The 54911-nt window shown below is 60.9% G+C and carries 55 protein-coding genes, 2 tRNA genes, 1 pseudogene and 1 riboswitch (1 of these 59 running past the window's edge); of the genes and pseudogenes, 29 read left to right on the forward strand and 29 right to left on the reverse strand.

Features of this window, described 5'->3' with window-relative positions:
• Positions 1–71 precede the first annotated feature (71 nt).
• From ACLD1X_RS10470 to tam, 4 genes are all read left to right on the forward strand, one after another.
• On the forward strand, positions 72–1418 hold the full coding sequence (locus ACLD1X_RS10470; RefSeq protein WP_429367558.1) for a diguanylate cyclase domain-containing protein: 1347 nt from the start codon (positions 72–74) through the stop codon (positions 1416–1418).
• A gap of 117 nt (positions 1419–1535) precedes the next feature.
• Positions 1536–1694 carry a KGG domain-containing protein gene (locus ACLD1X_RS10475; protein ID WP_150727559.1) on the forward strand — a complete coding sequence of 53 codons (159 nt, stop codon included), beginning with the start codon at positions 1536–1538 and terminating at the stop codon, positions 1692–1694.
• A 73-nt stretch (positions 1695–1767) separates the two neighbouring features.
• On the forward strand, positions 1768–2271 hold the full coding sequence (locus tag ACLD1X_RS10480; RefSeq protein ID WP_429367343.1) for a DUF4142 domain-containing protein: 504 nt from the start codon (positions 1768–1770) through the stop codon (positions 2269–2271).
• 131 nt (positions 2272–2402) lie between these two features.
• Complete coding sequence (gene tam, locus ACLD1X_RS10485) at positions 2403–3173, forward strand: trans-aconitate 2-methyltransferase (RefSeq protein ID WP_429367345.1); 771 nt, start codon at positions 2403–2405, stop codon at positions 3171–3173.
• A gap of 374 nt (positions 3174–3547) precedes the next feature.
• On the opposite strand, the pseudogene ACLD1X_RS10490 reads toward tam, so the two are convergent.
• Together ACLD1X_RS10490 and ACLD1X_RS10495 are read right to left on the reverse strand one after the other, a co-directional pair.
• A pseudogene (locus ACLD1X_RS10490) lies at positions 3548–3802 on the reverse strand (type II toxin-antitoxin system HicB family antitoxin); the annotation flags it as partial.
• A 77-nt stretch (positions 3803–3879) separates the two neighbouring features.
• Complete coding sequence (locus tag ACLD1X_RS10495; protein ID WP_429367347.1) at positions 3880–4149, reverse strand: short-chain dehydrogenase; 270 nt, start codon at positions 4147–4149, stop codon at positions 3880–3882.
• A gap of 381 nt (positions 4150–4530) precedes the next feature.
• Between ACLD1X_RS10495 and ACLD1X_RS10500 the strand changes: the two genes are divergently transcribed.
• The gene (locus ACLD1X_RS10500) at positions 4531–4941 is read left to right on the forward strand and encodes a zeta toxin family protein (RefSeq protein ID WP_429367349.1); all 411 of its coding nucleotides are present in this window, start codon (positions 4531–4533) and stop codon (positions 4939–4941) included.
• Between the two features lie 415 nt (positions 4942–5356).
• Here ACLD1X_RS10500 and ACLD1X_RS10505 read toward each other — a convergent pair.
• The 12 genes from ACLD1X_RS10505 to ACLD1X_RS10560 all read right to left on the reverse strand — a co-directional run bounded on the left by ACLD1X_RS10505 (position 5357) and on the right by ACLD1X_RS10560 (position 19270).
• Positions 5357–5430: transfer RNA gene (locus ACLD1X_RS10505), tRNA-Gly, on the reverse strand.
• 181 nt (positions 5431–5611) lie between these two features.
• Entirely contained in the window at positions 5612–6496 is an 885-nt protein-coding gene (locus tag ACLD1X_RS10510) for an alpha/beta fold hydrolase (RefSeq protein ID WP_429367351.1), read from the reverse strand.
• A gap of 313 nt (positions 6497–6809) precedes the next feature.
• Positions 6810–7502: a pseudouridine synthase gene (locus ACLD1X_RS10515; protein WP_429367353.1), complete on the reverse strand. Its 693-nt coding sequence runs from the start codon at positions 7500–7502 to the stop codon at positions 6810–6812.
• Between the two features lie 34 nt (positions 7503–7536).
• On the reverse strand, positions 7537–7755 hold the full coding sequence (locus ACLD1X_RS10520; protein ID WP_429367355.1) for a cysteine-rich CWC family protein: 219 nt from the start codon (positions 7753–7755) through the stop codon (positions 7537–7539).
• A complete protein-coding gene (locus ACLD1X_RS10525) occupies positions 7742–9235 on the reverse strand; it encodes a sensor domain-containing diguanylate cyclase (protein WP_429367357.1) in 1494 nt (497 codons plus the stop codon). Before ACLD1X_RS10525 ends, ACLD1X_RS10520 begins: the two co-directional genes overlap by 14 nt.
• A 219-nt stretch (positions 9236–9454) precedes the next feature.
• Entirely contained in the window at positions 9455–11233 is a 1779-nt protein-coding gene (gene atzF, locus ACLD1X_RS10530) for an allophanate hydrolase (RefSeq protein ID WP_429367359.1), read from the reverse strand.
• 25 nt (positions 11234–11258) lie between these two features.
• Positions 11259–14903, reverse strand: a complete 3645-nt coding sequence (uca, locus tag ACLD1X_RS10535) for an urea carboxylase (RefSeq protein WP_429367361.1) — start codon at positions 14901–14903, stop codon at positions 11259–11261.
• 291 nt (positions 14904–15194) lie between these two features.
• Positions 15195–15836 carry an urea amidolyase associated protein UAAP2 gene (locus ACLD1X_RS10540; protein WP_429367363.1) on the reverse strand — a complete coding sequence of 214 codons (642 nt, stop codon included), beginning with the start codon at positions 15834–15836 and terminating at the stop codon, positions 15195–15197.
• An 11-nt stretch (positions 15837–15847) separates the two neighbouring features.
• Positions 15848–16573: an urea amidolyase associated protein UAAP1 gene (locus tag ACLD1X_RS10545; protein WP_429367365.1), complete on the reverse strand. Its 726-nt coding sequence runs from the start codon at positions 16571–16573 to the stop codon at positions 15848–15850.
• A gap of 13 nt (positions 16574–16586) precedes the next feature.
• On the reverse strand, positions 16587–17375 hold the full coding sequence (locus tag ACLD1X_RS10550; RefSeq protein WP_429367367.1) for an ABC transporter ATP-binding protein: 789 nt from the start codon (positions 17373–17375) through the stop codon (positions 16587–16589).
• Complete coding sequence (locus tag ACLD1X_RS10555; RefSeq protein ID WP_429367369.1) at positions 17372–18187, reverse strand: ABC transporter permease; 816 nt, start codon at positions 18185–18187, stop codon at positions 17372–17374. The genes ACLD1X_RS10550 and ACLD1X_RS10555 overlap by 4 nt, the downstream gene beginning before the upstream one ends.
• Before the next feature lie 15 nt (positions 18188–18202).
• Complete coding sequence (locus ACLD1X_RS10560; RefSeq protein WP_429367371.1) at positions 18203–19270, reverse strand: putative urea ABC transporter substrate-binding protein; 1068 nt, start codon at positions 19268–19270, stop codon at positions 18203–18205.
• Positions 19271–19330: 60 nt separating this feature from the next.
• Positions 19331–19431: riboswitch (guanidine-I (ykkC/yxkD leader) on the reverse strand.
• 295 nt (positions 19432–19726) lie between these two features.
• On the opposite strand from ACLD1X_RS10560, the gene ACLD1X_RS10565 reads away from it, so the two are divergent.
• Both ACLD1X_RS10565 and ACLD1X_RS10570 read left to right on the forward strand, forming a co-directional pair.
• Positions 19727–19984 carry a hypothetical protein gene (locus tag ACLD1X_RS10565; RefSeq protein WP_429367373.1) on the forward strand — a complete coding sequence of 86 codons (258 nt, stop codon included), beginning with the start codon at positions 19727–19729 and terminating at the stop codon, positions 19982–19984.
• 167 nt (positions 19985–20151) lie between these two features.
• Complete coding sequence (locus ACLD1X_RS10570; protein WP_429367375.1) at positions 20152–20580, forward strand: hypothetical protein; 429 nt, start codon at positions 20152–20154, stop codon at positions 20578–20580.
• Between the two features lie 60 nt (positions 20581–20640).
• Here the strand turns inward: ACLD1X_RS10570 and ACLD1X_RS10575 are convergent, their stop codons facing one another.
• Entirely contained in the window at positions 20641–21753 is a 1113-nt protein-coding gene (locus ACLD1X_RS10575) for an enoyl-CoA hydratase/isomerase family protein (RefSeq protein WP_429367377.1), read from the reverse strand.
• A 132-nt stretch (positions 21754–21885) separates the two neighbouring features.
• Between ACLD1X_RS10575 and ung the strand changes: the two genes are divergently transcribed.
• Positions 21886–22578, forward strand: a complete 693-nt coding sequence (gene ung / locus ACLD1X_RS10580) for a uracil-DNA glycosylase (RefSeq protein WP_413427582.1) — start codon at positions 21886–21888, stop codon at positions 22576–22578.
• Between the two features lie 96 nt (positions 22579–22674).
• Here ung and ACLD1X_RS10585 read toward each other — a convergent pair whose 3' ends face one another.
• Genes ACLD1X_RS10585 through ACLD1X_RS10605 form a run of 5 tightly spaced genes read right to left on the reverse strand, consistent with a single transcriptional unit; the run spans position 22675 to position 28047 of the window.
• Complete coding sequence (locus ACLD1X_RS10585) at positions 22675–23715, reverse strand: AbrB family transcriptional regulator (RefSeq protein WP_429367380.1); 1041 nt, start codon at positions 23713–23715, stop codon at positions 22675–22677.
• Positions 23708–25222: a tripartite tricarboxylate transporter permease gene (locus tag ACLD1X_RS10590; RefSeq protein ID WP_413427580.1), complete on the reverse strand. Its 1515-nt coding sequence runs from the start codon at positions 25220–25222 to the stop codon at positions 23708–23710. The genes ACLD1X_RS10585 and ACLD1X_RS10590 overlap by 8 nt, the downstream gene beginning before the upstream one ends.
• A gap of 1 nt (position 25223) precedes the next feature.
• Complete coding sequence (locus ACLD1X_RS10595; protein ID WP_429367382.1) at positions 25224–25682, reverse strand: tripartite tricarboxylate transporter TctB family protein; 459 nt, start codon at positions 25680–25682, stop codon at positions 25224–25226.
• Between the two features lie 58 nt (positions 25683–25740).
• Positions 25741–26718, reverse strand: coding sequence for a Bug family tripartite tricarboxylate transporter substrate binding protein (locus ACLD1X_RS10600; protein WP_429367384.1), 978 nt, complete (start codon positions 26716–26718; stop codon positions 25741–25743).
• A gap of 39 nt (positions 26719–26757) precedes the next feature.
• On the reverse strand, positions 26758–28047 hold the full coding sequence (locus ACLD1X_RS10605; RefSeq protein ID WP_429367386.1) for an OprD family porin: 1290 nt from the start codon (positions 28045–28047) through the stop codon (positions 26758–26760).
• Positions 28048–28284: 237 nt separating this feature from the next.
• Here ACLD1X_RS10605 and ACLD1X_RS10610 point away from each other — a divergent pair, with 237 nt between their 5' ends.
• Positions 28285–28956 (forward strand): response regulator, encoded by a 672-nt coding sequence (locus ACLD1X_RS10610; RefSeq protein WP_429367388.1) that lies wholly within the window; start codon positions 28285–28287, stop codon positions 28954–28956.
• Positions 28949–30337 carry a sensor histidine kinase N-terminal domain-containing protein gene (locus ACLD1X_RS10615; RefSeq protein WP_429367390.1) on the forward strand — a complete coding sequence of 463 codons (1389 nt, stop codon included), beginning with the start codon at positions 28949–28951 and terminating at the stop codon, positions 30335–30337. The genes ACLD1X_RS10610 and ACLD1X_RS10615 overlap by 8 nt, the downstream gene beginning before the upstream one ends.
• 114 nt (positions 30338–30451) lie before the next feature.
• On the opposite strand, the gene ACLD1X_RS10620 is transcribed toward ACLD1X_RS10615, so the two are convergent.
• Together ACLD1X_RS10620 and ACLD1X_RS10625 are read right to left on the reverse strand one after the other, a co-directional pair.
• Entirely contained in the window at positions 30452–31273 is an 822-nt protein-coding gene (locus ACLD1X_RS10620; RefSeq protein WP_429367392.1) for an HDOD domain-containing protein, read from the reverse strand.
• Positions 31274–31307: 34 nt separating this feature from the next.
• The gene (locus ACLD1X_RS10625; protein ID WP_429367394.1) at positions 31308–32249 is read right to left on the reverse strand and encodes a YgfZ/GcvT domain-containing protein; all 942 of its coding nucleotides are present in this window, start codon (positions 32247–32249) and stop codon (positions 31308–31310) included.
• 148 nt (positions 32250–32397) lie between these two features.
• On the opposite strand from ACLD1X_RS10625, the gene ACLD1X_RS10630 reads away from it, so the two are divergent.
• Together ACLD1X_RS10630 and ACLD1X_RS10635 are read left to right on the forward strand one after the other, a co-directional pair.
• Complete coding sequence (locus ACLD1X_RS10630) at positions 32398–32652, forward strand: succinate dehydrogenase assembly factor 2 (protein ID WP_007979797.1); 255 nt, start codon at positions 32398–32400, stop codon at positions 32650–32652.
• Positions 32636–33088: a protein YgfX gene (locus ACLD1X_RS10635; RefSeq protein ID WP_429367396.1), complete on the forward strand. Its 453-nt coding sequence runs from the start codon at positions 32636–32638 to the stop codon at positions 33086–33088. The genes ACLD1X_RS10630 and ACLD1X_RS10635 overlap by 17 nt, the downstream gene beginning before the upstream one ends.
• Here the strand turns inward: ACLD1X_RS10635 and nadB are convergent.
• The gene (nadB, locus tag ACLD1X_RS10640) at positions 33057–34673 is read right to left on the reverse strand and encodes an L-aspartate oxidase (RefSeq protein WP_429367398.1); all 1617 of its coding nucleotides are present in this window, start codon (positions 34671–34673) and stop codon (positions 33057–33059) included. The genes ACLD1X_RS10635 and nadB overlap by 32 nt on opposite strands.
• A 552-nt stretch (positions 34674–35225) precedes the next feature.
• On the opposite strand from nadB, the gene rpoE reads away from it, so the two are divergent.
• From rpoE to ACLD1X_RS10660, 4 genes are all read left to right on the forward strand, one after another.
• A complete protein-coding gene (gene rpoE, locus ACLD1X_RS10645; protein ID WP_003172477.1) occupies positions 35226–35807 on the forward strand; it encodes an RNA polymerase sigma factor RpoE in 582 nt (193 codons plus the stop codon).
• 31 nt (positions 35808–35838) lie between these two features.
• Positions 35839–36426, forward strand: a complete 588-nt coding sequence (locus tag ACLD1X_RS10650) for a sigma-E factor negative regulatory protein (RefSeq protein WP_429367401.1) — start codon at positions 35839–35841, stop codon at positions 36424–36426.
• An 8-nt stretch (positions 36427–36434) separates the two neighbouring features.
• The gene (locus tag ACLD1X_RS10655; protein WP_429367403.1) at positions 36435–37394 is read left to right on the forward strand and encodes a MucB/RseB C-terminal domain-containing protein; all 960 of its coding nucleotides are present in this window, start codon (positions 36435–36437) and stop codon (positions 37392–37394) included.
• A gap of 178 nt (positions 37395–37572) precedes the next feature.
• The gene (locus ACLD1X_RS10660; protein WP_429367405.1) at positions 37573–38997 is read left to right on the forward strand and encodes a DegQ family serine endoprotease; all 1425 of its coding nucleotides are present in this window, start codon (positions 37573–37575) and stop codon (positions 38995–38997) included.
• Between the two features lie 77 nt (positions 38998–39074).
• Here ACLD1X_RS10660 and ACLD1X_RS10665 read toward each other — a convergent pair whose 3' ends face one another.
• The gene (locus ACLD1X_RS10665) at positions 39075–40508 is read right to left on the reverse strand and encodes a M48 family metalloprotease (protein ID WP_429367407.1); all 1434 of its coding nucleotides are present in this window, start codon (positions 40506–40508) and stop codon (positions 39075–39077) included.
• Between the two features lie 98 nt (positions 40509–40606).
• On the opposite strand from ACLD1X_RS10665, the gene ACLD1X_RS10670 reads away from it, so the two are divergent.
• Positions 40607–40846, forward strand: a complete 240-nt coding sequence (locus tag ACLD1X_RS10670) for a sulfurtransferase TusA family protein (protein WP_095195482.1) — start codon at positions 40607–40609, stop codon at positions 40844–40846.
• Between the two features lie 31 nt (positions 40847–40877).
• Positions 40878–41948 (forward strand): AI-2E family transporter, encoded by a 1071-nt coding sequence (locus tag ACLD1X_RS10675; protein WP_429367410.1) that lies wholly within the window; start codon positions 40878–40880, stop codon positions 41946–41948.
• Positions 41949–42092: 144 nt separating this feature from the next.
• On the opposite strand, the gene ACLD1X_RS10680 is transcribed toward ACLD1X_RS10675, so the two are convergent.
• Together ACLD1X_RS10680 and ACLD1X_RS10685 are read right to left on the reverse strand one after the other, a co-directional pair.
• Positions 42093–42566 carry a peroxiredoxin gene (locus tag ACLD1X_RS10680; protein ID WP_429367412.1) on the reverse strand — a complete coding sequence of 158 codons (474 nt, stop codon included), beginning with the start codon at positions 42564–42566 and terminating at the stop codon, positions 42093–42095.
• 10 nt (positions 42567–42576) lie between these two features.
• Entirely contained in the window at positions 42577–43137 is a 561-nt protein-coding gene (locus tag ACLD1X_RS10685; RefSeq protein WP_057400710.1) for a glycine cleavage system protein R, read from the reverse strand.
• Between the two features lie 330 nt (positions 43138–43467).
• On the opposite strand from ACLD1X_RS10685, the gene dapA reads away from it, so the two are divergent.
• The 5 genes from dapA to ACLD1X_RS10710 all read left to right on the forward strand — a co-directional run bounded on the left by dapA (position 43468) and on the right by ACLD1X_RS10710 (position 47157).
• Positions 43468–44346 (forward strand): 4-hydroxy-tetrahydrodipicolinate synthase, encoded by an 879-nt coding sequence (gene dapA, locus ACLD1X_RS10690; protein ID WP_429367415.1) that lies wholly within the window; start codon positions 43468–43470, stop codon positions 44344–44346.
• Between the two features lie 17 nt (positions 44347–44363).
• Positions 44364–45479 (forward strand): outer membrane protein assembly factor BamC, encoded by a 1116-nt coding sequence (gene bamC, locus ACLD1X_RS10695; protein ID WP_429367417.1) that lies wholly within the window; start codon positions 44364–44366, stop codon positions 45477–45479.
• 4 nt (positions 45480–45483) lie between these two features.
• On the forward strand, positions 45484–46242 hold the full coding sequence (locus tag ACLD1X_RS10700; RefSeq protein ID WP_007984759.1) for an MBL fold metallo-hydrolase: 759 nt from the start codon (positions 45484–45486) through the stop codon (positions 46240–46242).
• A gap of 28 nt (positions 46243–46270) precedes the next feature.
• Complete coding sequence (gene purC, locus ACLD1X_RS10705) at positions 46271–46984, forward strand: phosphoribosylaminoimidazolesuccinocarboxamide synthase (protein ID WP_007944067.1); 714 nt, start codon at positions 46271–46273, stop codon at positions 46982–46984.
• 83 nt (positions 46985–47067) lie between these two features.
• Positions 47068–47157: transfer RNA gene (locus ACLD1X_RS10710), tRNA-Ser, on the forward strand.
• A gap of 71 nt (positions 47158–47228) precedes the next feature.
• Here the strand turns inward: ACLD1X_RS10710 and ACLD1X_RS10715 are convergent.
• Complete coding sequence (locus ACLD1X_RS10715; RefSeq protein WP_429367420.1) at positions 47229–47420, reverse strand: YegP family protein; 192 nt, start codon at positions 47418–47420, stop codon at positions 47229–47231.
• 274 nt (positions 47421–47694) lie between these two features.
• Here ACLD1X_RS10715 and ACLD1X_RS10720 point away from each other — a divergent pair, with 274 nt between their 5' ends.
• From ACLD1X_RS10720 to ACLD1X_RS10745, 6 genes are all read left to right on the forward strand, one after another.
• A complete protein-coding gene (locus ACLD1X_RS10720; protein WP_429367422.1) occupies positions 47695–48660 on the forward strand; it encodes a glycosyltransferase family 2 protein in 966 nt (321 codons plus the stop codon).
• A gap of 3 nt (positions 48661–48663) precedes the next feature.
• Positions 48664–49374: a class I SAM-dependent methyltransferase gene (locus ACLD1X_RS10725; protein ID WP_429367424.1), complete on the forward strand. Its 711-nt coding sequence runs from the start codon at positions 48664–48666 to the stop codon at positions 49372–49374.
• Positions 49371–49757, forward strand: a complete 387-nt coding sequence (locus ACLD1X_RS10730) for a GtrA family protein (protein ID WP_429367426.1) — start codon at positions 49371–49373, stop codon at positions 49755–49757. The genes ACLD1X_RS10725 and ACLD1X_RS10730 overlap by 4 nt, the downstream gene beginning before the upstream one ends.
• Positions 49754–51850, forward strand: coding sequence for a DUF6311 domain-containing protein (locus ACLD1X_RS10735; protein WP_429367428.1), 2097 nt, complete (start codon positions 49754–49756; stop codon positions 51848–51850). Before ACLD1X_RS10730 ends, ACLD1X_RS10735 begins: the two co-directional genes overlap by 4 nt.
• 86 nt (positions 51851–51936) lie before the next feature.
• Positions 51937–52863: a LysR family transcriptional regulator gene (locus ACLD1X_RS10740; RefSeq protein WP_429367430.1), complete on the forward strand. Its 927-nt coding sequence runs from the start codon at positions 51937–51939 to the stop codon at positions 52861–52863.
• Between the two features lie 58 nt (positions 52864–52921).
• Positions 52922–53287, forward strand: coding sequence for a 5-carboxymethyl-2-hydroxymuconate Delta-isomerase (locus tag ACLD1X_RS10745; RefSeq protein ID WP_429367432.1), 366 nt, complete (start codon positions 52922–52924; stop codon positions 53285–53287).
• A gap of 3 nt (positions 53288–53290) precedes the next feature.
• Here the strand turns inward: ACLD1X_RS10745 and ACLD1X_RS10750 are convergent, their stop codons facing one another.
• The gene (locus ACLD1X_RS10750) at positions 53291–54229 is read right to left on the reverse strand and encodes a LysR family transcriptional regulator (protein WP_429367434.1); all 939 of its coding nucleotides are present in this window, start codon (positions 54227–54229) and stop codon (positions 53291–53293) included.
• Between the two features lie 114 nt (positions 54230–54343).
• A protein-coding gene (locus ACLD1X_RS10755; protein WP_429367436.1) for a DMT family transporter crosses the window boundary here: on the reverse strand, positions 54344–54911 show its 3' portion. Its footprint extends 350 nt past the window's final position; only the last 568 of its 918 coding nucleotides appear in the window; the start codon falls outside the window, past its right edge — the gene reads right to left on this strand; its stop codon occupies positions 54344–54346.

Consider the following 54911-nt stretch of genomic DNA (forward strand, 5'->3'; position numbering starts at 1 on the left):
ACAAGGATGCAAGGCCGACGGGGCAGGGATGATTGATGAGCGCTGCATTATCGGGACACCCACGCCGAACCATGGAAAACCGGAATTCCGCGCCATTGGCGAGCTATATCGATCTGTTGCTGGACGCCGTCTGTGCGGTGGATAAACAGGGCCGCTTCGTCTTTGTCAGTGCCGCGTGCGAGCGCATATTCGGCTACAGCGCCGATGAGATGATCGGCCAGCCAATGATCGACATGGTGCACCCCGGTGATCGCCAGCGTACCCTCGACGCCGCCCGGGAAATCATGGGCGGCGAACCCAAGCTCAACTTCGAAAACCGCTACCTGCGCAAGGATGGCAGCGTGGTGCACATCCTCTGGTCGGCACGCTGGTCCGAGGTCGATCAGCTGCGCATCGCGGTGGCGCGCGACATCACCGAACGCAAGCAGGCCGAATCCCGGCAGGCCGCGCTGTACGCGATTTCCGAAGCGGCCCATGCGGCAGAGGACCTGCTGGCGTTGTTCAAGCGTATCCACCTGATCATCGGCGAATGGCTGCCGGCACTGAATTTTTCCGTGGCGCTGTACGACGAGCACTGCGCAGAACTGAACTTCCCTTATCACGTCGATGACCACGAGCCACAGCCTGAACAACCCGGAACCATGACCGGGCGCCTGTGCGCCGAAGTGATCCGCACAGGGCAACCGATCCTGCTGACCCCGGACCAGATCACACCGCCTGCCGGCTTCGAAGTGCTGGTGACAGAGCAGAACGCAACCTGCTGGCTGGGTGTGCCGCTGAACTCGCAAAACGGCACCATCGGCGCGTTGATCGTCAAAAGCATTCCCGGCGGCGAGCGCTACACCGAGCAAGACAAGGAATTGCTGCAATACGTCTGCGCCCAGGTCGCGACCGCCATCGAGCGCAAACAACTGCACGCCCGCCTGCAACACATGGCCCAGTACGACCAGCTGACCCAGCTGCCCAACCGTGAGCTGCTGCGCGACCGGCTCAAGGCATCACTGCAATTGGCCCGTGAGGACGACGGGTACATGGCGCTGCTGTACGTCGACCTCGACCGCTTCAAGCAAGTCAATGACACCCATGGCCACGCGGTTGGCGACATGCTGCTGCAAGCGGTGGCCAACCGGCTCAAGGGCTGCGTGCGGGAAACCGACACCGTGGCGCGCATTGGCGGCGATGAGTTCGTGGTGCTGCTGCACAGCATTCACGCCTCGGAAGACACCGATATCGTGGTCGAAAAAGTTCGTCAGGTCCTGGCCCAGCCGCTGCGTCTGGACGGGCATAACCTGAGCATCCAGCCAAGTATCGGCGTCGCCCGATACCCCGATCACGGTACCGAAGAGAAACAGTTGTTCCGGCATGCCGACGAGGCGATGTACTGCGCCAAACGCGAGCATCACCTGCGACTGGTCTGACCGCCGGGCACCGTTCGTCGTGGTACCCATGCAATTTTCTAAACCTTTTGTGACGCGCAAATTCAGATTCTTTGCGGGCGCAAGCTCGCCGCGATCATCACCAAGAGGAAGAGAATCATGCCTAATTCAAGAAACTCGAACTCGGGAAACTTTACCAACGATCGAACGAAGGCTTCCGAAGCGGGTCGCAAGGGTGGGAAAACCACCACCACGACCGTCGATAAAGACCCGGCGAAACCCGACATGGGCCGCAAGGGCGGTCAGAAATCCCGCTAAAGGATGCCGGTGGTTTTGATTGAGAGGCGGGGGCGAAAGCTCCCGTTTGAATTGGAAAAAGGAGGGCGCGACCATGAACCGCATGGCCACCCGATTATGCAATGCCAGTTTAGCCACGTTACTGGGCCTGTTAGCCAGCAGCGCTTTTGCCCAGTCGCCCGCCGAGTTCATCGACGAGGCCTCGGCACAAGGGATCGCCGATATTGAAGCGAGCCGCCTGGCGCATCAGAAATCCGAGTCCAGGGAAGTCAAGGACTACACCATCATCGTCATCAACGACCGCACCACGGCGAACCAGCACCTGGCGAAAATCGCCAAACAACTGGATTTGCCGGTGGCCCCGCGCGAGGAAATTGTCGAAAAGGCCAAAGCCCTGATGCCGCAAGTCATGGATGGGGCGACATACGATGAGGCCTACACAGCCAGTCAGGTGAAGACCACGCAGGAAGCCATCGATCAGTTGCAGCAGGAAGCGCAGACCACCGACGTGCCGCAAATCAAGGCGTTCGCCGAAGAAACCCTGCCAAAATTGCAAATTCATCTGCAGATGGCCAAGGCGTTGCAGGCGAGGAGTTGAGCGTCAGCAGGTCAAGGGCAATCTCAACGCACTCCACCAAAAGTCGGGATAGGGCAATGCCTTCCAGTCGAGGTATCGTAGCGATCCGGTTGCTGGCCTCGGCCAGGACGACACACCGACAGGAGAACGCAATGAGTTGGTCCGCCAAGCAGTACGTCGCTTTTGAAGATGAACGCACCCGTCCCGCCCGTGACCTGCTGGCGGCCGTCCCCGCCGGGGACGTGCGCTCGGCCATCGATATCGGTTGCGGTCCCGGTAACTCCACCGAGCTGCTGGTCGAGCGTTTTGCCAACGCCACGGTGCGCGGGCTGGACAGTTCGACCGACATGATCGAGGCCGCGCGCAAACGCCTGCCGCAGGTGCAGTTCGATGTGGCCGACATCGATACCTGGAACGACAGCGGCCCGTTCGACGTGATTTTCGCCAACGCGGTATTGCAGTGGCTGCCCGATCACGGGACGTTGTTGCCGTCGCTGGTGAGCAAGCTTGCGCCCGGAGGCAGTCTGGCCATCCAGATGCCTGACAACCTGAATCAGCACTCGCACCGTTTGATGCGTGAAGTCGCCGCTGATGGCCCATGGGCCAGCAAACTGGCAGGCGCCGCCGGGCAGCGCACCGAGATGGCCGATGCCAGCGGTTACTACTCGATACTCAAGGCCTGTTGCACCCGCGTCGATGTGTGGCGCACCACCTACCATCATCCCCTCACGGGCGGTGCGTCTGGCGTGGTGGAGTGGTTCAAGGGTAGTGGTTTGCGGCCGTTCCTCGATCCGCTGGACGAGGCGGAGCGGGCGCAGTATCTGAAGCAGTATCAGGCGGCTATCGAGCAGGCGTATCCGGCCTTGGCCGATGGTTCGGTACTGTTGCCGTTTCCGCGGCTGTTTATCGTCGCAACCCGCTGATACAAAAAAGGGGCAGTTGATGAGCGTCATCTGTCCCTTTTTTTGCCGCTTGGAAAAATCACTGAGGCGTATTTTTTTTCGAGCGTCGGGCGCTCAAGTATTCAAAGGCAAACGAGGCAAAGCCGAACAACCCGATCAATGAAATGATCATGATTCCCAACTCTGAATTGTGCATGTTGATCTCGGGGGCAAAGGGTGAGCCGGGAGAATAAGGGATCAACTGCCGGGCTCAACGTCGCTCTACGGTTTCTTTATTCGCTTGCGGTGATCTATACGCAAAAGATATGAGCGTCTAGGTGGCAGGGTCACATTCAGCGCTGAACACCGACCCACTGTTTTGAGTCATATCAGGGGCTCCGGTCAGTTCACTCGATCACGTCAACTTCCACCAATGCCCACGTACAGCCTGCGTACTTTGGGTTGGCTGCATGCAGGGTAACGCTGCTGGCCGAGGGGAAGGGCGCACCGTCTTCGACGAGCGTCTCGAAATGCCCCTCGATGGCTTGTTGAACCATGGCTATCGCATCTTCCAGATCTTCACCAGCGCTATAACAACCAGGCACATCCGGGACTTCCACGCCCCACGCATGTTCGTCGTCGCCCATGGAAATCGCAATCGGGTAAAACATGTTCATGGTCCTGCGTGAACACAGCGGGTGGGGTTATGAATCCCGAAGGGCGCCCCCGAAAGGCGCCGGGTGGACTGTCAGGCGGGTTCTGCATCCATGCGTCGAGCGATGACGTCCAGCACATCGCATCCATCGCGCAATGGCACGCAGCAGAGCAATGCGAAGTCGCTGAGGACCACGGTGTCGGAGGTCAGGTCGCCACGCATCGCGAGGTTTTCAAGGAGCTGGGTGACGGCTCGAATTCTGTAACTGGCGGTGCTGAGCAGGGAGTGCAGGGGTTGGGTGGTGTTGACGTATAGCGAGGGGAGGTCGTCGGCGTTGCTGGTTAAAGCCATGAATTCTTTCATGAGTGATTCCTTGAATTGAAGTGAACTACCACTCAGTGTCGCCAAACAAAAGGTGGTAGCTGTACGCAGGTTGGCGAACCGGGACAAGGCAAACCGGCAGACCCGAAGGTCTCCCACGCACAGCCACCATAAACAGGTAGCCAAGTGCGTTCAGAAACGCTCCGAGACAGCTCGGAGGTTCCTATGCTTTGCCATCAAGTCGCCAAACCCGATACGCCATTTGGGCGCGCTCGGACTATAGGCCTCGTGGCAAAAGCACAGCAATGCGTGAGTGTACGGACAATTCCCAGTGTCGTGTAGGACGCGGCCTTTTTGACGGTTGTGCTCGCTCCCGGTCCAGGATGGCAATGGGGACGTTGTTATCTTGAGCCGGGTAAAAACATGAGTGAGTCATTGATGACGCCAGAAGAGATGGCTATAGAGAAAGCCGCTTTTGAGTTCGCCCGAGAGAATCGGACGTCTTTGGCTCGGCAGATCGCGGACACTGCTGCGTACTTCAGCGAAGAAACGCCATTTACGGTGTTCATGGCTGGCTCTCCCGGAGCTGGCAAGACAGAGGTATCCAAAGCCATGGCCGAGGATTTGGACGAGCGGAACATGAGCCTTCACGCCAAGCGTGTGCTTCGTATAGACCCTGACGATTTCAGAAATCTGATTCCCGGTTATGCCGGAGGTAACTCGTACTTGTTTCAGCGTGCGGTTACCAAAATTCTGGAAAGAGTCCTGGACCGGGCATTTGAAAAACGCCTCTCGTTTATTCTGGATGGGACAATGGCCAACCTGAGCTGTTAACAGAGGCATGAAATCAATGAGTACAGCCAAGGCACAAAAAAACCAGTGCGTTGACTGATTTTTTTTCTAACACTCCAGCCGAAGCAAGGCGAGAGATCTTGATGGGCGTGATTAGCAAGGCTAATGCCTCTCAACGTGATGTCGTGCAGAAAGCAGAAGCTATAAAAGCTGCTAAGGCCGCTGCTCCGACGGGCTGATCTTTCATCACAGCGCCAATTCAAAGCCCTGCTCAATGCTGGGCTTTTCAGCATATGACTTCCTGGTGAATCCACCTTCGTTCAGTCAGATCGTTACCAGACCGTACATCGGTCTGTGCTACCCAGATCCCGGGCATAAAAAAACCGGCCATCAAGGCCGGTTTTTTCTGTGTCTATATCCCCCGTCAAAACCATCCTGACGTGAGACTGAATTCGATTGGAGCGGGTGAAGGGAATCGAACCCTCGTTATCAGCTTGGGAAGCTGGAGTAATGCCATTATACGACACCCGCTCAGAGCGCTGACTTTGTACCAGATACGGCCGGCGATTTGAAGTTTTTCTTTACGTGGGGCGGGTTTAACGCGGATTTATCGACAACGCATGGCGCCCGTGACGGTCGATCGCGGGCAAGCCTCGCGCCTGTGCAATACGTTTAACGCAGCAGGGCGGGGCTTGCTCGCGATGACGCTACTTCAGCTTGCCAATGCATGGTGTTCCTGGACGTTGTGGTAACGCGGTCGGCTTTCGTGTTGCGACGGTTTCAGGAAACCCATCAGTGCGTTGCGGCTGTCTCGGCAGGCGGCCTTGTGCTCCATGTCGAGGAAGTGGCCGGTGGCCTGAAGGGTGCTGAACGTGCTGTGTTGCACGTGGCTGGCGAACAACCGGGCGTCGTCGGCGGCGGTGTATTCGTCCCATTCGCCGTTGAGGAACAGCACCGGCACATCGATTTTTTTCGCCGCGTGCAGGTAGCACTGGCGGTCGCTGTGCAGCACGTCGTTGATGTGGAAGTGCATCTGCCCGTACTCATGCTCGGCCAGGGAGCTGACGTGGCGGTAGTTGAAACGCTTGAACAGCGACGGCAGGTGTTTGCCGATGGTGTCGTTGACCAGGTGCCCGACCCGGTCGCGGTCCAGGTTGCCGAGGTGTTCGACTCCGCGCTCGAGGTAGTCGAGCATGTGTGCGTTGATCACCGGGGAGAACGAGCTGATCACGGCCTTTTCGATGCGCCGTGGCCGTTGTGACAACGCCATCATGGTCGCGGCGCCGCCCCAGGAAAACGACAGGACGTGCTCGGCGGCGAAGTGGTCGATCAGCTCCAGCAGGATCTGCCCTTCGATTTCCTTGGTGAGCATTTTTTCATGCAGGTTGTGGGCTTTTGACCGGCCCGCGTAGGGCTGGTCGTAGCAGACGACGTTGAACTGCGGATGGAGGTTTTTCACGGTTTGTGCAAACGACGCAGTCGTGGCCATCGAGCCGTTGACCAGAATAATGGTCTTCTCTGCGGCGTCTGCGCGATAGAACTCCGTGTAAACCCGGTACTGACCCTGTATATCCAGCACAGCGATTTCTGGCCTCATGTCATAAGACTCCTGGCAAGCGGGTATGCGCGCAAATGAGATTGCACGAGCTTTGTGACAGGTAGGCATATGCCTTGGAATTTGCAGGCCCATGTCGATCCATTGCAGTCCGGTCGACGGGTATTGTTATTGGCGGGCAGTCTGCCGGGTGAGGCCGGAACCCATGGGTTCCTACCGGCAAAAAGTTTCTTGGAAGTATGTGGTGACTCATCGGTCACATTTCGGCCGACGTCCTGATTCAAGCAGGGGTCACATCATTGCGCAAGTGCCGTTGGTAAATTGTTCGACAACTTTCTGCTGAGCGGTCTGGCGCTTAGATCGATCCGATCTCTTCGTCGGTCAGCGGGCGGTATTCGCCCGGTTTCAACGCGTCATCGAGCACCAGCGGCCCCATGCGTTCGCGGTGCAGGCGCAGCACCTTGTTGTCGAAGTGGCCGAACATGCGCTTCACCTGGTGATAACGGCCTTCGACGATGCTCAGGCGTGCCGATTTCGGCCCGAGCCGCTCTAGCCCGGCCGGTTGCGTGGTGAGGTCTTCGAAGGCGAAGTACAGCCCTTCACTGAATTTGATCGCGTATTCGGGGCCGATGTCCTGCTCGGTTTCGACGTAATAGACCTTGGGCAGTTTGGTTTGCGGTTGGGTCAGGCGGCGCGACCAGCTGCCGTCATTGGTGATCAGCATCAGGCCGGTGGTATTGAAGTCCAGGCGGCCGGCGATGTGCAGTTCGTCCTTGTCCGGTTCACGGATCAGATCGAGCACGGTCGGGTGCTGTGGATCGCGCGTGGCGCTGACGCATCCGGCGGGCTTGTGCAGCATGAAATGGCGCAGCGGTTTGCCGGCTTGCAGCACGTCGTCGTCCACTTCGACACGGCTGAATTCACGGACTTCGCTGTGCGGGTCACTGACGACTTTTCCGTCGACCCTGACGCGTTTTTCCACCAGCAACAGGCGCACCTGCTTACGGTTGAAGCACGGCAGGTTGCTGAGGAATCGGTCGACACGCATGACTAGGGATCAGTGAAGAAAAGGGGCGCGCATCTTACTTGATCGACCCGGATGCTGCTTGCAACTGCGCCTCGACCTCGGCGCAACGCGGGCACAGGCACGAAGCGTCGCGCAGTTGCGCCGGCAGCGCCTGGAGCACTGCCGGGTCGATGCTGACGCCGTAGCACCAGCAGGCGCGGTCGGCGGTTCGCGGGTCGGCCAGGGCGCAGTCGTTGGGGGCGCCGCAGGCGGGGCAGAGATCAGGCTGGTTCATGGGCGGAGTGAGACATTTCCACGCAGGTTTGGTTACGGCCACTTTGCTTGGCCCGGTACATCGCATGATCCGCCCGTGACAGCAGGCTGTGCAAGGTGTCATCGGGCTGCAGGGTGGTGAGGCCGATGCTCACGGTCAGTTGCAAGGCCTTGTCGTTGTAGGCATAGCGCTGTTGTTCCACGTGCTGGCGAATTTTCTCGGCAATCATCAGGCCTGTCTTGCCGTCGGTGTCCTTGAGCAACACGATGAACTCTTCACCGCCCCAGCGGCAGACGATGTCGGCGTGCCGCAGGCAACTTTCCAGATCCCGGGCGAAACCGATCAGTACCTGGTCGCCGGCCAGGTGGCCGTAGGTGTCGTTCAGGGCCTTGAAGTGGTCGAGGTCCAGCAGCAGGGCGGTCAGCGGTTTGGGCTCGCGCCGGGCTTCCTGTATGGCCTGTGCGGCCAGCAGGTCGAAGCCGCGACGGTTGGGCAGTTCGGTCAGGCTGTCGAGGGTGGCCTGGGCCTGGATCCTGTCCTGAAAGCGTTTGATCACCCGGTTGAGCAGGGCCAGCACGATCAGTGTGACCAGCAGGCAGATCAGCAGGTTGAGGTACAGCGACTGGCGGATTTCACCGAGGGCGCTGTCTTCGCGTTTGTCGACGAACAGGTACCAGTTCAGTTCCGGGATAAAGCGTACGTTGAGGAAATGTCCCTGGCCCTGCACGGAATACTCATAGCTGCCGCTGTGGGGTTTGGGCAGCCGGCTGACCAGGTCTTTCATGCTGTCGAGTTCGCCGAGTTTCTGCCCGATGTGTGCACCCTGCGGACCCCCTTCGGCGCCGGTGAGCACCAGGCGCCCGAAGTTGTCGACGAAATACACGCTGCGCTGATAACGCTGCTGGTACTTGTCGATCAACTTGATCACCGCGTCGACGGTCAGGCCAACCCCGGCCGCGCCGATGAATCGGTCGTTGTAGTCGTAGACCTTGTAGTTGATGAAGAAGGTCAGGTTGTCCTTGTTGGCGAGGTCCGGGTCGACGTTGATTTCGTACGGATCCTTCATGTCCCGCACGCGAAAGTACCAGGCGTCGCGGGGTTCGGTGGCCTTGACCTGCTTGAGCACTCCCTTGGCGTGGTAGTAGGTCAGGCTGGCGTTGGAGACGAAGAACGCGGTGTAGGCGCCGTAGTGGGTCATGACCTCGTTGAGGTAGCAGGTCATCTGGTCGGAATCCTTTTCACCGTTGACCACCCAGTCGCGCATGAAGGTGTCGCGGGCCATCATCGAGGAGATCAGGATCGGCCTGACGAGGTCCTTCTGGATTTCCGAGTAGACCGTGTCCGACGTCAGCGGCAGCTCGGTGTTGACGATGTTGTCGCGGATCGATGCCCGGGAGGCGTAGTAGCTGAGAAAGGAAGTGGCGAGGAAGCCTGCGCCCAGCAACGCGACCAGCGTGAGAACCAACGAACGTTGAGAATACAGCGGCGAGCGAAGCGGCATGGCAGTTCCATTGGCAGCAATCCGATGGCATGCATTCTAAGGGTACTGCCGGGAAATAACTGCTCCATGTGCGCCGCGAATGGTCGTTCCCATGTTCCACGGAGGTTGCGCGTGGTCCTTGTGGGAGCGGGCTTGCTCGCGAAGGCGGTGGGACAGTCACTTCAATCGTGAGTGTGCTGACGCCTTCGCGAGCAAGCCCGCTCCCACAGGGGTGTGTGTTCAAGCCAGTGATTTCAGATACATCCGCCATCCGCCCAAATGACTGATGTTCACCGCGCCCTCCAACCCATGCGCCTCGCAGATAAACCCGCTTTCCCAGCGACCGTCCGCCAGTTGCACCTTGCCCAGCCCCAGTGGTGCCGCAATTGCGGTCAGGAACGAACCCAGTTCACGGCTGGGCAACTCCCAGACTTCCACCGCAATCGCCACGCCGCCTTCCTTCACGCGGACCATGCCCGGACGAAACGGCGGGCCGCCGGCCAGGGCATGGAGTTGATAGTCCGGCGAGCTGAAGGTCGTTTCCACCAACCGGGCACCGCGCTGTCTGAGTTGCCAGTTCAACGCCAACCCGTCCAGATGCGCGCCGCAGACCACCAGCCGCGCCCTATCATGGCGTGCAACCGTCACCGGTGCAGGGGCGGCCAAGCCTTGCTGACGCTGCAGGGCATCGGCCACACTCAACAGGTACTGGTCGGTAAAAGCCCGGCCAAACAACGTCACGCCCCATGGCAGGCCGTTGTCCATGAATGCGCTGGGCACGGCGACGGCGGCGTAATCGAGCAGGTTCATGAAGTTGGTGTAGTAGCCCAGTTCCGAATTGCGCAGCACCGGTTCAGCCTCGAGCTCAGCCAGCGTAACCGGGCGGCCGATGGTCGGCGTGACGACGCAATCAAGGCCTTCCAGAGCGGCATCGCACCGGGCTTTGAGCGCTTGTAGCCGGTACTGGGCGCGGAAGGTTTGCACGCCGTCGACGGCGGTTGCCTTGGCCAATACGGCGCGAATCACTGGCAACACGGCCTCGGGGTTTTGCGTCATCAACTCCCCGGCCACGCTGTAGCGCTCGGCCACCCACGGCCCCTCATAGAGCAAACGTGCGGCCTCCAGAAACGGTGACAGGTCCAGTTCCACCGCTTCGCCGCCCGAGGCCTTGAGGCGGTCGATGGCATCACCGAACAACAGCGGGCCTTCAGGGCAACCGAAAAACTGCAGGTCCTGCGCACGGGGCACGCCGAAACGGAACGGCCGTGGTGTGCCGAACGCAGAGCCGTCGTTCCACAACGGATTACCGCGGCTGTATTCGTCCCGTGGGTCGAGGCGCGCGGTGAGCGCCAGCAACTGACTGGCCTCCCGCGCCGTGGCGGTGAAGGTGGTGACGCAATCCAGCGTTCGGCAGGCCGGTACCACGCCGGCCGTCGAAATCAGGCCCTTGGTGGCTTTCATGCCGACCAGATTGTTCAATGCCGCCGGCACGCGCCCGGAGCCGGCGGTGTCGGTGCCCAGCGCAAAACTCGCGACCCCGAGCGCTACCGCCAGCGACGAGCCGGCGCTGGAACCGCCCGACGGGTATTCCGGCAACACGCTGTTGGGGCACGCGCCATAAGGTGAGCGGCTGCCGTTGAGTCCTGTGGCGAACTGGTCGAGGTTGGTCTTGCCCAGCGGAATCGCACCGAGGGCCAGCAGTTGTTCGACGATGGTTGCCGAACGTTCCGGCACGTAGGCAAATGCCGGGCACGCCGCCGTGGTCGCAATGCCCGCCAGGTCGATGTTGTCCTTGATCGCGAACGGCACGCCATACAGCGGCAGGCTGTCGGGGTCGCGACCGTCGAGGGCGGCGAGGTACGGCTCCAGTTCTTCGGCGCTGAGCAAGTGGATGAACAGGTGGTAGTCCGGGTTCAGCGCCGCGGCCTTGTCCCGCAGGACCGGCAGCAGTTGCCGGGGTGTGAGGCTGCCGTCGCGGTAGGCGCTGCGCAGGGCGTCGAGTTGCAGGTTGATGTTCATGGCATGAGTCCTTGGCAAAATGGCTTCAGTCGAGTTCCAGCACCACGACGCGCTGTCCGGCGCGTACCGCCGAGCCCGGTTGCACGCGAATCTCGCGCACCACGCCGGCCATGGGTGCAAGCAGGGGGATTTCCATCTTCATCGACTCCAGGATCACCAGCACGTCACCGGCCTCGACACGGCTGCCGGCCTCGACCCGGACCTGCCAGAGGTTGCCGGCAATGTGGCTGTCGACGCTCTGTTGATCGCTTGCCAGCGCCCCGTCTTCGGTCGCTTCCGGAGCCGGTTCCTCGCTGTCGAAGTGCGCCTGGCCGCTGGCAATCCAGCGTTCGCGTTCGGCGTTGAACGCACCTTGTTGCTGCGCACGAAAAGCGCCGATGGATTCGGCTTCCAGTGCCAGAAACGCCTGGTAATCCGCCAGGTTCAACTGACTGTGCTCGATGTTCAGGTCGAAGCGCCCGAGGGGGAAATCCCGGCGGATGCGCAGCAGTTCATCGGCGCTGACCGGGTAGAAACGGATCTGGTCGAAAAACCGCAGCAACCAAGGTTTGCCATCGAACGCGGCGACTTCGCGGTAGCGGTTCCACATCTGCAACGTACGCCCGACAAACTGATAGCCACCGGGGCCTTCCATGCCGTAGACGCACATGTAGGCGCCACCGATGCCCACCGAGTTCTCCGCGGTCCAGGTGCGCGCCGGGTTGTACTTGGTGGTCACCAGGCGATGGCGCGGGTCGAGCGGGGTGGCGACCGGTGCGCCGAGGTAGACGTCGCCCAAACCCATCACCAGATAACTGGCATCGAACACAGTGCGTTGCACTTCATCGAGGTTCGGCAGGTCGTTGATGCGGCGGATGAACTCCAGGTTGCTCGGGCACCACGGCGCGTCCTTGCGCACCGTGGTCATGTATTTCTCGATGGCCAACTGGCACGCCGGATCGTCCCAGGACAGCGGCAGATGGACGATGCGCGAGGGCACCTGCAGGTCTTTGGCGGTGCACACGGCGTCCCATTCGCCGGCAATTATGCCGAGCAGATCGGACAGCGACAGTTGTTCGGGCTGATAGTGGATTTGCAGTGAGCGGATGCCCGGCGTCAGGTCGATCACGCCGTGCAGGTGTTTGCTTTCCAGGGCCTGCATCAGGGCGTGGGCGCGGAAGCGCAGGACCAGGTCGAGTTCCGGGGCGCCGATTTCGAGCAGAAGGTGCGTATCGCCGGACAGTCTCGCGACCAGTTGTGTGTCGTCCTGCCCCAAATCCAATACCACAGGCGACACCATCCCCTGTGGGAGCGGGCTTGCTCGCGAAAGCGGTACTTCAGACACATCGATGTTGACTGACACGCTCTCTTCGCGAGCAAGCCCGCTCCCACAGTGATCCCATTTCAAGGCAAGGCTTCGCGCTGTCTTGAGGTCGACAGGGGTGAACTGCACCTTGTCCCCGGCCTTGAGCTGCCCCAGTTGCCAGAGATCCGCCTCGATCACCGTCACCGGGCACACGAACCCGCCGAGGCTCGGGCCGTCCGGGCCGAGGATGACCGGCATGTCACCGGTAAAATCCACCGCTCCGATGGCATAGGGATTGTCATGGATGTTCGACGGGTGCAAACCGGCTTCGCCGCCGTCGGCACGCACCCATTGCGGTTTCGGCCCGATCAGGCGCACGCCCGTGCGGCTGGAGTTGAAATGCACTTCCCACTGCGTGGTGAAGAAGGTGCCGATGTAGTTTTCCGTGAAGTATTCCGGGGCGCCGTGGGGGCCGTAGATCACACGAATCTGCCGAACCGCGGGCAACTCGGTGATCTGCTCTTCAGCCAGTTGTTGACCGGCACTGCGGTCATTCAGCGCCGGCAGGTGCAGCACATCACCGGCTCGCAACGCACGGCCACCGTGCCCACCAAACTGGCCGAGGGTGAAGGTGCTTTTACTGCCCAGATAATCCGGTACTTGCAGGCCGCCACGCAGGCACAGATAGCTGCGCGCGCCAGCGCCGGCAATCGTGCCGAGGCTCAAGGTGGCTCCTGCCGGAACCGTCAGGGCAGTGTTCATCGGTACGGCTTCACCATTGAGCAGCAATGGAATCTGCGCACCGGTCACCGCCACCACCGCCTCGCAATTGAAGCGCAGCAACGGCCCGCTCATGGTGATTTCCAGCGCCGCCGCGCCTTCGTCATTGCCCAGTAAACGATTGCCCAAACGCAGTGCGCGACTGTCCATCGGCCCCGAAGGCGGCACGCCGACCGCCCAGTATCCGAGGCGGCCGGGATAGTCCTGAACGCTGGTCTGGGTGCCGGCGCTGAGCACCTCGAAGGTGTTGGCCTGATAGACCAGGCCTTCCAGGCAACGGGTCCACGGCTGGCCGCTGGCGAAAGGCGCATCCAGCAGAATCTGCCGCAGGTAATCGCGGTTGGTTTCCACACCGTAGAGCAGGCTGGCGCCCAGCGCCTGATGCAGATCGGCAGACGCCTCTTCACGGGTCGGCGCCCAACTGATGACCTTGGCGATCATCGGATCGAAGTACGGCGGGATCTCGCAGCCCGCCTCGACCCAGGTGTCGATGCGCAGCCGAATGCCATCGGCCACCGGGAATTCCACGGCGGTGAGCAAGCCCGGGCTGGGTTGAAAGTCGCGACCGGGATCCTCGGCATACAAGCGCGCCTGTATCGCATGCCCCACAGGTTTCAGAGCCTGTACCAGATCGCTCAGCGGCGGCAGGTCACCGGCCGCCAATTGCACCATCCAGCGCACCAGGTCGACGCCCCATACCTGTTCCGTGACGCCGTGTTCCACCTGCAAACGGGTGTTCACTTCCAGAAAGTAGAAGCGTCGGGCATCACTGTCAAAGACGAACTCCACGGTGCCGGCGCTGCGGTAATTCACCGCCTTGGCCAGTTTGATCGCCGCCGCGCACAGTTCATCGGCCATGCCGTCGGGCAGGTTCGGCGCCGGGGTTTCCTCGAGGACTTTCTGGTTGCGCCGCTGCACCGAGCAGTCGCGCACGCCCAGGGCGATCACTTCTCCGCGACCGTCGCCGAACACCTGCACTTCCAGGTGACGGGCGCGCTGGATGTACTTTTCGATGAACACCCCGGCGTCGCTGAAATTGTTCTGGCCCAGGCGTTTAACCGCCTCGAAGGATTCGCTCAATTCGGCGGCGCTGCGGCACACGCGCATGCCGATGCCACCACCGCCGGCGGTGCTCTTGAGCATTACCGGGTAACCGATCTGTTCACCGGCCTGCAGCGCGGCATCGAGGCTGTCGAGCAACTCGGTGCCTTCGAGCATTGGCACGCCGTGTTGTTTGGCCAGGGCGCGTGCAGTGTGCTTGAGGCCGAATACGCGTAATTGTTCGGGCGTCGGGCCGATGAAGGCGATGTTGGCGGCCTCGCAGGCTTCGGCGAACGCGGCGTTTTCCGAGAGAAAACCGTAGCCGGGGTGGATCGCTGTGGCACCGCTGGTTTTGGCGATGGCGAGGATTTTATCGACCGCCAGGTAAGTGCCGGCGGCCGCGCCTTCGCCGAGGCTGTGGGCTTGGTCGGCTTGCAGGATGTGCAGGCTGGCGGCATCGGCTTCGGAGTACACGGCAACACCCTGCACTTGCAGCTCGCGCAAGGTCCGCAGGATGCGGCAGGCAATGGCGCCACGGTTGGCAATCAGGACTTTTTCGAACATGGCAAAACCCCTGGAGGGGATGCGGGCCGTCCCGCAGTTTTTCGATGAGAGCCGGGGTCGTCCCCGGCGGCAGAATCAGATTTCTTCAAGTCACCGCCGTCCCCTGTAGGAGCGAGCCTGCTCGCGATGGTCGTGAACGAATACGCGTAAAACCAGATGCCCGGCGGTGGCTTCGGGTTTTTCGCGAGCGAGCTCGCTCCTACAGGGGGTAGTGGTGTTCCTGAGGTTTCAGGCACTGCCCGGAACGGGCCTGGCACAAGGCAAACAACCAGCGGCGCAATCCCGGGAATTTCAGTTCCATACCAGCAGCTCCGCAGGGGTGGGGTTGTAGGCGTTGCACGGGTTGTTCAATTGCGGGCAGTTGGAGATCAGCACGATCACGTCCATCTCGGCCCGCAGGTCGACGTACTTGCCCGGTGCCGAGAGGCCGTCTTCGAAGGTCAGGCCGCCGTCGGCGGTGACCGGTACGTTCATGAAGAAGTTGATGTTCGGCCCGATGTCGCCCTTGCCCAGGCGACCATCGTGAACACAGGCGCGCAGGTAGTTGTCGCGGCAGGTGTGCATGTAGCGTTTCTCCAACGCATAGCGCACGGTGTTGCTCTCTTGCGCACAGGCGCCACCGAGGGTGTCGTGACGCCCGCAAGTGTCGGCGACGATGGTCAGCATCGGCTTGCCGAGGTTGGAATACAGCACGCTGCCCGTGCTCAGGTACACGCTGTTCTGCCGGCGCAGGGTACGTTGCACGTCGTAGCGTTCCTTGGGATTGGCGACGCTGTAGAACAAGGTGTCGACAGCCTGGTTGCCCTCAAGATCGAGGATGCGCAGGGTCTGGCCGGCCTTGACCTCCATCAGCCAGGGTTCGCCGGCGGGGATGGTGGCGCGATAGACGGCCGTTTCAGGCGACTGTGGAGCGGTGGCGATTGCGAGTGACATGGCAGCGATCCTCAGGCGAACAGGCGGTCGGTGTTGATGAAGCCGCGCTCGTTTTCCGGGCGCGAGGTGCGGCAGTGTTCGGCGACGCTGGCGTCGGCGTTCATCCAGCTGAGCTTCAGCGGTTTTGGTGCGTATTCCGGCGACGGGTCCATCGGGTGTTGCAGGGAGGTGAGCACCACCAGCGTGTCCATCGGCGCGTACAGCTCGATGTAGTCGCCGGCCCTGGAGTTGCCCTCGACAAAGTGAAAACGCCCGACATCGTCGACGTTCACGCGGCTGAACAGGTTGAGGGTCATCAGCAGGTCGGACAGGCCCAGCCCCCACTTGCCCAGCTCCACCAACAGGTTGTCGGTACCGTTGCGGAAGAAGCCGTTGCGCAGTTCCTGGTAGCGGCCCGCGCCGTACTTTTGCGCCACTTCTTCAGCGCAGAGCACGCCGCCCAGGCTGTCGCTCCAGCCGCAAGTGTCGGCGGTGATGGCGGCCAGTACGCGGCCCATGTCCGAGTACAGGCAATGGCCGGCGGTGAGCTTGGCGGTGTGTTGGCATTTGAGGCTGTCGGGCAGGTTCAGGCGTTCGGTTTTTTCATTGGCGTTGAGCAATGTCAGGCTGACGTTGGCGCCGCCACGCAGGTCGGTCAGGCGCAGCAATTGACCGCGCTTGAGCACGAAGGAACGATGGCCGCCGCCTGGGAGCATTTCTTCGGCGAAGGGCGGGAACAGTCGGGTCGAATCTGTCATTTTCAAAATTCCTCTAAGCGATACGAAGCGTGCCCGCCAGTTGCATTGGCAGAGCGTCGACGGCGGCACGGTGGGTGCGGCGGTCGCTGTTCAAAGGGATGTCGTAGGTGATGCGTGCGCCATAGCGACCGGGTGCATGCGGATCGAGACGGACCTTGTCGAACACCAGCAGGCGGGTGCCGAGGCTGAAACCTTCGGACAGGTCATGGGTGACCATGAACACCGTCAGTCGGGTCTCGCGCCACAGCTCCAGCAGCAGGGCGTGCATGTCTTTGCGGATGCCCGGATCAAGGGCGCCGAACGGTTCGTCGAGCAGCAACACCCGCGGCTTCATGATCAGCGCCTGGGCGATGGCCAGCCGTTGTTGCATGCCCCCGGAGAGCTGCGCCGGGTACTTGTCCAGCGAGTGACCGAGGCCGACTTTTTGCAGCAACTGCGATGCCTGTTCACGGGCGTCTTTTTTGGCACTGCCGAACAGGCGTCCGAGCAACGGCGCGCGCGGCAGTTCGAGGCCGAGGGCAACGTTGTCCAGCACGCTCAGGTGCGGGAACACCGAGTAGCGCTGGAACACCACGCCACGGCTGGCATCCGGCTCATCGGCCAAGGGCTGACCGTCGAGCAGGATCTCGCCGCGACTGGCGCGTTCCTGGCCGAGCAGCAGGCGCAGGAAGGTCGATTTGCCGCAACCGGATGCCCCCACCAACGTGCAGAACTCACCCTCGTTGACGTTCAGGTTCAAGCCTTCGAGCACCACCTGATCGGCGTATTGCTGCCAGACGTTCTTGACGGTGATGAAGCTCATTTTGCCGCTCCTTCATACCAAGGGAACGCGCGGCGGGTAAGGTGTTTGAGCCCCCAATCCATCAGCCAGGCGAGCAGGGTGATCCACACCACGTACGGCAGGATCACGTCCATTGCCAGGTAGCGGCGCACCAGGAAAATCCGGTAGCCGAGGCCGTCGGTGGAGGCGATGGCTTCGGCGGCAATCAGGAACAGCCACGCCGAGCCGAGCATCAGCCGCAGCGAGATCAACAAGCGAGGCAACAATTGCGGCAGCACCACCCGCAGCATCAGGGTCCAGGTAGACGCGCCGAGAGTCTGGGCCTTGATCAGCAGCTCCACGGGGATTTCCCGGGCGCGCTGTTCCAGGTCCCGGGCCAGCGCCGGGGTGATGCCGATGACGATCAGCATCACTTTCGACAATTCCCCCAGGCCGAAGACGATGAACAGGATCGGCAGGATCGCCAGCGGCGGCACCATCGACAGCACTGTCAGCAAGGGGGACAACGGCGCACCGAACAGCGGCAGGGTGCCGGCGGCGATGCCCAGGCACAGCCCGGCCAAGGCACTGATGCCCAGGCCGATGGCCAGGCGTTGCAGGCTGGACGCGGTGTCCTGCCAGAGCAGGTATTCGCCGGTGCGGCTGTCGGCCACGAATGCCAGGCGTTTCACCGCGTCGGTCATCTGCACGGCGCTGGGCAGCAGTTTGTCGTTGGGGTTGTCCGTCAGTCGCTCGGCCGAGCCCGTGAAATAGGCGAACAGCACCAGGGCGAACGGCAGGATCACCAACAGCAGGCGACTCGGGCGGTCCGGGTGACGGTTGATCAGGCGCATGGCCAATCCTCCTGATTACAGCTTGGCGTCGGCGGCCATCTGCACGTAGCTCGGGTCGAAGCGCAGCTTGAGGTTGCCTTTGTCGCCGCTGGTCACGCCGTTGGCGAAGGCCATGCCGACGGCGCTGGTGTCCTTGGCGCCTTCACCCAGCAAGCCGTGCTGGAAGGAGAACTCGGCGACCTTGCGCATGGTCTGCGGCAGTTGCTTGCTGGTGCTGAACGCCAGGGCTTCCTCGGGCGTGGCGAACAATCGGGTGGTGTCCAGTTGCGCCTGGAAACCCGCCAGGTCAGTGCCCGAAGCCTTGGCCATGTGTTCCAGCGCGGCTTTGCTGGCCGCGTTTTTCTGGTTCATCAACTCGACGACTTCGAACCAGGCACCGGTCAGCGCTTTGCCCAGGGCCGGGTTGTCTTTGAGGGTGGCGCTGTTGACGACCATCATGTCCATGATTTCGCCGGGGATCTGGCTTGAGTTGAACACTTCACTCACCCCGGGCTTGGCCTTGATGTCCGAGAGCATCGGATTCCAGGTGGTGACGGCGTTGACCTGGTCGGTGTTGAAGGCGGCCGAGATATCGGCGTCGGAGGTGTTGACCACTTTCAGGTCTTTCTCGGTGAGGTCCACCGAATCCAGCGCCCGGGCCAGCAGGTAGTGGGAGACCGACAGCTCCACCAGGTTGACGTCCATGCCCTTGAGGTCGGTGACTTTCTTGCCGTCGCCCTTGAGCACGATGCCGTCGTTGCCGTTGGAGAAATCGCTGACGATCAGCGCAGTGCTGTCGACGCCGCCAGCGGCCGGAATGGTCAGCGCGTCCATGTTGGTCATGGTGCAGCCATCGAACTGGCCGGCGGTGTACTGGTTGATCGATTCGACGTAATCGTTGAGCTGCACCACGTCGATCTTGATGCCGTACTTTTTCGCCCACTTGTCGACGATGCCCTGGCTGCCGGCATATTCCCATGGCATCCAGCCGGCATAGATCGTCCAGCACACGCTGAAGTGATCCTTCGGGGCAGCCTGGGACGAGACGCTCACGAGGGCTGCAAACGCAGCGGCGAAGAGGGCGGGTAAACGAAGCTGGGACATGGTGGTTCTCCAGTTGATCAAGGACGGACAGGACGGCAGCGGCACCGTTAGCGGTGGCTTGTCTCCCGGGCTTTTATCCCGCCGTGTAACCTCAACTGGAGGTCGCCAACTCTCGGACCAGTCACTCGCGATTGCGAGCCGGAACCCTAGTCAGCCATTTGCAAATTGTGGTGCCGCGAACCTGCAGTGACGCCTGCACATTTTTTGGAACAAGTGCGTTAAAGCGAGAGGCGTGCCAAGTCGGCCCGAGCGCTCTAGCGTGGGGGCAAGGGGGGACGAGGGGTTTGATTGGAGAGGCAGGTTGCCTTGTGATGGTGCGCAAGTGCACCGCATTGGAACGTATCCACCGCTGATCAGAAGGTGGGTGCGACGTTGCACTTGGCAGGGATTTGCCAGTCAAAACAGATGTCAGCCGGACTGTGCTGGCTGCTGTCACGGGTCTTTACGGAGGCCGTCATGTTACGTCGTTTGTTGTTCGGTGCATTGCTCGGTATCGGGCTGTCTGGTTGCTACTACTACGACGGTCCTGCCGATGTCTACGCGGCCCCTTACTACTATCCCGGCTACTACTCGCCTTACTACTACGGTTACTACGGCCCACGTTATTACGGCGGTTATCGCTCCTATTACTACGGCGGGCATGGTTATTACGGTGGTCACGGCTATCACGGCGGCGGCTATCACGGAGGTGGATATCGCGGCTATCACCACTAATCAGGGCGTGAATGGATGAAAAACCTTTCATCGGCCAGATGTTTCTACTTGTTTCAAGGACGCACCAGATTCCGGATTTGATGTCTGATCTATCGACAGCCACTGAACATTTGACTGTCGCCTGCCAGCGTCGCTGGTGTGGCTTACCCGCGGTCCAGGAGGCCGCCATGCATCGCCGAATTCTATTGCTTGCTGTGTTGGGATTGTCCCTTGGTGGGTGCGAGCCTTACTACGATGAAGGAGGCAGTTACTACAGTTCCGAAGTCTATACCTCGCCGGCACCAGCCCGTTACGCCGGGGGGAGTGGCTACTATTCCAATGGCTACTACACGCCGCCGCCTCGGTATTACGTGCCGCCAGCGCGGTATTACCAGCCTACGCCGCGCTATTACTCGCAGCCGCGGATGTATCAACCGCACTATTACCAGCCAGCTCCGCGTTACTATCAGCCATACCGGAGCGATTACCGGACGCATCAGAACCATGGCTGGGACGGTCGCAACCACAAGGGCTGGGACAATGACTCTCGCGGTCACGACAGGGGCGACCATCGCGACTGGCGTGGCGATCACAACTGGCGGGGCAATCACCGCTAGTCATTCAGTCAAATACACAACCTGCAGGAGCGAGCAGGCTCGCTCCTGCAGTTGTTTTGTTCAGTACCCGGATAGATCCGCCAGCGGATGCCGACCTTCCCAGGCCTTGTGGAAGTGCGCCTCTACCACCGCGTCCGGCACATTGTTGATGTCCGGCCAGTGCCAGTGCGGCTTCTGATCCTTGTCGATCAAGCGGGCGCGTACGCCTTCGCTGAACTCTGGATGACGACAGCAGTTGAGGCTCATGGTGTATTCCATCTGAAAGACTTCGGCCAGCGACAGGTGCCGGGCACGGACAATCTGCTCCCACACCAGGTGCGCGGTCAGCGGCGAGCCTTCGCTCAGGGTCCTGGCTGCACGACTCAGCAACAGGTCGCTGTGATCGCGCAAGGCGCTGATGGCCTTCCAGGCGCAACGCACGTCGCTGACATCCAGCAACTCGTCGATCTGCTGACGACGCGGCAGCCACTGGGCTTCGGGCATCTGTGCCACGGCTTCCTGCTGCAAGGCCTTGAGCAGGCTGTTGAGCTGCATGGGCGTCTGTTCCTGCCAGTTCAATTGCAGCAGGCCGTCGAGCAGTGCCGGCAACTGATCGTCGAGCAGGAAGCGGTCGGCCAGGTCCAGGTCGATGGCATCGCGGCCGTTCATGTGCGCGCCGGTCAGGCCCAGGAACAACCCGAGCTTGCCGGGCAGGCGCGACAGGAACCAGCTGCCGCCAACATCCGGGTACAGGCCGATGCTGATCTCCGGCATGGCCAACCGGCTGCTCGGCGTGACGATGCGGATCCCGGCACCTTGCAACAGCCCCATGCCACCGCCGAGCACATAGCCGTGCCCCCAGCAGACCAACGGTTTGGGGTAGGTGTGCAGTTTGAAGTCCAGGCGATATTCCGCCGCAAAAAACTGCGCGGCCAGTGGCGGAACTTCACCCGGATGGGCGCGACTGGCTTCCACCAGGCTGCGCACTTCGCCACCGGCGCAAAACGCCTTGGCGCCATTGCCGCGCAAGAGCACGCAGACGATCTGCGGGTCCTTGGCCCAGGCCTCCATGCGGTCGCGCAGGGCGTTGATCATCGGCAGGGACAGGGCGTTCAGGGTTTTTTCGGCATCCAGGCTGGCGATGCCGATGCGGGCGCCGTCGGTGCCGGTGAGTTCTTCGAAGTGCAGATTCATCGTGACCTCGATCGGGAAATTGAGGGTTAAGTATGATCGCTGTGTGGGAAAGTGCCGGATCTGCGTCAGATCAATTGACAAGCGCGATGGGCCTTCTTAGGGTTCGCCCCATTGTTTTTGCCGGATGTAACCATGACTGCTGACGACCGTATCAAACTCGAACCGGGCTGGAAGGAGGCACTGCGTGCCGAATTCGACCAGCCCTACATGGCAGAGTTGCGAAACTTCCTGCAACAGGAGCGGGCGGCCGGCAAGGAGATCTATCCGCCGGGGCCGATGATCTTCAACGCGCTCAATTCCACGCCGCTGAACAAGGTCAAAGTGGTGATCCTCGGTCAGGATCCCTACCACGGCCCGGGTCAGGCCCACGGTTTGTGTTTCTCGGTGCAACCGGGTGTGCCGGCGCCACCGTCGCTGGTGAACATCTACAAAGAGCTCAAGCGCGACCTGAACATCGACATCCCCAACCACGGTTACCTGCAGAGCTGGGCTGATCAGGGCGTGCTGATGCTCAACACCACCATGACCGTCGAGCGCGCCAACGCCAATGCGCACAAGGACAAGGGCTGGCAGTTTTTCACCGATCGCATCATTGAAGTGGTCAGCCAGCAGCAGCCGCACCTGGTGTTCATGCTGTGGGGCGCCCATGCCCAGAGCAAGCAGAAACTGATCGATGCGACCAAGCACCTGGTGCTGACTTCGGTGCACCCGTCACCGCTGTCCGCCTATCGCGGCTTCCTCGGTTGCGGGCACTTCAGCCGGACCAACAAGTTTCTCGAACAGAATGGCGAGACGCCGATCGAGTGGCGGTTGCCGCCAATCTAAAAGCTTCGCGAGCAAGCCCGCTCCCACACTGGATTTTCGGTGTTCACAAAACCCATGTGGGAGCGGGCTTGCTCGCGAATCGGACAACTCGATCTATCAGACTGAATCCGGACCCCGGTTCCAATACTTGAACAACGGCTCCGCCAGAAACAGCACAAACAGCAACCGCATCACCTGCATCGCCGTCACCAGCGGTACCGACAGTTGCAGGGTTTCCGCGGTCAGGCTCATCTCGGCAATGCCGCCTGGCATCATGCCCAGGGTCAGCGAGCGCAGATCCAGGTGGGTCAGGGCGCTCAAGCCCAGCGCCGCCGCCGTTGCAATCAACATGGTCAACACCGTGCCGATCAGGGTGCGGCCCATGAACGATGGCGCACGGCGAAAAAACTGTCGGTTGAAGTGGCAGCCCAGACCGCTGCCGATCAACCATTGGCCGATCTGGCTGCCGCCGTTGGGCAAACCTATGTGCAGGTCCCAGCCGATGCTGACGGCCGCACTGACCAGCAACGGCCCGAACAGCCAGGGGTTGGGTTGACGCAGGCGTTCCCAGATCCAGGCCGCCAATGCGCCCGCCGGGAACAGCAGGGCCAGCCAGCGCCAGTCCACAGCGGTGGCATGTAGCACCGGGGCACCGTCGCCCAACAGATACTTGAAAGCCGCCGGCACGCAGAGCACCACCACCAGCACCCGCAAACTCTGCCCCGCCGCCACACGGCTGAGCACAGCACCATTGCGGGCGCCGAGGTTGACCATCTCCCCGGAGCCGCCGGGCATGCTGGAAAAGAACGCCGTGGCGCGATCTTCACCGGTGCGGCGCATCAACCATACGCCGACGACCGCCGACAGGCTGGTGACCAACGCACCGAAGAAGATCAGGCCGAAATGACTCAGCACCTGCTCCATCACCAGCGGGGTGAAGTGCAGGCCAATGCCGATACCGACGATCCACTGGCCGCACTTGCGGCCGCCAGGGATTTCGGCCAATTGCCAGGGTGTCAGGCAGCGCACGAGGATGATCGCCAGCAACGAGCCGACCATCCACGGCAAAGGCCAGCCGACCTGGCTGGCGAGGTAACCGCCCAGCAGGCCGACCAGCGGGGTTCCCCACCAGGCTTTGAGAAGTGTTCGATCAGACATCGGCAATAACGCGCCGTGCAACCGAACGTTTACGCCAGATGCGCACGATCGGCACCAGCAACATGACCACGATCAACCCCCAGACACCGACGGTGATGCCGCTCGACCAGAGGATGTCCAGCGAACCGTTGGAGATCGACAGCGCCCGACGCAGGTTCTGTTCCATCAAGCCGCCAAGGATGAAACCCAGCAGTACCGGCGACAACGGGAAATCCAGCTTGCGCAGGATGTAGCCGAAGATGCCGATGCCGATCATCAGGAACAGGTCGAACGTGGTGGCATGCACTGCGTACACGCCGATCGCGGTGATGATCGCGATCATTGGCACCAGCGCCCAGTTCGGGACGGCGAGGATCTTGGTGAAGATGCGGATCATCGGGATGTTGAGGATCACCAGCATGATGTTGGCGATGAACAACGAAGCGATCAGGCCCCAGACGATGTCCGGTTGTTGCTGGAACAGCAGCGGGCCCGGCGTGATGTTGTACAGCGACAGTGCACCGATCATCACCGCCGTGGTGCCTGAACCTGGCACGCCGAGGGTCAGCATCGGCACCAGCGCGCCGCAGGCTTCAGCGCCGATGGCGGTTTCCGGGGCAGCCAGGCCACGCTTGTCGCCTTGTCCGAATTTACCGCTTGGGCCGGCAATGCGTTTCTCGGTCATGTAGGCCACGGCGCTGGCCAGCGTCGCGCCGGCACCCGGCAGCACACCCATGATGAAGCCGAGCACGCCGCAGCGCATGTTCACCCAGAACACCGAGGCGGCTTCCTTGAAGTTGAACAGCATCCGCCCGGTCGCCTGGAAGGCTTCCTGGCCACGGTGGGTTTTTTCCAGCAGCAAGAGGATTTCGCTGATGGAGAACAGGCCCAGCACCAGCACCACGAATTGGATGCCGTCGGTGAGGTGGATGTTGTCGCCGGTGAAGCGGTACACGCCGCTGTTGGCATCGATGCCGACGGTGGACAGGAACAGCCCGATCAACGCCGCGATAAACGTCTTCAACGGTCGATCCCCGGCCATGCCGCCGAGGCAGACAATCGCGAACACCATCAGCACGAAGTATTCCGCCGGGCCGAAGGCAATCGCCCATTTCGCCAGCATTGGCGCGAACACCACCATGCCGCAGGTCGCAATGAAAGCGCCGATGAACGAACTCCAGGCCGACAGCGACAGCGCGACACCTGCCAAACCTTGACGGGCCATCGGGTAGCCGTCGAGGGTGGTCATGACGGTGGAGGCTTCGCCTGGGATGTTCAGCAGGATCGAACTGATCCGGCCGCCGTATTCGCAGCCCAGGTAGACCGCGGCCAACAGGATCAATGCCGATTCCGGCGGCAGGCCCAGGGCGAAGGCGATCGGGATCAGCAACGCCACGCCATTGATCGGCCCCAGCCCCGGCAGCAGGCCGACGACCGTGCCGATCAGGGTACCGCTGAGTGCGGTCACCAGGTTGTAAGGGGTCAGTGCGACGCCGAAGCCGTGACTCAAGTAACCAAGCGTATCCATATCAGTTCTCCAGAACGTCGAGCAGGCCCAGAGGCAGTGGCACGTCCATGACTTTGTCGAACAGCAGGTACAGGCCGACGCTCATCAGGCTGATGATCACCGCGCCCGGCAGCCAGCGCCCGCCGTACAGGCGAGCCATGGGAATGCCGACCAGCATGCTGCTGAGGATGAAACCCAGCGGTTCGAACAGCCCGGCGAAGACCAGCAGCAACAGCACGCAAACACCGATCTTGTTCAGGGTTTCGCGATCCATTGGCGGATCTTCTTCGGTGTGTTTGATGGGTGAGGGGCGATACACCATGTACACCAGCGCCAGGCCCATCAGTCCGAGCATCAGCAGGGGGAAGGCTCGCGGGCCGATCGGTTCGTAGGAAAAAGGTGCCTGGTAGGGCCAGGCCATCGCCACCAGGCTGAGGCAGGCCAGCAACAGCACCGAAGCAAAAATGCGTTGTAAGAGCATGAGGAACTCCTGTGCTGCGACCCCGCCGAACGGAGTCGCAGCCGCTAGACAGAGACGATCACTGGATCAGGCCGAACTCTTTGGCCAGCACTTTGTAGTCCGCGACCTGCTTCTTCACGTAGGTGTCCAGTTCCGGGCCGGTCATGGCGAAGGGGAAGAGCTCGCGCTGATCGCGCAGTTTGGCGAAGTCTTCGGAGGCCAGCAGTTTGTCGAAGGCGGCTTTCCACCAGGCGTAGTCTTCGTCGCTGACCTTTGGCCCGAGGTAGAAGCCGCGCACCACCGGCCAGACGATGTCGTAGCCTTGCTCGCGGGCCGTCGGGATGTTTTTCATTTCCGGCTCGTCCAGACGCTTGTCGGAGAACACCGCCAGCAGGCGCATGTCACCGCTGAGGATGTGCGGCATCGAGTCGGAGATGTCGGTGCTGCCGACCTGGATGTGGCCACCGAGCAGAGCGGTGGCAATTTCACCGCCGCCTTCGAGGGCCACGTAGCGCAGGTCGCGTGGGTTGATCCCGGCGGCCTTGGCGATCAGCGCGGTTTGCATCCAGTCCTGGCTGCCGACGGTGCCGCCGGAACCGATCACCACCTTGCTCGGATCTTTCTTCAGTGCCTGGACCAGATCGTCGAGGGTCTTGTAGGGCGAATCGCTTTTCACCGCGATGGCGCCATAGCTGGTGCCAACGGCGGCCAGCCAGCGCACGTTGCTTTCATCGAAGCGGCCGAACTTGCCTTGGGCCAGGTTCAACAGCGAGCCGCTGGACCAGGCCACCAGGGTGCCGGCATCGGCCGGACGCTGGGCGACCACCGCGTTGTACGCCACCGCGCCGACACCGCCGGGCATGTAGGTCACGCGCATCGGTTTGGTCAGCAGTTTTTCGTTGACCAGCGCGCTTTGCGCCAGTTTGCAGGTCAGGTCGAAGCCACCGCCGGGCGAGGCCGGGGCGATACATTCCGGGCGCTTGGGTTCGGCGAGCGCCTGGCCGGTGAACAGCAGGACGCTGGCGGCGAGGGCAATCTTACGCATTGACAGGTTCATTCAAGTCTCCTTGGGAGTTGTTGTTATGGACGTACTGAATTACCAAAGGGCAACGCTATAGCTCACCAGCAGACGCACTTCATCGGCATCGCGAGCGGAGTAGTTGGAACGGTAGGTGGCATTGCGCAGGCGCACGGCGACATCCTTGAGCGCGCCGCTTTGTACTACATATTTGATCTCGCTGTTGCGTTCCCATTCCTTGCCTTCGTCACCGTTCTTGAGCTTGATGTTGTCGCCGCTCACGTAACGGCTCATGAAGCTCAGGCCGGGGACGCCGAGGGTGACGAAGTCGAAGTCATAACGCGCTTGCCAGGAGTGCTCCTGGGCACCGGCAAAGTCGTTGATCTGCACGAAGTTCACCAGGTACGGGTCGGTGCCATCCACATACGGAAACGCGCTGTCGCCGGACATGTGCTGGTAGCCCGCACTGAACTTGTGCCCGCTCAGGGCGTAGCTCACCAGGCCGTTGAGGGACTTGTTGTCGATCTTGCCGCCACGGGCCTCGCCCTGGTCGTCACTGATGGCAAACCGCAGGTCGCTGGCGAAGGTGCCGGGGCCGAACGGCTGCGAGGCAACCAGCCCGAGATAGTGCTGGTTGTAGACTTCACCGAGCTGCGCGAAGTGGTAGCTGCCGGTGATCCTGTCGGTGAACTTGTAGTCCACGCCGCCAAAGTCGAAGTGCTCGCCAGCCACCGTTCCGGCGAAACGGCTGTTCTTGTTGTTGAGGGCGACGTCCTCGAAGTCGGTGCTGTCGCGATCCTTGGCCTTGTCCAGGCGCCCGCCGGTGAAGGTCAGGTTCTTGATCTCCTTGGAGGTCAGCATGCCGCCTTCAAAGGTCTGCGGCAGGATGCGCCCGTCGTTGGGCTTGAGGATCGGCAGTTCCGGGATCAGGCTGCCGATCTTCAGCTCACTGGCGGAGATTTTCACTTTGCCGGTCAGGCCGAGCTTGGAGTATTCGTCGACGGCGCGCCCATCGTCGGTCGGCAGCAGGCCGGTACCGGTGCGGTCCGGGCTCGAATCGAGCTTGACCCCCAGCATGCCCAGCGCATCGACACCGAACCCCACGGTGCCGTCGGTGTAGCCTGATTTCAGATTGAGCATGAAACCCTGGGCCCACTCGTCACGCTTGGATTGCTGGGCACTGGTACCGTCGCGAAAATCGCGATTGAAGTACATGTTGCGGGTTTCGAAAGTGGCCGAGCTGTCTTCGAAGAATGCGGCGTGGCTCAAAGGTGAAAAACCGGCAAGGGCGGCAGCGCTGGCAAGCGCAGTGTGGCTGAAACGGGAGAGGCGGGCAGGCGCGATAGCCTGGGTCTGCAAGGACTGCATGGATGACTTACTCCGTTTATTGTTCTTATTTGTCGAAAACGCTTCGAGGCGTTTTTCGTATCGCTGTGTGGCCGCAGCGACGGCAGTCGAAACTGTCCGTGGCTGGACTGTAACGGGCTAACCTTTCGCTAGGCTTTCAGCTGACTTTCACGGTTTTCAGGCTTCACAGCGGCGGTTGCGGCTGTAAACTCCGCGCCAAAGAATGGCGTCGACCATCCCTGAATGAGGTAAAGATCCATGCGTGTCCTGCTCGTCGAAGACCATCTGCAGCTCGCCGAAAGTGTCGCCCAGGCACTCAAGGCCACCGGGCTGACCGTGGACGTCCTGCACGATGGCGTGGCGGCCGACCTGGCGCTGGGCAGCGAGGAATACGCCATGGCGATCCTCGACGTCGGCTTGCCGCGCATGGATGGCTTCGAAGTGCTGGCGCGCCTGCGGGCACGGGGCAAGAACCTGCCGGTGTTGATGCTGACCGCCCGCAGCGACGTCAAGGACCGGGTCCACGGCCTCAACCTCGGCGCCGACGACTATCTGGCCAAGCCGTTCGAACTGACCGAACTCGAAGCCCGGGTCAAAGCCCTGTTGCGCCGCAGCGTGCTGGGCGGTGAGCGCATTCAGCGTTGCGGTGTGCTGGCCTATGACCTGGAAACCCGGCGTTTCACCCTTGGCGAAGAATTGCTGACCCTGACCTCCCGCGAGCAAGCCGTACTCGAAGCCCTGATCGCGCGCCCCGGTCGGGTGATGAGCAAGGAGCAACTGGCGTCGCAAGTGTTCGGTCTCGATGAAGAGGCCAGCCCCGATGCGATCGAAATCTACGTGCACCGCCTGCGCAAGAAACTCGATGGCCAGCCGGTCGCCATCGTGACGTTCCGGGGCCTCGGTTACTTGCTGGAAAGCCGCGATGCATAAGCCCAGCAGCCTGCGCTGGCGGTTGCTGTGGAACCTGGCGCTATTGCTGGTGGTGTTGATGCTGGCCAGCGGGTTGAGCGCCTACTGGAACGGTCGTGAAGCCGCCGACACGGCCTATGACCGGACTCTGCTGGCCTCGGCGCGGACCATTGCCGCCGGTGTCTCCCAGCGCGATGGCAGCCTGAGTGCCGACGTGCCCTACGTGGCCCTCGATACGTTTGCCTACGACAGTGCCGGGCGAATTTTCTACCTGGTCAACGACATCAATCAGAAGCTGATTTCCGGTTACGAAAACCTGCCGGCGCCACCGCCGGGAACGCCGCGCACCGATGACTATCCGGCGCTGGCACGTTTCTACAACGCCCAGTACCGCGGGCAGAACGTGCGCGTGGTGAGCCTGCTCAAGCCGGTGAGCGAGCCGAACATGAACGGCATGGCGGAAATCCGCGTGGCGGAAACCGATGAAGCGCGCGTCAGCATGGCCCGTAGCCTGGCGGCGGATACGTTGCTGCGCCTGGGCATGCTGGCAATCGGTGCGCTGATGCTGGTGTGGTTCGCGGTAAGTGCCGCGTTGCGCCCGCTGGAGCGCTTGCGCACGGCGGTGGAAGAACGCCAGCCGGACGATCTGCGCCCTTTGCCGTTGGTGGAAGTGCAGCGCGAACTGTGGCCGCTGGTGCGCGCACTCAATCACTTTACCGAGCGCTTGCGCGGCCAGTTCGAGAAGCAGGCGCAATTCATTGCCGATGCCGCCCACGAACTGCGCACGCCGTTGGCAGCACTCAAGGCGCGCCTGGAGCTGGGCATGCGCTCGGCCGAGCCCGACACCTGGCGCAGCACGCTGGAGACCGCCGCCCAGAACACCGATCGCCTGACCCATCTGGCCAATCAGTTGCTGTCCCTGGCGCGGGTCGAAAATGGCGCCCGGGCGATTGCCGAGGGTGGCGCGCAGTTACTCGACCTGAGTCAGTTGGCCCGGGAGCTGGGCATGGCCATGGCACCCTTGGCCCACAAGCGCGGCATCGCCCTGGCGCTGGAAGCGGACGAGCCTGTCTGGTTGCGGGGCGAGCCGACGCTACTGAACGAACTGCTGAGCAATCTGGTGGATAACGCACTGGCTCACACGCCGCCAGGCGGCAACGTGATTCTGCGCGTCTCGGCCCCCGCCGTGCTGGAAGTCGAGGATGACGGACCGGGTATCCCGGTTGAGGAGCGCAGTCGGGTGTTCGAACGCTTTTACCGACGCAACCAGCAAGTGGCCGGTTCCGGATTGGGCTTGGCGATTGTCGGCGAGATCTGTCGCGCGCACCTGGCACAGATCAGTCTGCATGATGGAGAGCACGCAGGGTTGAAGGTGCGGGTGAGTTTTATTGCGGGGGAGTGATGCAGCGCCTGTTCAGGCCCCTTCGCGAGCAAGCCCGCTCCCACATTTGATCTGCGGCGACTCGGTTCAATGTGGGAGCGGGCTTGCTCGCGAAGGGGGCAACGCGGTTCTGGATCAATAAAACATCGTGCGTGTTTCTTCCAGATCGGCGCACATCGCCTCGTCGTCAAAATCGACTCCGAGCGTCCTGAACGCCGGCACATTCAACGCATCGGTACGGGCCAGCGGATGATCGGTGTCCTGCAGGCAATACAGGCTGGCCACCTGCACCAGATCCACATAGTCGACCTGCGCAGACTGGCGTTTGAAGTTCAGGTATAGCCGCGGCACTTGCACCAGCATGTCGGGAAACTCCCAGACCCTGAGCAGTTTTTCGCCGATCAGTGGATGAATCTGGTCGATGACATGGTTGAGGCTGACCGGGTCGGACAGCAGCTCATAGTGATCTTCGGCGTAGGTCAGGATCGGCAGCACGCCGATCTGGTGTACCAGCCCGCCAAGGGCCGCCTGATCGGGTTTGAGCCGGGTGTAGCGGCGGCACAAGGCGTAGCTGACGCCGGCGATTTCCAGGCTTTTACGCCAGACATCGCGCATCTTCTGTTCCACCACCTCGGACCGGGCATGGAAAATCTGCTCCATGACCAGGCCGATCGCCAGATTGCAGCTGTAGTTGATGCCCAGGCGAGTGATCGCGGTATGCAGATCGGTCACTTCCTGGGTCGCGCGCAACAGTGGGCTGTTGACCACTTTGATCAAGCGTGCCGACAGTGCGGTATCACGGCCGATCACTTTGCTCAGGGTACTGACGCTGACTTCCGGGTTTTCCGCGGCCTTGCGAATTTGCAGGGCCACTTCCGGTAACGTTGGCAGAACCAGGTCATCGTTATTGATGGCCTCAACCAAATCCTGTTGGACCTTTTCCGCCAGCTCGCTCATTTAGTCTCTCTAGGTGTCGCGCCAAGTGCTGCCGTTATTGCTGGATTTCGCGATCGCGGTCCAGTTCATAAGGCAGGTCGAGCAGCTGCAAGGACGGCCCTTCGAGCGCGCCCAGGTGGATGTCTCCACTCTCTGCTGCTTCGGCTTGCAACACCGCCAGGAGTTCGATGTCTTGCCCGGCGCGGGCAGCCAGCACCACTTCGCCGATCGAACTGCCGTGGGTCGGGGAAAACAGCGGGGTACCCGGTTCAGGCTGTTCGCCGGCAACCAGTTGCAGGCGATACAGGCGACGCTTGAGCTTGCCCAGGTACTGCATCCGCGCAACGATTTCCTGCCCGGTGTAGCAACCTTTCTTGAAGCTCACGCCGCCGACCGCTTGCAGGTTGAGCATCTGCGGGATGAACAACTCGCGGGTGCCGGGCATGACCTGGCCGATCCCGGCGCGGACCTGGCCCAGTAGCCACTGGTTCAGATCGCCTTCGCTGAGCACGGCCGACAGCTTGCCCTTGACCGCATCGGCTTGATCGGCGGCGACCCACAACTCGGCGCGTTCCGGCGAGACACGGATGGCGATCAGCCCGTCGTTGCGCACGACGCTGTCGGTTGCTGCCGGCAGGTCCAGGCCGAGGCTGATCAGCGCAGCATCGCCATGGTCAACGCCGAAGCGGACCCAGGCGGCACTTTCGTCGGTCAGTTTCGACTTGGAGAACACCGCGTATTTTTTCAGGTCCGCCAGTTGCGGTTCGAGCAATTCGCTGGCCATGGCCAGGACTACGCCGTCACCTTCGAGCAGGATGCGGAAACTCGATTGCATCCGGCCTTTTTGCGTGCAGCGCGCACCGAGGCTGGCCCGGGAATCGCTCAGGTAGTTGAGATTGCAGGTCAGTTGGCCTTGCAGGAATTTGCTGGCGTCCGCGCCGCGGACCGCGAGAACACCTTCATGAGAAAGCGTGCAGAAAAAAGCAGAATCGGCCATGGGTCATCGCAGGGTAAAGAGTCTGGCGGACATCATAAGGGGGCGCCTTCGAAATGGGTAGTTCACAAAGGATCGCCGGTGCCGACCAAAGCCGACTGTTCGACGGGGCGCGGGCCTGTATACTTGCGGCCTATTTGAGGAGCGCTCCATGGTCGAAGATGTTGAACTGAACCGCCTCTTTTGGCACAGCCGCCGCGGCATGCTTGAGCTTGACGTGTTGCTGGTGCCGTTCACGAAAGAGGTTTACGCAACGCTCAACGAGGTGGATCGCGCGTTGTACGTCCGACTGCTGACGTGTGAGGATCAGGACATGTTCGGCTGGTTCATGGAACGCAGCGAATCCGAAGATCCCGAGCTGCAACGCATGGTTCGCATGATCCTGGATCGTGTCCAGCCCAAGTAACGGGTTCGAATGCCGCTGGCATGCCTCACGGCAGTTGCTGGCGGCGTACCTCCTGGCCCAGCTGTTCGCGCTGGGTTCGTTGTGTCTACTGTCGATTCCACTCTGGGCCAGCTTGCTCGGCGCCTTGCTGTGTGTGGCTCACGGAGCCTGGCTGTTACCCCGGCAGATCCTGCTGACGCACCCGCAGGCTTTTTGCGGCTTGCGGCGCGATGCCGATGGCTGGCAATTGTGGAGTCGGGCCAAGGGTTGGCAGCCTGTGCAACTGAGGCCGGACAGCCTGGCGCTGCCGTTGGTGGTGGTACTGCGTTTTCGTTTGCGTGGCGAGCACCGGGTCAGGTCCATTTGCGTGCCCCGGGATGCGCAGGCGGCGGATGTGCACCGACGCCTGCGGGTGCGGCTCAAATTCAGCCGACGTAGGTGGGCGGCACCAGAATAGTGTCCAGCGCGACCGGCAACATGTCCGGGTAGTCGAGGGTGTAATGCAGGCCACGGCTTTCCTTGCGCTCCATGGCTGACAGAATCATCAGCTCGGCCACCTGGGCCAGGTTGCGCAGCTCGATCAGATCCCGGCTGACCTTGTAGTTGCTGTAGAACTCGTCGATTTCATCCAGCAACAGTTGCACGCGGTGTTGCGCCCGTTGCAGGCGCTTGTTGGTGCGCACGATGCCAACGTAGTCCCACATGAATCGCCGCAGTTCATCCCAGTTGTGCGCAATGATCACGTCTTCATCGGAGTCGGTGACCTGGCTCGCATCCCACGCGGGAAGGGGGGCTGGCATCGAAATCGTGGGCAGCTGCCCGATAATGTCCGCGGCCGCCGAACGGGCATAAACGAAACATTCCAGCAGCGAGTTGCTGGCCATGCGGTTGGCGCCGTGCAGGCCGGTGAAACTGGTTTCGCCAATGGCGTACAGCCCTGGCACATCGGTGCGGCCCTGTTGATCGACCATCACGCCGCCGCAGGTGTAGTGCGCCGCCGGGACCACCGGAATCGCCTGTTTGGTGATGTCGATGGAAAATTCCAGGCAGCGTTCGTACACCGTCGGGAAGTGCGTCTTGATGAACGCTTCGGGCTTGTGGCTGATGTCCAGGTAGACGCAGTCGACGCCCAGGCGCTTCATTTCATGGTCGATGGCCCGGGCGACGATGTCCCGAGGCGCCAGCTCTGCCCGTGGATCGAAGCGCTGCATGAAGCGCTCGCCGTTGGGCAGCTTAAGGTGGGCGCCTTCGCCTCGCAGGGCTTCGGTGATCAGGAAGCTCTTGGCTTGCGGGTGATACAGGCAAGTGGGGTGGAACTGATTGAATTCCAGGTTCGCCACCCGGCAGCCCGAGCGCCACGCCATGGCGATGCCATCGCCACAGGCGCCGTCGGGGTTACTGGTGTACAGGTAGACCTTGGCCGCTCCACCGGAGGCGAGGATCACGAAACGGGCACCATAGGTATCGACTTCGCCGGTGCTGCGATTGAGCACGTAAGCGCCGAGACAGCGATCACCTTCGAGTCCCAGGCGTTTCTCCGTGATCAGGTCAACCGCTACCCGCTGTTCCAGCAGTTCGATGTTCGGTCTTTTCCTGGCCTGGTCGAGCAGGGTGGTGAAAATGGCCGCGCCCGTGGCATCGGCGGCGTGAATGATGCGCCGATGGCTGTGACCGCCTTCGCGGGTCAGGTGAAACTCGAACCCGCCATCTTCGTTGCTCGCGTGTTCATCGCGGGTAAAGGGCACGCCCTGGTCGATCAGCCATTGAATCGCTTCCTTGCTGTGCTCAACGGTAAAACGCACGGCGTCTTCATGGCACAGGCCGCCACCGGCATTGAGTGTGTCATCGACATGGGATTCAACGGTATCGGTGTCATCCAGCACGGCGGCAACGCCGCCCTGGGCCCAGAAAGTCGAGCCATTGGCGAGGCTGCCCTTGCTCAGAACGGCAATGCGCAAATGACCGGGCAAGGTCAGCGCAAGGCTCAAGCCGGCAGCACCGCTGCCAATTACCAGAACATCGTGTTGAAACTGTTGGCTCATTTCAGGATTCCGCTCAAAGCGACCCGGATCGGGGGTGGCGCAACCGGACTGGCGAGTCAATCCGGCCGTACAGCCCACTAGTATATAGAGGGGGGGAGCGGCACAATACCCGAGCCAGCATGGCATTGTGAAACTACTGTGACGCAAAACATCGGTCGCTTCGTCGGATGTTTTTCTGCCCGTTGGGCGCGAGAATGACTGTATCGCCGATTTAACAGTCATTTTCGCTTCACGGTTGCACAATGTCGCTTCGGCGCAGCTATAAATATTTGGAACTTTTGCCAAAGGGCCAAGATCAATAGACGGATGCCTGAAACAAGGGACAGCGTCGGCTTCAGTGAGGAATTGCGCTTCGATCCTTGCCGAAGAATCCGATGACAAGATTATTCGCGCAGCCGGGTCAACTCGCGCTGCGCTTTTCGTGCGTGCCAAATCAGAGCCCGCAGGAAACTTGCCTGGAGGGGGAGAACTTTTGCGAAAAGCCCGAGTCTATGTTTGCAAGTCTGGTCGTTTAGTTCTGCAAGCCTCCTCCGAGCTCATCGAGGAGTGTTCATGCTAACCCAGGAAGAGGATCAGCAACTGGTCGAACGCGTTCAACGCGGCGACAAGCGTGCTTTCGATCTGCTAGTGCTGAAATACCAGCACAAAATTCTCGGGTTGATCGTGCGTTTCGTGCACGACACCCATGAAGCCCAGGATGTGGCACAAGAAGCCTTTATCAAGGCATACCGTGCACTTGGAAATTTTCGCGGAGACAGCGCGTTTTATACGTGGCTTTACCGCATCGCCATCAACACGGCGAAAAACTATCTGGTTTCACGCGGCCGTCGGCCGCCGGATAGCGATGTCAGTTCCGAGGATGCAGAGTTCTACGATGGCGATCATGGCCTCAAGGATCTCGAGTCGCCAGAACGGGCTTTGCTGCGGGATGAGATCGAAGGCACCGTCCATCGAACCATTCAGCAACTGCCGGAAGATTTGCGTACGGCGTTAACTTTACGTGAGTTTGATGGTCTGAGTTACGAGGACATTGCGAGCGTCATGCAATGTCCGGTAGGCACCGTGCGCTCCCGGATCTTCCGCGCCCGGGAGGCCATCGACAAAGCCCTGCAGCCGTTGTTGCAGGAAAACTAAAGACAGCGGCGACAGCCAAGAGAGGAACGCCATGAGTCGTGAAGCCCTGCAGGAATCGCTGTCCGCAGTGATGGATAACGAAGCGGACGAATTGGAATTGCGTCGGGTATTGAATGCCTGCGACGATGTTGAAACCCGTGATACCTGGGCTCGTTATCAGATCGCTCGGGCAGTGATGCACAAGGATCTGCTGCTTCCACGTCTGGACATCGCTGCGGCTGTTTCTGCTGCCCTGGCTGACGAAGCCGTACCGGCAAAAGCTTCCCGCGGTCCATGGCGCAGCCTGGGTCGACTGGCGGTCGCGGCTTCCGTGACCCTGGCGGTGCTGGCCGGTGTGCGTCTGTACAACCAGGATGAGATCGCCGGTGCCGAACTGGCCCAGCAATCCAGCCAACCGGCACTTGCCGTTCCTCAAGTAAAAGGCCCGGCCGTTCTGGCAGGCTACAATGAGAGTTCGCAAGCCAACGGCCCAATGGCCAACGGCGTTTTGCAAGGTCAGCCAGGCTGGCACGATCAGCGTCTGCCAGGTTACTTGCGCCAACATGCACAACAGGCTGCACTGAAAGGTACTGAGAGCGCGTTGCCTTACGCTCGTGCCGCAAGCCTGGAAAACCGTTAAGGAGGAGCATGCGCGCCATACCTCTACTTTCGCTTCTGCTCAGCGGCTGGTTCATCGTTCCAGCCCACGCCGATGATGCCCAGGACTGGTTGACCCGCCTGGGCCAGGCAGAGCAACAGCAAAGCTTCAAGGGTACTTTCGTCTACGAGCGTAACGGTAGTTTTTCTACCCATAAGATCTGGCACCGTGTCCAGGATGGAAAGGTTCGCGAGCGATTGATCCAGCTCGACGGTTCAGACCAGGAAGTCGTGCGCATTGATGGGCAAACTCAATGCGTCAGCGGCACACTGATAGCAGGGCTTGGGGACTCCCCCAACTCCGCAGCCCGTGCACTCGATCCGCAAAAGCTCAAGAATTGGTATGACCTCGCTGTCGTCGGCAAGTCGCGTGTCGCCGGGCGTCCTGCAGTGATCGTTACGCTGACACCTCGCGATCAACACCGCTACGGTTTTGAACTGCATCTGGACAAGGAAACCGGCCTGCCACTGAAGTCTTTGCTGTTGGACGACAAGGGGCGGTTGCTGGAGCGTTTCCAGTTCACGGAGCTGAAGACCGCTGAAGTACCCTCCGAAAGCGACCTGCAGGCCAGTGGCGATTGCAAGCCGGTCAACCTCGAAAGCGACAAGGCTTCTGCCGTCAAGACTGCCCAGGTCTGGCGATCCGACTGGCTGCCGCCGGGCTTCGAACTGACCAGCAGCACCGCTCGCAAGGATCCGGAGACCAAAACCCAGGTCAATAGCCTGATGTATGACGATGGCCTGGCGCGTTTTTCGGTGTTCCTCGAGCCATTGAATGGCGCTACAGTCACCGATACCCGTACTCAGTTGGGGCCGACCGTTGCGGTTTCCCGGCGCTTGACCACGGCACAGGGTGACATGATGGTGACCGTCGTCGGCGAGATACCGGTCGGTACTGCTGAGCGGATAGCGCTTTCGATGCGCACCGACGCCGCTGCAGCCAAGCAGTGAGCTGAAATCGAAATGTTTCGTGAGCATTTCAATTTGCAAAATCCCCTTAAATTTCTTATAGGTCAGAGCCCCTCGGCTCTGGCCTTGTTTGTTGTTCCCGGAACAAAAATACCGGCGTATTGTTCCCGGTGTTCCTTGCTCCATATCGCTTAACCATGCTCGTCGTAACGGGAGCCGTATGTCGATACCACGCTTGAAGTCCTACCTTTCCATCATTGCCACCGTGCTGGTGCTCGGTCAGGCGGTCACCGCCCAGGCGGTCGAACTGCCAGACTTTACTCAACTGGTCGAACAGGCCTCGCCTGCGGTCGTGAACATCAGTACCACGCAAAAGCTGCCGGATCGCAAAGTCAGCCAGCAAATGCCCGACCTCGAAGGTTTGCCGCCAATGCTGCGCGAATTCTTCGAGCGGGGCATGCCGCCGCAATCGCGCTCACCCCGCGATCGTCAGCGTGAGGCCACTTCCCTGGGCTCTGGTTTCATCATCTCTACCGATGGCTACATCCTGACCAACAACCACGTGATCGCCGATGCTGACGAAATCCTCGTTCGCCTGGCTGATCGCAGCGAAATGAAAGCCAAGCTGATCGGTACCGATCCACGTTCCGACGTGGCGCTGCTGAAAATCGAAGGCAAGGATCTGCCCGTGCTCAAGCTCGGCAAATCCCAGGACCTGAAGGCCGGACAGTGGGTTGTCGCGATCGGTTCGCCATTCGGCTTTGACCACACGGTGACCCAAGGCATCGTCAGTGCCGTCGGTCGCAGCCTGCCGAACGAAAACTACGTGCCGTTCATCCAGACCGACGTGCCGATCAACCCGGGTAACTCGGGTGGCCCACTGTTCAACCTGAACGGTGAGGTGGTCGGGATCAACTCGCAGATCTATACCCGCTCCGGTGGCTTCATGGGGGTGTCGTTTGCAATCCCGATCGACGTGGCCATGGATGTTTCCAATCAGCTGAAATCCGGTGGCAAGGTCAGCCGTGGCTGGCTGGGTGTGGTGATTCAGGAAGTGAGCAAAGACCTGGCCGAGTCGTTCGGCCTGGAGAAACCGGCGGGTGCGCTGGTTGCCCAGATCCAGGATGATGGCCCGGCTGCCAAGGGTGGCCTGCAGGTTGGCGACGTGATCCTGAGCATGAACGGTCAGCCAATCGTCATGTCGGCCGACCTGCCGCATCTCGTTGGCGCATTGAAGGCCGGCTCCAAGGCCAATCTGGAAGTGATTCGTGAAGGCAAGCGCAAGAACGTCGAGCTGACGGTCGGTGCGATTCCGGAAGAAGGCAAGGAGCTGGATGCGCTGCCGAAATCCAGCATCGAGCGCAGCAGCAATCGCCTCGGGGTTTCCGTGGTCGAGCTGACTGACGAGCAAAAGAAAACCTACGACCTCAAGGGTGGTGTGCTGATCAAGGAAGTGCAGGACGGTCCAGCCGCCATGATCGGTTTGCAGCCGGGTGATGTGATCACCCACCTGAACAACCAGGCCATTGGTTCCACCAAGGAGTTCGCGGACATCGCCAAGGCGCTGCCAAAGAACCGCTCGGTGTCGATGCGGGTTCTGCGTCAGGGTCGTGCGAGCTTCATCACCTTCAAACTGGCTGAATAACCCGGTTGTCGGCTGAATGAAAAACCGCCTCGAAAGAGGCGGTTTTTTTATGTCCGGACTTCTTGTCTCCGAAGGTGTCAGCCCATCATGTCCTTGATCATGCGCTCTTGTTCCATCAGTTCGCGTTGTCGCGCGTCGATCCGCGACGACAGCGGGAAGTTGCTGCCGGCCTTGCGCTTGGCGAAGTCCAGTTGCTGGATGGCCTGCTTGTAGTCCCCGACCAGCGCAAAATACTCGGCGCGAGCCTGATGCAGACCGATGATGTTGCCTGACAGGCCGCGCGTCTCGGCCACCTGATACCACACGTCCGGGTCGTCCGGACGCGACTTGAGCAGGCCTTCGAGGGCTTTCTCCGCTTCACCGGTGCGGTTCTGCTTGAGCAGCAGGTCGACGCGCACCTGATTCAGCGGGTAGTTGCCGGGGAACTGGGTTATCAGCCGGTCAACCCGGGACTGGGCATCCGGCAGGCGATTGTTGGTGATGTCCAGATCCACCTGGGCCAGGTTGTAGATGATTTCGTTGGGTGCCTTGGTCAGCAGTTGCTTGAGGTTTTCCCGCGCTTCGTTCAGTTGACCGCCCTTGATCTGGGCGATCGCCAGGCCGTAGCGTGCCACGTCGTTTTTCGGGTTCTCGTCGAGCAGGGCGCGGAAGCGCTTGGCGCCGAGCCCCGGGGTTTCTTCATAGATCAGCTGGACGCGCGCGCGGATCAGTTGATAGCGCATGCTGTCTTCGATGCCACCCTGTGGCGCCTGTTCGGCACGGTTGCGGGTGTCGGCGATACGCGATTCGGTGACCGGGTGAGTCAGCAGGAATTCCGGCGGCTTGGCATCGTAGCGGTACTGGCGCATCAAGCGTTCGAACATGGTGGGCATCGACCGCGGGTCATAACCGGCCTTTTGCAGATTGAGAATGCCGATGCGATCGGCTTCCTGTTCGTTCTGGCGGGAGAATCGCCGTTGTTCCTGGATGGCCGCTGCCTGCGTGCCGGCAATGGCCGCGATCCCGGCGTTACCGCCGCCCGCGGCTGCCATCACGATACCGGCCAGCAATGCAGCCATCATCGGTACTTGCATGCGTTGCTGCGCTTCGACGCCCCGGGCAAAGTGGCGCTGCGACAAGTGAGCCAGTTCGTGCGCCAGTACCGAGGCATATTCGCCTTCGGTCTGGGCATTGAGGAACAGGCCGCCGTTGACCCCGACGATCCCGCCAGGCGCCGCAAAGGCGTTGAGCTGCGGGCTGTTGATCAGGATGAACTCCAGGCGCCGGTCAGTGACCTGGCTGGTCTCAACCAGTCGGTAAACGCTGGATTCCACGTAATCCTTGAGCTGCGGATCGTTGAGCTGCGCAACCTGGCTGCGCAACATTGCCAGCCAGGCACGGCCGAGCTGGTATTCCTGTTGCGGTGAGACAATGGCAGAGCTGGCGTCGCCGAGTGACGGCAAGTCGTCGGCGAAGCCCGGTGAGGCGAGCAGGCAAGCGAGCGTCAGCAGGGTAGGGCGCAAAAATGTCATGCACAAAGCCTTAGTCGACAAAGACCTTACTGTAGCCGGACACCGGCGTTGCGACCAGATATTCTAGGCAACTCAACCACCTGACCCGGAGTGATGCAATGACCGACGCTGTAGCCCATGACGTTGAACTGGACGCCAGTGGCCTGAATTGCCCGTTGCCGTTGCTCAAGGCCAAGATGGAACTCAACCGGATGGTCAGTGGAGCGGTACTCAAGGTCATCGCCACCGATGCAGGTTCGCAGCGCGACTTCCGCACCTTTGCCCGTTTGGCCGGTCATACCCTGCTTCGTGAAGAAGATGAGGCGGGTGTTTACCGCTACTGGTTGAAAAAAGCCTGAAATCGGCTGCGTTTGCTCCTAAGGATTATTGATGTTCAAAGTGTTACGCGACTGGATTCAGCGCTATTTCTCCGATGAAGAGGCGGTGGTGCTGGCTGTCCTGCTGTTTCTGGCGTTCACCGCCGTGCTGACCCTGGGCGGTATGCTGGCGCCGGTGCTCGCCGGGATGGTGCTGGCGTACCTGATGCAGGGGCTGGTGGTGGCTCTCGAGCGCCTGCGCGTGCCGGGGTGGGCCGCGGTGGGGCTGGTCTTTGCGTTGTTCATGGGGGTGTTGCTGGTCTTCATCGTGGTGGTCGTGCCGTTGCTGTGGCACCAGCTGATCACGTTGTTCAACGAGTTGCCCGGCATGCTTGCCAAGTGGCAGTCGCTGTTGCTGCTGCTGCCCGAGCGCTACCCGCACCTGGTCTCCGATGAGCAAGTGTTGCGGGCAATCGAGGTGGCGCGGGGCGAAATCGGCAAGTTCGGCCAGTGGGCGCTGACGTTTTCGCTGTCGAGCCTGCCCTTGCTGGTGAACATCATGATCTACCTGGTGCTGGTGCCGATCCTGGTGTTTTTCTTCCTCAAGGATCGGGCCATGATCGGCCAGTGGGTGCGCGGTTACCTGCCCCGCGAGCGGGCGTTGATCACCCGGGTCGCTCATGAAATGAACCGGCAGATCGCCAACTACATTCGCGGCAAGGTCATCGAGATCTTCATTTGCGGTGGCGTGACCTACATCGCCTTCGTTGTTCTCGAGCTCAACTACGCGGCGTTGCTGGCACTGCTGGTGGGGATTTCGGTGGTAGTGCCTTATGTCGGCGCCGTGGTGGTGACCGTGCCGGTGTTTCTGATTGCGCTGTTCCAGTGGGGCTGGAGCGATCAGTTCATTTACCTGATGGCGGTTTACGGGATCATCCAGACGCTGGATGGCAACGTGCTGGTGCCATTGCTGTTCTCGGAGGCGGTCAACCTGCACCCGGTGGCGATCATCTGCGCGGTGCTGCTGTTTGGCGGGCTGTGGGGCTTCTGGGGAGTGTTCTTTGCGATTCCCCTGGCGACGCTGTTCAAGGCCGTGCTGGACGCCTGGCCGCGCAAGGAGCCGGTGGTGGCGCCGCTGCTTTAACTGTCAGCGTTGATTTTTTCAGTGAGGCTGATGGCCTCTTCGCGAGCAAGCCCGCTCCCACATTAGACCGTGCCTGCCTGAACAACTCGGTTAATTGTGGGAGCGGGCTTGCTCGCGAAGGCGCCCGAATAGACGCCGAAAAAATCAGGCTTTGTCGAGGGCCTGGGCAGCCGCCAATACCGCATCGACATGCCCCGGCACCTTCACGCCGCGCCATTCCTGGCGCAACACGCCTTTGGCGTCGATCAGGAACGTGCTGCGATCCACGCCCATGTATTCCTTGCCGTAGAGCTTTTTCAGCTTGATCACGTCGAACAGCTGGCAGATGGCTTCGTCCTTGTCGCTGATCAGCTCGAAGGGGAACTCCTGCTTGCACTTGAAGTTCTCGTGGGATTTCAGGCTGTCGCGAGACACGCCGAACACTTCGGTATTGGCGGCCTTGAACGCTGCGTATTGATCGCGAAAGCCTTGCCCCTCGGTCGTGCAGCCCGGCGTGCTGTCCTTGGGGTAGAAGTAGATCACCGCCTGCTTGCCTTTCAGGCCGGCGAGGCTGACGGTCTGCCCGCTGGTGGCGGGGGCTTCGAAATCGGCAACCGGTTGGTCGATGGCAACGGCCATGAAAGCTTCCTTACATTGGGTTCTGTGGGCGCCAAGGCTCGATCAGGGCGTCCAGGTTCAGCGCATCGGCAAAATCCAGGAACTGATCGCGCAGCCAGCTGATCTGCACGCCGGGCGGCAAGGTCACGGTGAACGTGGCATTGAGCATGGTGCCGCCGGTCTGCGGAGCCTGATAGGTGTCGCAGGTCAGGTTTTCCAGCTCGACGTTGTGGTCCATGAAGAACTGGCACAGCTCGTTGATGATGTCCGAGCGGTAGGCCGAGCTGACGTAAGCGACGTACGGCAGGGACTGGGGGCGGTTTTCCAGGGCGGCGCTGCGTACCACGTTGACCGTGAACGCATGCCGCTTGGCCAGCACTGGCAGGCTGCCTTCCAGGCGTGCCAGGGCATCCCAGCTACCGGAGATCTCGAGGACCAGCGCACTGCATTCGCCATGACGGGTCAGGCGGGAGGTGACCACGGCGCAGCGGTTTTCATGGCTGGCGCGGCACAGGACGTTGGTCAGCTCCATGGGGTTGGCGCCGAGGGCACTGATGACAAGGAATTGTTCGCGGACTGTGGGGGTGGACATGCAGCATTCCTAAAGCGATGAGCGGTCGGTAGGTTGACGGGCGTTGGCCGTCGGGATGCGCCTGCGCGTGCCCATTCAGAAAACCCCGGGCTGCGGCGCGCAACTCGCTCCATAATATAGCGGGAGCGTGCAGCAGCGACGCTGGAACGGGGCCTGGGAGGCCGAAAAGGGAGGCTGGAACCCGGCGTACAAGCTGATCAGTACCGATCAAAGTCTGAAGGGTAGCGAAAACCGGCGCCAAGGGGAATGGCGGCAGCACAGTACTTCGCTTGTGCAAGCATCTTGGCGCCAGTACCATTACGGCTCTCTTTTTCCGGCAGGAGCGGTTTCATGATTGCGGGCAGTATGGTGGCACTGGTCACACCCATGGATGCACAGGGGCGTCTTGACTGGGACAGCCTCAGCAAACTCGTGGACTTCCACCTTGAAAACGGCACCCATGCCATTGTCGCCGTCGGCACCACCGGCGAGTCGGCAACCCTTGACGTCAACGAGCACATCGCGGTCATCCGTGCCGTGGTCAAGCAGGTCAACGGTCGCATTCCGGTGATCGCCGGTACCGGCGCCAACTCGACCCGCGAAGCCGTCGAGCTGACCCGCAATGCCAAGGAAGCCGGCGCCGACGCCTGCCTGCTGGTCGTGCCGTACTACAACAAGCCGACCCAGGAAGGCCTGTACCAGCACTTCAAGCACATCGCCGAAGCGGTCGACATCCCGCAGATTCTCTATAACGTTCCCGGCCGCACCTCCTGCGACATGCAGGCCGAGACCGTGATCCGCCTGTCCACCGTGCCGAACATCATCGGCATCAAGGAAGCGACCGGCGACCTCAAGCGCGCCAAAGCCATCCTCGATGGCGTCAGCAAGGACTTCATCGTCCTGTCTGGCGATGATCCGACCGCCGTCGAGCTGATCCTGATGGGTGGCAAGGGCAACATTTCCGTCACCGCCAACGTCGCTCCGCGTGAAATGGCCGATCTGTGCGAGGCCGCCCTCAAGGGTGACGCCGAGACCGCGCGGGCAATCAACGAAAAACTGATGCCGCTGCACAAGGACCTGTTCATCGAAGCCAACCCGATTCCGGTGAAGTGGGCTTTGGTTGAAATGGGCCTGATGCACGAAGGCATTCGCCTGCCGCTGACCTGGCTGAGCGCACCTTGTCACGAAACGCTGCGCTCGGCCCTGCGCCAGTGCAGCGTCCTGGTTTAATTGAGGAAGTACAACGCATGAAGCGAATGGCCGGACTTTCCGCACTTGCCTTGATTATCTCCAGCACCAGTGGCTGCGGATGGGTCTGGGGCCCGGAAGGTTATTTCCGTGACCGCGGTAGCGATTACCTGGAAGCGCAACAGACTGCACCGATGCAAATGCCACCGGACGTCCGTACCGCCAAGCGTCTGGATCCGCTGTTGCCGATCCCGCGTAACGTGGCGGATGACACCGACAAGGGCGAATACGTCGTACCTCGGCCGCAGCCGCTGACAGCAGCTGCCGACGCCAGCGCCTACTCCCTGCAGAAGAGCGGCGGGTCCAGCTCCATCCTGGCCCAGAACCCGCCGGCCGAAGTCTGGCCTGTGGCCGTCCAGTTCTTCCAGGACAACGGCTTCCGCCTGGATGAACAGCGCCCGCAAACCGGCGAATTCACCACGACCTGGCAGCATTCCGACGAACTGTCCGCCGCCATGGGCAAACGCCTGAGCGCGGCCGGCGTCGGTACGGACAGCGAAACCCGCGTGCGGGTGCGCATCGAGCCGGGTGTGCAGCGCAACACCAGTGAAGTCTATGTGGTCAGCGCCGAGCGTCCTGCCGGCAGCACCGCTGACGTGGCGTTCACCAACCGTTCGGTCAACACCGGCCTGGACGCGGCACTGGTCGACGACATGCTCGCGAGCATGAGCCGTATCTCTGAAAAGGGCGGTTCGGTCTCGATGCTGGCTTCGCGTGATTTCGACGCGCCCAGCCGTGTCAGCCTGAGCGAAGACGGCAGCGGCAACCCTGTGCTGAACGTCGGCACCGACCTGGATCGTGCCTGGTCGAGCGTCGGCCGTGCGCTGGAACAAGGCGAATGGCGCGTTGAAGACATCAACCGCAGCCTGGGCCTGTACTACATCAACCTGGCCGAAAAAGCCGAGAAGAAAGACGACAAGCCAGGCTTCTTCAGCAGCCTGTTCGGCAGTGCGCCGAGCAAGGAAGAGCTGGACGCCCGTGCCGAACGTTATCAGGTTCGCCTGAGCAAGGTTGGCGAGAACGTCCAGGTCACCGTCGAGAAAAACATCAACACCGTGGCGCCGGCAGATGTGGCGCGTAAAGTGTTGAGCAAGATTCAGGACAACCTGGGCTGATCCTATGCGTTTTGCCGTTCTCGGCAGCGGTAGTCAAGGGAACGGCACGCTGATAGCCAGCGCTGATACGTATGTCCTGGTGGATTGTGGTTTTTCTCTGCGGGAAACCGAAAAACGCCTGCTGCGCCTGGGTGTGAACCCTGCGCAGCTGAGCGCGATACTCGTGACCCACGAACATGCCGACCACGTGCATGGCGTGGGTTTGCTGTCTCGGCGCTACAATCTGCCTGTCTACCTCAGTCGCGGGACCTTGCGCGGGATGCGCAAACCGATTGAACCCGCAGGCTTTCTGGCCGGCGGCGAACAGCTGCAAATCGGCGACTTGAGCATCGGTGTCATTGCCGTGGCCCACGATGCACAGGAACCGACGCAATATGTATTCAGCGACGGTGAGCGGCGCTTCGGCCTGTTGACCGACCTGGGTTCGTATTGTGACAAGGTGCTGGACGGCTATCGGGACCTCGATGCGTTGATGATCGAGTCCAATCACTGTCGTGACATGCTGGCCCGTGGTCATTACCCGTACTTTCTCAAGCAGCGGGTAGGCGGCGAGCTGGGACATTTGAATAACCATCAGGCGGCATTCCTGGTGGCCGAGTTGGGCTGGAAAGACTTGCAACACCTGGTCCTGGCCCATCTGAGCAGCAAGAACAACCTGCCGCAGCTGGCCCGGCAATGTTTTGTCGACACCCTCGGGTGCGACCCGGACTGGCTGCAACTGGCCGATCAAGATTCAGGGCTCGACTGGCGCCACATCGCCTAGCCCATCTACTTAGCAAGCGGAGCCCATCATGGAAAAACGTGAAGAACTCTACCGCGGCAAAGCCAAGTCGGTTTACAAGACCGACGACGCTAACCGTTTGATCCTGCTGTTTCGCAACGACACCTCGGCGTTCGACGGCAAGCGTATCGAACAGCTCGACCGCAAAGGCATGGTGAACAACAAGTTCAACGCCTTCATCATGCAAAAGCTCGAAGCCGCTGGCGTGCCGACCCAATTCGACAAATTGCTGGGCGACAACGAGTGCCTGGTGAAGAAGCTCGACATGATCCCGGTCGAATGCGTCGTGCGTAACTACGCCGCCGGCAGCCTGGTCAAGCGCTTGGGCGTCGAAGAGGGCATGAAGCTCAACCCTTACACCTTCGAACTGTTCCTGAAGGACGACGCCAAGGGCGACCCGTTCATCAACGAATCCCACGTCGTGGCATTCGGCTGGGGTACCGCCGAGCAACTGGTTCGCATGAAAGAACTGTCGCTCAAGGTCAATGAAGTCCTGAGCAAGCTGTTCGACGACGCCGGCCTGCTGCTGGTCGACTTCAAGCTGGAATTCGGTGTGTTCCACGATGGTTCCATCGTGCTGGGCGACGAATTCAGCCCGGACGGCTGCCGTCTGTGGGACAAGGCGACCGGCAAGAAAATGGACAAGGACCGCTTCCGTCAGGGCCTCGGTGATGTCATCGAAGCCTACGAAGAAGTCGCCAACCGTCTGGGCGTACCGCTTTAACCGACGCAAGCATCTGAAAGCACAGAAATATTTCGCTTGGGGGGTTCGCTTCCTGCGAAAGTGTTGTTATGATGCGCGCCGTTGGAGAGATGCCAGAGTGGCCGAATGGGACGGATTCGAAATCCGTTGTACCTTCACCGGTACCTAGGGTTCGAATCCCTATCTCTCCGCCATTACATGGAAAAAGCCCCGCAGCTGAGAAGCTGCGGGGCTTTTTCGTTTCTGCGGGTACTGCCGGCAGCTATCAGATCTCCTTGATCGGGGTCTGATCCTGAACCCCCTTGATCAACTCGATCACGTGCAGACAATCCGCCTTGTTCACATAAGACTCGCCGCTGGCGATGGTCTCATGGTTACCCGCCCGCAACCTCCATCGCCATTGTCCTTTACCGGTGCCCGGTGTGCCTTTGGATTGCCTGTAAATCTCGAAATACATCCAGTTCGCTCCCTGCGATAGTCGTGCGACAGCCTGTGTGACGCATCGATGCAAGGCTAGCGGAGCAGGTTTTTTTGGCTATCGTTCATTTGTTTCCAATCGTTGGTCGAGCGTTCTGAAGCGGCGGCTTAGAGCGGTCGGATCAGCCTCTGGATTGTCCGGATCAGCGCCGCTTCACCCTTGCAACCCCGTCAGGGCTACTGCTTAATACAGAAGCGCTCATGGCGTCCAGGATCTTTTGGCGACCGACAATCACTATAAAAAGAGCACTCCATTGACTGAGCACGGAACGCAACTGTCCACCCAAGTGACGTTATCGCTGGTTGTCCCGGTTTTTAACGAGGAGGACAGCCTCGATGCCTTTCTCCTGCGCATTGATGAGGTCTTTGGGCAACAGGCGTTGATCACGCTTGAGCTGGTGTTCATCAATGACGGCAGCACTGACGCCACGCTGGCGCGCCTGCTTGAGCGCCAGCAGCACGATTCGCGCCTGCGCATCGTTGACCTGAGTCGCAACTTCGGCAAGGAAGCGGCATTGTCCGCCGGTTTGCAGGTCGCCACCGGGCAGATCGTGGTGCCGATCGACGCCGATCTGCAGGACCCGCCAGAAGTCATTTTGCAGATGATCGAGCGCTGGCGAGAGGGCTATGAAGTGGTACTCGGTCACCGCATCAACCGTCGTAGCGACACGTGGGCCAAACAGGCTTCCGCCTACTGGTTCTATCGCCTGCACAACACGATCGCCGAGCAGCCGCTTCCGGAAAATGTCGGGGATTTTCGCCTGATGGATCGCTGTGTGGTCGATGCCTTGCTGACCATGCCCGAATCCCGGCGATTCATGAAAGGCCTGTTCGCATGGGTCGGGTTTCGCACCACCCACGTTGATTACAGGCGACCCGAGCGGGTGGCGGGCCAGACTAAATTCAACGGCTGGCGATTGTGGAACTTTGCACTGGAAGGCATCACCAGTTTCAGTACCGAGCCTTTGCGAGTCTGGACATACATAGGGGCGCTGGTGTCGCTCGTCTCTTTCGCGTTTGCCACATTTATCGTGCTGCGTACGCTGATCCACGGCGTCGATATGCCTGGTTACGCTTCGCTGATGGTCGCCGTAACGTTCCTGGGAGGCCTGCAATTGATCGGTATCGGCGTACTCGGTGAGTATCTGGGCCGCACTTATATCGAATCCAAGCGTCGGCCGGTTTTTCTCGTGCGCCGCGTCTACGACCCAAAGGACTAGCGCATGGACCTCAAGGAAACCGACATCCTCGGCGATAGTATCGGCGAGCATTGGTATTACTGTTCGAAAGCGGCAGCGACCCGCCGTCTGCTGGGTGACACGCCGATCAAGCGGATTCTCGACGTCGGTGCCGGGTCCGGTTTCTTTACCCACCATCTGCTGACCCACACCGATGCGCATGAGGCCTGGTGCGTCGATATCAGCTACCCCGCCGATTCCAGCGCGACCACCGCTGGCAAGCCGGTGCACTACCGCCGCAGCGTCGAGACCGTCGACGCCGATCTGGTACTGTTGATGGACGTACTGGAGCATGTCGACGATGACCTTGGTCTGCTCAAGGCCTACGTCGACACAGTGCCGTCGGGCAGCCGGTTCCTGATGACCGTGCCGGCCTTCCAGTTTCTCTGGAGTGGCCACGACGATTTTCTCGAACACAAGCGTCGCTACACCCTGAGCCAACTTGAAACCCTGGCCCGGGGCGCGGGTTTGTCGGTACAGCGCGGTGCCTATTATTTTGGTGCAGTGCTGCCCCTTGCCGCTGCATCGCGCTTGCTGCCCCAGGGACCGCAGGGTTCGATGCCTCGCTCGCAGCTCAAGCGCCATCATTGGCTGATCAACACGCTGCTCAAGACCCTGTGCAAACTCGAGTTGCCATTGATGGGCATCAATCGACTGGCGGGTTTGAGCGTGTTCGTGCTGGCGCGAAAACCGTGACATCACTTGAAAAACAAGCGTTGATCCAACGCGGTGTGCGCTTTGCCGTGACCGGACTGTTCGTGACCGCCCTGCATGCGTTGGTCGCAATCCTGTTCATCAACTTCGTCATCGCCAAACCGCCGCTTGCCAACGGTGTCGCATTTGCCGTGGCGACGGTGGTGTCCTACGTCATCAACACGACCTGGAGCTTTTCTGCCCGATTGCATGGCGGCACCCTGACGCGTTTCATGCTGGTCTCCTTCGGCGGTTTTTTGCTGGCCATGCTGGTTGCCTGGGCTGCGCAAATGGCGGGGCTGCACTACTTGCTGGGCATCGGCGCCGTCGCGCTGATCATTCCGGCATTCACCTTTGTGCTGCATAACGTCTGGACGTATCGATGAGGGGGGGGAGCGAGCATCGGGCCCTCGCGCTGCTACCGTTGTTGCTGGGCGTGCTGGCGTTTTTTCTGGTCATCGGACCACGGGTGCTGGATCCGCAAAACATAGCCTGGCTCAAGGACGGTGATCCGGCGACGCATTACCTGGGGTGGGTGTATTTCCGTCATGCGCCCTGGTCATTTCCACTCGGGCTCAACCCTTCCTATGGGTTGGAACTGGGCAGTGCGATCATTTTCTCTGACTCCAATCCGCTGCTGGCGCTCCTGTTCAAACCCTTCGATGCCTGGCTGCCGGAGACCTTTCAGTATCTCGGCTTGTGGCTGTTGGCCTGTTTCGTTCTGCAGGCCTGGTTTGCCTGGAAACTGCTCGGCCTGATGACCGGCAACACTATGCTGCGCCTGCTGGGGGCGGGCCTGTTCGTGTTCTCGCCGCCGATGTTTTTTCGTATGGGCTGGCACCTGTCCCTGGCGGGGCACTTTCTCATCCTGGCCGCCTTGTACCTGGCGTTGCATCCGGCGCTTCAACGACGACGCCTGGCCTGGGGCGCACTGCTGGCTGCAACGGCCCTGGTGCACGCGTACTTGTTGGCCATGGTGGCGCTGATCTGGGTGGCCGATTTGTTCGGCAAGCTGTTGATCGGCAAGCTGTCCCGTCGTCAGGGGCTGATCGAATTGGCAGGCTTGTTTGCGTTGGTGAGTGTGTGCTGCTGGCAGGCCGGCTATTTCAGCATTGCCGACGGTGCGGCCGGGGCCGGTTTTGGCTGGTTTCGCATGAATCTGGTGGCTCCGTTCGATCCGAATGGCTGGTCGGCGGTAATGCCGAACATTACGCAGGGCGGGGGGGATTACGAGGGTTTCAATTACCTGGGGCTCGGTGTTTTGTTGCTGGTGCCGTTGGCTGGCGTTGCCTGGTTCAGAAGCGACATTTCATTGAGAGTCTTGCTGCGCAGTCGACCCTTGCTGCCATGGGCGTTGATCGGGCTGACGCTGTTCGCGCTATCGAATCAGGTCGGTTTCGGCAGGCTGGCTTTTCATTATCCGCTGCCCGACTTTCTGGTTGACCTGGCGAGTATCTTTCGCGCCTCGGGACGGATGTTCTGGCCGGTGTTCTACGCCATTGTGGTGCTCGTCACGTTCCTTGTAGTGCGCGGCTATCGACCGCGAATCGCCATGGCGTTGCTGGCGGCGGCGCTGGTGACGCAAATCGTCGATACCCGCGTTGGCTGGGCAGGCATGAGGACGATGAAAATGCTGCCGCAGACTGCGGCCTGGGCCAGCCCCATGCAGGATCAGTTCTGGAGCAGCGCGGCCGGTCATTACAAAAACATCCGCGCAATGACGCCGAGGAACCAGCCCGACCAGTGGCTGGCCATTGCCGATTTCGCCGCGCGCCATGGGTTGAAGACGGATGCCGTGTACATGGGGCGCATGAGTTCGTCCGCGCTCGATAGCGCGCAAGACGACGCGCAGCGCAGGCTCGCCACTGGCCAGTATGAGGCCGATTCGCTGTACATCCTCGATGACGACGCGCTGGACGTTGCCATCAACAACGTTCACAGCGATACCGACCTGCTGACGAGGGTCGACGATTTTGTCGTGCTGGCCCCTGGCTGGAAGCACTGTGCACAATGTTTGGCGATGGACGATGAAGGGCAAGCGATGTCATCCGTTCTCAGGAGTGAACCGGGAGTCGTGAAGGCGTTCAACCACAAGACCCGGCAACTGGGAAAGGGCTGGGCCGCCCCGGAAGCCTGGGGGACATGGAGTGACGGGCATGAGGCTGAAATCGTCCTGCGGGTAGCCCCCCGGACAAGCTCGATCGTCATTGACGCGATGGCGTTCGTCTGGCCACCGAACGTCAGCCAACGGGTTACCGTCAGTTTCAATGGCATAGAAGTCCTGTCGACGCGCCTTACGGAGGCTCAAGGCAATCGATTGAACATCCCGCTCACGGCGGCCATTCGGGAAACGCTGGCGGATGACGGGATACTGAATATCCACCTGCATTTACCCGATGCCATCAGCCCGCAAAGCCTGGGGTTGAACGATGACACGCGAGTCATGGGGCTGGGATTGAAAACCCTGACCGTTCACTGATCGCCCCTGCGACTGCGCGTATCGATGGACGTCGGCCCCGGGGACTTTCTACACTGCTGCGAGTCTGGGAGTCAGGGGAGCATTGGATGAATCGCAACGAACTACGCAAGGCCGATATCAACCTGATGGTGGTATTCGAAACACTGATGCTCGAGCGCAATGTCACCCGGGTGGCGGAAAAGCTGTTTCTCGGTCAGCCGACCATCAGCTCCGCGCTCAACCGCTTGCGTGCGATGTTCAATGATCCGCTGTTCATACGCGTTGGCCATCGCATGGAGCCGACGGCGCGGGCCGAGGAGATCATCAAGCACCTGTCGCCGGCGCTGGACTCCTTGTCCGTGGCCCTGAGCCTGACCCATGATTTTGACCCGGCCAGCAGCACGATGTCGTTCCGCATCGGGTTGTCCGACGATGTCGAATTCGGGCTGTTGCCGCCATTGCTGCGAGCCCTGCGCCAGGAGGCACCCAACGTGGTGTTTGTGGTGCAGCATGTCGATTACTGGCGAATTCCCGATTTGCTGGCGTCCGGCGATATCACGGTGGGTATCAGCCAGACCCGCGGCTTGCCGGCCAATGCCAAGCGCAAGTTGCTACGGCACATCCTGCCGAGCATTTTGCGCGCCGATGCCTCGGATACGCCGTTGACCCTCGATGAATATTGCGCGCGACCGCACGTGCTGGTGTCCCATACCGCCAACGTCAGTGGTTATGCCGACGAGTGGCTGGCGGATATCGGTCGCACGCGCCAGGTGGTGCTTTCGGTGCCGCAGTACAGTGCATTGCCGGCCCTGCTTGCCGGCACCGACCTGATTGCCAGCCTGCCCGACTACACAGCCGAGGCGATGGCGGCATCGGGAACGCTGTTCAAGGAACCCTTTCCCTTCAAGACACCGACCCTGGATCTGTCCATGGTCTGGCTCAGCCATGTCGATAGCGACCCTGCCGAGCGCTGGTTGCGTTCGCGCCTGGAGGCGTTCATGAGTGAGCGTGCGGTATTGCCGCTGCCCGAATGAAGCCGATGGCGCTGTGTTATATGTACGACCTTTCCGTCCCACTTGAAGGAAGCAACTCATGCCTCACCTGCACATGGAATACACCGCCAACCTGACTGATCTGAATGCCGATGTGGCGTTGATGCGGTTGAACAATACGCTGGTGGGTTCCGGTCAGTTTGCTGCCGAATTCGACATCAAGAGCCGCGCGGTCAAGGTCGAGACGTTCAAGGTCGGCACGGCGCTGGCCGAGCGGGCGTTCGTGCATGTGAAGCTGGCGCTGTTGAGCGGCCGTTCCGCGCAAATCAAGAAACAGCTGTCTGAAAGCCTGCTGGCGGTGGTTCAGGACCTGTGCGAATGGCCGGGCGACATTGAAGTCCAGTTGTGCGTGGAGATTCTCGACATCGATCGCGATTCCTACAGCAAGACCGCCATCGGCCACTGAGTCTCAGGCGGTTTCCTGCTCGACGCAGGCCAGGATCACTTGTTCTCGCAGCCAGGTGTTGGCGCTGTCCTGATCGACACTCTGGTTCCACCGCATGTCGAGGGTGAAGCCCGGCAGGCCTTCGGGCGCCTCACGGTGATCGAAGGTGTCTGCACCGGCCAACAGTCGCTGGATGCGTCGGGGCAGGGTCAGGGCATAGTCGGTGCCGGTAATCAGCTTCAGCGCCGCGCTGTAGCTGTTGGCGCGTGCGACGATCCGGCGCTGTCGAGACTGCCGCGCGAGCCAGCCGTCGACCATGTTGGTGGCGGACGTCCAGGGTGTAGGGAACACGTGTCGACGTTCGACATAGGTTTGCAGGCTCAGGCGTGGTTCCGCCGGCGTGGCACGTTTGTCGAAAACACACACCAGATCATCTTCGAGCAGCGTCTGCGATTTGAAATCGACGTGACTGCGATGAAAGTTCGGACCGAAGCACATCACCAGGTCGAGGCTGCCTTCACGCAACGCCTGGGCAGGAATATCGGCTTCGAGCTTGACCACATTGACCATCACCGGAAGATCGGCGAGGGCGAAGGTTTTCAACAGCCGCGGCAGGATCAGCTGCTCGAAATATTCCGGTGCGCAGATGTTGAAGGTTACCGGTTGCAGGCCTGGGTCGAACGTGGGTGAGCCAGCGTGACAGAGGTTGATGCCCTCGAGGATTTTCAGCACGTGAGGGTACATCGCACCGGCCTTGCGGGTGGGCTGCATGCCGCCGGCACGGGTATTGACGAACAGCTCGTCCTCGAAGCCGGTGCGCAGTTTTTTCAGGCAGTAACTCACCGTGGACTGGCTGACGCAAAGCGTCTCGGATACCTCGGTGACGCTGTTTTGCTCGTACACGGCGACGAACACCATGAGGTCCTGCATGTCGAGCTTTCTAAGCGAATTACTGTTCAGCATCCATTGCGTCTCGCTGCGTCCCTTGCGCTGACCGTGTACAAGGGTGAACGAATGATCCTAGCGGAATGAGGGAGCAGGGAAAATGCCTCGCCGGAAGATTCGCCGAATGGCTTTTCAACCCTGGACCATCGCCGACACGGCGCGGCGGCTGGACATCAACAGCGTGAACATGCCCACGCCCACCAGTACCGCACCGGCCAACTCCAGCGGCAGCGGCATCTGGCGCCCCCAAAACCAGTGGAACACGGTGATGAACAGCGTGCTCAGGTAGATATAGGAAATCACCGAGGACGGCGCGATCACACCGATGGCCCGGTGCAACAGCCAGAACGTCGCCAGGGTGGCAAACACCGCCAGGTACATCAGCCAATAGAAATCGTTGAGCGTCAGGAGTGAGGCCGAGCGCCAACCGCCGCTCAAACCACAGAACGCCAGCAGGAACAGTGCACCGAACAGCATGTTCCAGAACGTCATGACCACCGGCCCGCGTCCCTTGAGGCTATTGGCTTTCAGGCGTTGGCTGAGCGGGCCGTAAAGTGCCATGGCCAGGCAGCCGATGCCGTACACGGTCAATGCATAGGGCGATGGCAACTCGCCGGGGCCGCTGCCTTTCATGATCAGCAACACGGCCCCGGTAGCGGCGAGGAGCATCGGCAGTATGCGTTTTTTCAGGCTGTCGTCA

This window comes from Pseudomonas sp. 18173, assembly GCF_050432945.1.
Lineage (GTDB): Bacteria > Pseudomonadota > Gammaproteobacteria > Pseudomonadales > Pseudomonadaceae > Aquipseudomonas.

What these genes read in the sequence shown, in the direction of transcription:
- ACLD1X_RS10655 (WP_429367403.1), top strand. Translation starts at nt 36,435, where the DNA reads ATGCGCGCCATACCTCTACTTTCGCTTCTGCTCAGCGGCTGGTTCATC.
- ACLD1X_RS10555 (WP_429367369.1), bottom strand. Translation starts at nt 18,187, where the DNA reads ATGCGCCTGATCAACCGTCACCCGGACCGCCCGAGTCGCCTGCTGTTG.
- ACLD1X_RS10725 (WP_429367424.1), top strand. Translation starts at nt 48,664, where the DNA reads ATGGACCTCAAGGAAACCGACATCCTCGGCGATAGTATCGGCGAGCAT.
- ACLD1X_RS10540 (WP_429367363.1), bottom strand. Translation starts at nt 15,836, where the DNA reads ATGTCACTCGCAATCGCCACCGCTCCACAGTCGCCTGAAACGGCCGTC.
- ACLD1X_RS10470 (WP_429367558.1), top strand. Translation starts at nt 72, where the DNA reads ATGGAAAACCGGAATTCCGCGCCATTGGCGAGCTATATCGATCTGTTG.
- ACLD1X_RS10735 (WP_429367428.1), top strand. Translation starts at nt 49,754, where the DNA reads ATGAGGGGGGGGAGCGAGCATCGGGCCCTCGCGCTGCTACCGTTGTTG.
- ACLD1X_RS10570 (WP_429367375.1), top strand. Translation starts at nt 20,152, where the DNA reads ATGCATCGCCGAATTCTATTGCTTGCTGTGTTGGGATTGTCCCTTGGT.
- ACLD1X_RS10745 (WP_429367432.1), top strand. Translation starts at nt 52,922, where the DNA reads ATGCCTCACCTGCACATGGAATACACCGCCAACCTGACTGATCTGAAT.
- ACLD1X_RS10605 (WP_429367386.1), bottom strand. Translation starts at nt 28,047, where the DNA reads ATGCAGTCCTTGCAGACCCAGGCTATCGCGCCTGCCCGCCTCTCCCGT.
- ACLD1X_RS10670 (WP_095195482.1), top strand. Translation starts at nt 40,607, where the DNA reads ATGACCGACGCTGTAGCCCATGACGTTGAACTGGACGCCAGTGGCCTG.
- ACLD1X_RS10480 (WP_429367343.1), top strand. Translation starts at nt 1,768, where the DNA reads ATGAACCGCATGGCCACCCGATTATGCAATGCCAGTTTAGCCACGTTA.
- ACLD1X_RS10700 (WP_007984759.1), top strand. Translation starts at nt 45,484, where the DNA reads ATGCGTTTTGCCGTTCTCGGCAGCGGTAGTCAAGGGAACGGCACGCTG.
- ACLD1X_RS10585 (WP_429367380.1), bottom strand. Translation starts at nt 23,715, where the DNA reads ATGTCTGATCGAACACTTCTCAAAGCCTGGTGGGGAACCCCGCTGGTC.
- ACLD1X_RS10595 (WP_429367382.1), bottom strand. Translation starts at nt 25,682, where the DNA reads ATGCTCTTACAACGCATTTTTGCTTCGGTGCTGTTGCTGGCCTGCCTC.
- ACLD1X_RS10525 (WP_429367357.1), bottom strand. Translation starts at nt 9,235, where the DNA reads ATGCCGCTTCGCTCGCCGCTGTATTCTCAACGTTCGTTGGTTCTCACG.
- ACLD1X_RS10510 (WP_429367351.1), bottom strand. Translation starts at nt 6,496, where the DNA reads ATGAGGCCAGAAATCGCTGTGCTGGATATACAGGGTCAGTACCGGGTT.
- ACLD1X_RS10615 (WP_429367390.1), top strand. Translation starts at nt 28,949, where the DNA reads ATGCATAAGCCCAGCAGCCTGCGCTGGCGGTTGCTGTGGAACCTGGCG.
- rpoE (WP_003172477.1), top strand. Translation starts at nt 35,226, where the DNA reads ATGCTAACCCAGGAAGAGGATCAGCAACTGGTCGAACGCGTTCAACGC.
- ACLD1X_RS10545 (WP_429367365.1), bottom strand. Translation starts at nt 16,573, where the DNA reads ATGACAGATTCGACCCGACTGTTCCCGCCCTTCGCCGAAGAAATGCTC.
- uca (WP_429367361.1), bottom strand. Translation starts at nt 14,903, where the DNA reads ATGTTCGAAAAAGTCCTGATTGCCAACCGTGGCGCCATTGCCTGCCGC.
- ACLD1X_RS10515 (WP_429367353.1), bottom strand. Translation starts at nt 7,502, where the DNA reads ATGCGTGTCGACCGATTCCTCAGCAACCTGCCGTGCTTCAACCGTAAG.
- ACLD1X_RS10685 (WP_057400710.1), bottom strand. Translation starts at nt 43,137, where the DNA reads ATGTCCACCCCCACAGTCCGCGAACAATTCCTTGTCATCAGTGCCCTC.
- ACLD1X_RS10680 (WP_429367412.1), bottom strand. Translation starts at nt 42,566, where the DNA reads ATGGCCGTTGCCATCGACCAACCGGTTGCCGATTTCGAAGCCCCCGCC.
- ACLD1X_RS10550 (WP_429367367.1), bottom strand. Translation starts at nt 17,375, where the DNA reads ATGAGCTTCATCACCGTCAAGAACGTCTGGCAGCAATACGCCGATCAG.
- ACLD1X_RS10625 (WP_429367394.1), bottom strand. Translation starts at nt 32,249, where the DNA reads ATGGCCGATTCTGCTTTTTTCTGCACGCTTTCTCATGAAGGTGTTCTC.
- ACLD1X_RS10500 (WP_429367349.1), top strand. Translation starts at nt 4,531, where the DNA reads ATGAGTGAGTCATTGATGACGCCAGAAGAGATGGCTATAGAGAAAGCC.
- ACLD1X_RS10560 (WP_429367371.1), bottom strand. Translation starts at nt 19,270, where the DNA reads ATGTCCCAGCTTCGTTTACCCGCCCTCTTCGCCGCTGCGTTTGCAGCC.
- ACLD1X_RS10675 (WP_429367410.1), top strand. Translation starts at nt 40,878, where the DNA reads ATGTTCAAAGTGTTACGCGACTGGATTCAGCGCTATTTCTCCGATGAA.
- ACLD1X_RS10475 (WP_150727559.1), top strand. Translation starts at nt 1,536, where the DNA reads ATGCCTAATTCAAGAAACTCGAACTCGGGAAACTTTACCAACGATCGA.
- ACLD1X_RS10520 (WP_429367355.1), bottom strand. Translation starts at nt 7,755, where the DNA reads ATGAACCAGCCTGATCTCTGCCCCGCCTGCGGCGCCCCCAACGACTGC.
- ACLD1X_RS10600 (WP_429367384.1), bottom strand. Translation starts at nt 26,718, where the DNA reads ATGAACCTGTCAATGCGTAAGATTGCCCTCGCCGCCAGCGTCCTGCTG.
- ACLD1X_RS10495 (WP_429367347.1), bottom strand. Translation starts at nt 4,149, where the DNA reads ATGAAAGAATTCATGGCTTTAACCAGCAACGCCGACGACCTCCCCTCG.
- ACLD1X_RS10660 (WP_429367405.1), top strand. Translation starts at nt 37,573, where the DNA reads ATGTCGATACCACGCTTGAAGTCCTACCTTTCCATCATTGCCACCGTG.
- ACLD1X_RS10750 (WP_429367434.1), bottom strand. Translation starts at nt 54,229, where the DNA reads ATGCTGAACAGTAATTCGCTTAGAAAGCTCGACATGCAGGACCTCATG.
- ACLD1X_RS10590 (WP_413427580.1), bottom strand. Translation starts at nt 25,222, where the DNA reads ATGGATACGCTTGGTTACTTGAGTCACGGCTTCGGCGTCGCACTGACC.
- dapA (WP_429367415.1), top strand. Translation starts at nt 43,468, where the DNA reads ATGATTGCGGGCAGTATGGTGGCACTGGTCACACCCATGGATGCACAG.
- ACLD1X_RS10575 (WP_429367377.1), bottom strand. Translation starts at nt 21,753, where the DNA reads ATGAATCTGCACTTCGAAGAACTCACCGGCACCGACGGCGCCCGCATC.
- ACLD1X_RS10620 (WP_429367392.1), bottom strand. Translation starts at nt 31,273, where the DNA reads ATGAGCGAGCTGGCGGAAAAGGTCCAACAGGATTTGGTTGAGGCCATC.
- ACLD1X_RS10610 (WP_429367388.1), top strand. Translation starts at nt 28,285, where the DNA reads ATGCGTGTCCTGCTCGTCGAAGACCATCTGCAGCTCGCCGAAAGTGTC.
- ACLD1X_RS10715 (WP_429367420.1), bottom strand. Translation starts at nt 47,420, where the DNA reads ATGTATTTCGAGATTTACAGGCAATCCAAAGGCACACCGGGCACCGGT.
- nadB (WP_429367398.1), bottom strand. Translation starts at nt 34,673, where the DNA reads ATGAGCCAACAGTTTCAACACGATGTTCTGGTAATTGGCAGCGGTGCT.
- ung (WP_413427582.1), top strand. Translation starts at nt 21,886, where the DNA reads ATGACTGCTGACGACCGTATCAAACTCGAACCGGGCTGGAAGGAGGCA.
- atzF (WP_429367359.1), bottom strand. Translation starts at nt 11,233, where the DNA reads ATGAACATCAACCTGCAACTCGACGCCCTGCGCAGCGCCTACCGCGAC.
- ACLD1X_RS10650 (WP_429367401.1), top strand. Translation starts at nt 35,839, where the DNA reads ATGAGTCGTGAAGCCCTGCAGGAATCGCTGTCCGCAGTGATGGATAAC.
- ACLD1X_RS10665 (WP_429367407.1), bottom strand. Translation starts at nt 40,508, where the DNA reads ATGACATTTTTGCGCCCTACCCTGCTGACGCTCGCTTGCCTGCTCGCC.
- ACLD1X_RS10630 (WP_007979797.1), top strand. Translation starts at nt 32,398, where the DNA reads ATGGTCGAAGATGTTGAACTGAACCGCCTCTTTTGGCACAGCCGCCGC.
- bamC (WP_429367417.1), top strand. Translation starts at nt 44,364, where the DNA reads ATGAAGCGAATGGCCGGACTTTCCGCACTTGCCTTGATTATCTCCAGC.
- ACLD1X_RS10565 (WP_429367373.1), top strand. Translation starts at nt 19,727, where the DNA reads ATGTTACGTCGTTTGTTGTTCGGTGCATTGCTCGGTATCGGGCTGTCT.
- purC (WP_007944067.1), top strand. Translation starts at nt 46,271, where the DNA reads ATGGAAAAACGTGAAGAACTCTACCGCGGCAAAGCCAAGTCGGTTTAC.
- ACLD1X_RS10740 (WP_429367430.1), top strand. Translation starts at nt 51,937, where the DNA reads ATGAATCGCAACGAACTACGCAAGGCCGATATCAACCTGATGGTGGTA.
- tam (WP_429367345.1), top strand. Translation starts at nt 2,403, where the DNA reads ATGAGTTGGTCCGCCAAGCAGTACGTCGCTTTTGAAGATGAACGCACC.